Below are 42,851 nucleotides of genomic sequence, written 5' to 3'. Positions count from 1 at the left end.
TCTTGGGGCTATCCACACGGTTCTGGTTTATGCAGCGTGGATTCCCTCCGCAAATAATGTTTGGTGGGATTTTCCTAATTACTGGAGCAGAAATCTTCAATTTGCAGTTTGAGGTTGAGTTGACTACTTTTGTCTTATCACATATTGTGTATACGCTCGGATTCTGGATAGCAGCGTTTCTTTTCGTCAGTTCAGTCCGCAACTCAAACCGCACCCACAGACGCTAAGTTGTCAGAAGAGGCCGAGCAACCTTTTGAAGCGGCCTGTGATACTGGACGTCGCGTTGATCTCGATCTCGACAAGACACGAACACAGTAGCAACAGTTCGCCACACGCGGGGCACTCCTCGTAGTCGCACAACCGATGATGTATCTCGCCGTGCTCGACACCACAAGCAGGACACGACTGGTCGCGCCACCGTTTGAGGTCGACGGTAACGGTCCGTTCGTTTGTCTGGAGGACTTGTAGCTTGTACGTGAGATACTGTCTCCCCCCGCCCCACGGAATCGGGTCGAAAGCCTGCCCGTCGATATGGTAGCGTTTCTGTACACATGCCGACGCCGACTGTGGCCGACGGCAGTCGGGACAACACATCTACCTGTCACCCCGGGGACGGCCCTGAAACACCTCGCCACTCGTCTGTGCTCGTCGGTGCTGGGAACGAATGTCCGGTCGGTCGCCGGCTTCGGTGTCTGGAGACTGTTTGTCGACGGACTGCTGTTCGGTGCTCATGTTCGAGAACCCCCTCACCCACCGGGGGGAACAAAATTGCTTCCAGTACCGCCGTTAGACCGGCATCACTACAGCGGTTCGACCCACGCAGGAGCAGCGTCGTGTATGCCACGGAAACCCAAGTTGTCGGCAGCCTCGACAAACACGACCACGTCGCCGACGCAACACGAGCATAGACCACGAAACGCAGATGTGCGCGACGATTGTGCTGTGCTGTCGTATTGGAAGCAACCGCTATCGGCGTGGAGAGTTCAAGATGGGTTGGTCCTTCTACGAGAGGGCAAAGGCGTTCACAAAAGGCGACCGAGCAGCTACTAGTCGCGAACGACGCTGGACACGAAAACGCAGAACGTGGGGATTCTCACTCGTTTTCGAGCGCTGCGTAGATATCTGCGTGGCGACGTCCATCGAGCTTCCCCATTTCAAGCGCAATCTCGCGGCGTTCGGCGTCGCTTTCGGCCGCCTGATATCGCTCGTACAACTGACGGACTTCCTCGTCAATCGCCGTCGAGGAATCGGTGCTAGACGCCATTTCTCTATCTATCATTATCCAGTGTATCGGTTTATCAGTTGCGGCGAGCACATGCCCGGAAGTAGATGACTGCAGTGTCTACGTCGACTGTGGTTTCGCCGGTCGCAAACCGGTGTAAGAGCGCTCGAATTTCATCACCGTACTCAAACGTGTATCCGTTCAGCATGTAGAAAACGACCACTGTTCGGAGTGCCGTTCGCTTGTTTCCGTCGACGAACAGATGCTCCGAAACGAGTAGTCGCATCAAATGGACCGCCTTTTGATGGATCGTCTCAGGCACTTCCCCGAAGAACCCCTCCGAAACGTACTGTAGTGCGGATGCAATCGCGTCCTCTGACCGGACCCCCGGTTCCGTGATGTCGCCTTCTGCCACGACTTGGTCGTGGAGCTCAAGGATGAGTTCAACAGAGGGATACGCGAGATCGTCAGTCACAAGCCCGACTTTTGCATGCTCCTCGTTAACCGTTTCTCAACTGTCGAGGTTGAGTCTCTCTTGTGGGGCCTACTGGCAGTCGGGACAACACATCTACCTCTCACCCCGTGGACGCCCCGCAAAAACCTCGCCACTGGCCTGTGCCTGCCGGTACTGAGTACGAATGTCTGGTCGGTCGTCGGCTTCGGTGCTTGGAGACTGTTCGTCGACGGACTGCTGTCCGGTACTCATGTTCGGGAAACCCCTCACCCTCTCGGGGGGACACAAAATACGGGCGAGTACGCGACCGACAGCACTCAGGCCTCTGCGACGTCCCAGACAGAGAGATGACCGGTAGAACAGACGCCGGCGTGACGCCCGACAGCCATGCACGGCCCGTACTCTCCGTCGACACACGCGATGCGCTCGGCGTCGAAGATCGGCGCGTCGCACTCGTCGGTTCTGCAGGTCATATACTGAGACGAGTCACTGGACATCACGCATCGCCCGCCATCGCTTGGTGACGGAGCTCACTTTCGTCTGGTAGATCCCAGCCGTGGTACTCGCGAGCGATGTGGCGTGCTCGCTTGACGTTGCCCACGACGCCGGCTTCTGGAGACTACTGTGCCTCAACACGCTCTTTCAAAAACTCAGTTACGATTAGTTAGATTTCCGCTACTAACTGGGTGTCTGCCGGTGCTACACACCATATTCCATATGAAAATCTGGAGTGTTTTGTTATAGATTATATAACAAGTCGTCACTCCCAATTCCACTTCTACTCCGAGGCTGGCCATTATTCTCCCGCCAAGGCCATCGTCGACGAGAAACCCGGCGTGACGTTCGAACGTATCGACCCCGCAGAGTCCGATCGGATAGCAGCCTATGACTTCCGCCACCTCTCGCTCACCTTCCTCCGGAACCTGGCCGGCGTCGTTGACCAGGCCTATCAGACCGAACGTCCGGACTGCCGGTGCTGGCACTCGTCGGCCTGCTCGGCGGCACACACTGCATCAGAATGTGTAGGCCGCCGATCGCTATCTACGCGGACTGGATGGCTGAAGACGGGCGCGACGACATCCTCTCGTTCCGGAAAATCAGACAGCACGCAGTGTTCAACTTCGGACGCACGGCCCCCTGCACCCTGCTAGACGGTGTCTTCGGGCTCGCTGGCCAGCTGGCCTTCGTGAGTGTCCGGGCGGTGACTCTCGTCGCGACGGGGGTCCGCGCCCTGACGGGTATCGCCGTGGATCTCACTGTCACCGTCGCCGTCGTCGGTACCAGCTACGTCACCGGTGGCGGAGTACGGTCCGTTCCGCCCCCAGGTGTCGAACGCATCGCGAGCTTGGTGCGGGCGGCCCTGCTCTCGTGGATGGACAAGTGGGTGGGCGACTACCGCATCGCCGGGCTCGGTGCCGTCCACGAGTTCCTGCCGTGTCCACTGCTGTACCTGGTGTACCTGTACGCGTTCGTACAGGGGTCTGCACTGGGCGGAATGGCAGCCCTCGATGCGCTGGGGCTCGGGACCGTTCCGGCCGTCTTCTTGACCGTGACGGTGTTCGAGGGGCTGTACATCGGTGGCCGCCAGCGACTGCACCGCATGCTCGGTGTCGCCTCCGCCGCGCTGGCTACATCCAGCTCCAGCACAGCCTGGCCGCACTCGGTTTCACGCTTCCGGCCGTCCCGCTACCACACTTCCAGCTGTGGTGACCGACCACGCAGTACATCGCTGTGGTCGGGAATGGACCGCCCGACGTGCCCCGCGGACACAGCGACTGTCGGCTGGAAGCGGCGTTCCGAGTATCACACGCCACACCGGGGGTCATACCAGCCTGGCGGCGGCTTCCCGGAGGGAGAGCCCCTCATCGACGATGTCGCGGCGGTAGTGCATGTAAAGGACCCCCAGCGGCGGCTGGAGGATGTACGCGAGTGCAATGGGTAGGACGGCCCCGGTCGGTAACGTCTCGGCGGCGACGACGACGGCGACGGCGATAGAGAGGTTCCGCATGCTCGTCGCGTACACCAGCGCGACCCGCTGTCCGTCGTCAAGGAACACGCTCCCCAACCCCGAGCCGACGGCCACGACGGCCACGTAGAACAGGACGAGCGGGAGGACGACACTGGCCGAAGTGAGGGGGTCGGCGAGGATCGCCCGCGACCGCATCGTCATTGCGATGAACACGATGAGCATCACGCCAAAAGAGCTGAGGCCGCCGAACGTGGGTTTCAGCTCCCTGAACCCCTCCCAGCCGTACCGACGGAGGAGGAGTCGCCGGGTGACGTTCCCCGCCAGCATCGGTACGACGACGACCTGGGCGAGTTGTCGGTACAGCGCCGTCGGCTCGAAGCCGACACTGCCCGGTATCAGCACGGACAGATATACCGGGAGTATCGCGACCGCGGCCAGCAGGTTTACAGCCATGGCGACCAGCGCCGACTCTAGGTCACCGTTGGCTAGCCCGGTCCAAGCGGCGGTCATCCCGGATGTCGGAATCAGGGCGATGAAGTAGAGCCCGACAGTGTACTCAACGTTCCCGCCGAAGAAGGCCCGGGCCAACAAGACGGCCACAAACGGCGTAAACAGGAAGTTCACCACCAGACTGAGCGCTACGGGCCGCGCGTGTGCCCGCAGGTTGCGTATCTCATCCAGATCGATGTTGATCATCATCGGATATATCATCAGAAACAGCACTGGGACGACGGCCGTCTGTAACAGTCCCCGGGTGCTCTCACCCGCCACCTGGCCGGCAGCGAGTCCGGTGACCAGCGCACCGACGACGACGTAGATGAGGTTGGCTTTCAGTGTCTCGAAGAGTCTCCGTATCATTGTTCTGAGGCGGTGTCTCGACGCGCGCTACCGGTATGCCGCCCGGCACCATAGCGACGGACGCCGTACGTAGGGAGAATCGACCATCGACACAAAAATGTTTACTTGTCACAATACAATGGGGGGAGAAGTTGGCCGTTGGCGTGTGCCAACCACAGCTATATATTTGTCTCGGGTCTTCTACTCGACATGGTAGAGACACAGTCCCGGTCGGCTGACCGCCCGACAACGTCGTTATCGACGCTTGAAAAGGGGATCGTCGTGCTGGTCGGTATCACCGCGGTGACTCACATTTATCCGGGTGTCGTCGAGGGCGCGCCGCCGCTCGTACTCGCCGGACTGGGATTTCTCGGAGGGGCGGCGCTGTACGTCCGCGGCGTCCGCAGGGACGCCCTCGCCATCGCGGCGATACCCTACACAGCCATCCAGATACCGCTATGGGTCGTGATCAAGGCCGGCAACTACACGCTCGTCGGCTACGTCGACAAGGCCGTCCAGGTGGTCCTTGTCCTCGCGCTGCTCGTCTTTGTCGTCAGACGATACCGCGACTGACTGGTCATCCCGTCCACTCGCCGCCATGGTCGTATCGTTCGTCTGACTTTCCATAGACTTGGGATTATTATACACTATTAAATCATCTGCTCGCCCACACTCAGACGGGAACAGATGACACGCAACGACAGCGGGCCGAGTTGTCGCTACGTATACCGGATGCGTGCTGCCGACGCCCTCACAGACGAGATGTATCGGTTGCTGACTGTCTGGCCTGTTTGTCGGTGATACCTGTTGTACGCACATGTCTCAACGCAGCGTTTGGTTACGGCAAGTGGCTATCAAGTCTATCTGACGGCTCGTAGCTTGGGACTAGCGGCCAACTCGATCCCAATACCTGACGAGCGCGACTCCGAAAGCGAACACGATAGCACCGACTCCGAACTGTCGCCCGACGGTGCCGAACTCGCCGTTCTGGATACCGACGATTCCCCGGACGATCATGACCGCTGTCACGACCACCACGAGTGCGAATACCGCCCACCGAGTGTCCATATCAGGATACAGGCGATTCCACCAGTAAATCGCTCCCTTGTCTTACGACAAAACTGAATCTAAGGCTTTCGCTCGATTACATTCCGATATACGGCAGCTCCGCGACCACACGGTTTCACATCATGATCGACCCAGTCATTGCAAGTCGGCTCCAGTTCGCAGTCACGACCATCGTCCACATCATCTTCCCGGTGATGAGCATGGGACTCGCCCCGTTTCTCATTTATTTCACGTGGAGAGATATCCGGACTGACGAGCCGATATACGAGCAGTTGCGTCGGTTCTGGACCAAGATTTTCGCCATCTCTTTCGTTGTCGGTACGGTTACCGGCATCGTTCTCGAGTTCGAGTTCGGGACGAACTTCGCCGCGTTCGCGACGGCGGCCGGTGAACTATTCGGCGGCCCGCTGGCCGTCGAGGGGATGATGGCGTTCATGCTTGAGGCTACCTTCCTTGGCGTGTTCGTCTTCGGCCGTGACCGGGTCGGCGACAAACTCTATTTCGTCTCCAGCGTGGCCGTTGGCCTGGGGACGTGGCTGTCGGCAGTGTGGATTCTCATCGCAAACTCCTGGATGCAGACGCCGCGTGGCTACGAACTCGTCACCGAGAACGGCCAAATGGTTGTCCACCTCGTCGACCCGCTGGCGGCGTATCTCAATCCCCGCTTTGGATACATGTTCGTCCACATGCAGAATGCGGCCGTCGAGTCAGTAGCGCTGTTCATGGCCGGTGTCGGTGCCTACTTTGTGTTCCGCCACCACGTTTGGGGCTACCCCGTAGAGAATCCACAGTTCTGGGAGGCGACGCTAAAAATCGGTCTCGTCGCGCTGCTCATCACCGCACCGCTACAGGTACTGCATGGCGATATGTACGGCCGCCACGTCGCAGAGACCCAACCGCAGAAGTTCGCCGCGATGGAGGCTGTCTGGGAGACTGAGTCGTACGTCCCCGAATACATCTTTGCCGTACCAACGAGCATCGACGGCTTCCTGAACCCGCGAGCAAAGGAACTGTTCGGCATCGGTATTCCAGGCGGGGCCTCGTGGCTGGCCAGCGGAGGTGATCCGACAGCCGAGATACGTGGGTTGAATTCTTTTGACACAGAGGCCCCGCCTGTCGCTATCGTCTTCTGGGCCTTCCGTGCGATGGTCGGACTCGGGTTCTGGTTCATCCTGCTGGCGTTCTGGGGCGGCTACCGATGGTACAAGGGCCAACTGCTCGAGGACGGTCTCCTGCACAAAGCGTTGATGGGGTCGTCTCTGCTCGGGATTCTCGCTGTCGAACTTGGTTGGATAGTCACAGAGGTCGGCCGCCAACCGTGGGTGATTCAGGATGTGATGAAAACCAGCGCGGGCGTCTCTCCGGGCTTGACCGGGACTGAGGCGACTATCACTCTTGTTGGGTTCATCGGAGTCTACACCACGTTACTGGGCCTGTACACCTACGTCATCTGGCGCATCATCCGGAACGGGCCCCCGGGCAATGACGAACTCCGGTCGGTCAAGAACGATACGCGGACACCTGACTCGGGTCCGAGTCCGAGCCAGCCGACCCCCGGGGCGGTCGACGATGATTAGCGTCGATTCGCTTGCTGCCGGCCCGCTGTTTGGGCTCCCACTGCCGGAGCTGTGGTTCGGGCTGGTGTTTACCATGCTCGCGACGTTCCTCTTTCTCGATGGGTTCGACTTCGGGGCCGGCGCGATATTCGCGCTCCTGGAGACTGACGACGAACGCGAGACAGTGCTGGCGGCTATTGGCCCCTTCTGGGACGGCAACGAAGTGTGGCTAGTGGTCTTCGGCGGCGCTCTCTTTGCCGCGTTCCCCCCGGCGTATGCTGGCCTGTTCAGTCGCCACTACCTGTTGATGTTCGGTATCCTTGGTGCGCTCATCCTACGCGGGCTCGCCCCGGAGATGTACGAACAGCGCCACGACGCGGCGTGGCAGCGGTGGTGGGGGCGGGCGTTCGTCGCTGGCAGCGTCTTCGCACCGTTCCTGTTGGGTGTGTTTGCCGGCAACTGGCTCGTCGGGGCCACTAGATCGCTGACGCTAGTCGGCCTCATCGTCGGCGTCACGCTAACGCTGCTGACGGTCGTCTCAGGGGCAGCGTTCCTGCAACTGAAGGGACGAGCACAGCTCCCCGATTCGGTGACGACCTATGGGACGGCGGCGACGGCGGGCTACCTGCTTGCTGTGGTCGCCACGCTTGGGGTACTCGGGATACGGCTTCCAGACGGCCTCTCGGCACTTCTCTCTCCGGCGATTGTGGCCCTCGTCATGCTCTCGATTGGATTGGCGGTTGGCTACACCGTCGCGCTTCAGCACGAGCAAAGCCTGCGGGCACTCGGCGCGGCAGCGGCTATGACCTACGGTCTCGTCGCTGTCGTCGCGAGACTCATGTATCCCGCCATCGACCCGGCGACGGGCACGACAGTTCGTGGAGCTATCGTCTCGACACTGCCACTGAATCTGATGACTATCGGTGCGTCGCTGCTGCTCCCGCTGGTGGCGGTGTACTTCGTAGTGCTGTACTCGGCTTTCAGCGGTCCCATCACGCCTGAGGAGGCGTACTGACCGTGGCCGGGACTATGCTGTTGTCGCGTGTCTTTGTCACTTGGATTGAGGTCATTGTCGTCGGCTTTGCCGGCGCGGCGCTGGGCGGGGCGGCCTCCGGCCCACCACAGCTAATCGTCTATCTTGCGACCGTGCTTGCTTCCGTGGGAGCGCTGCTGTACAACGTGGACAAGTTGGTACAGCAACGTATCGCCGAGAGTCGGTAAGTAGTGACATCGTTGTCACAGCTCGCGGCTCATTCACGCAGTGGCGTGCTGGCTGGACATTCAGCCTCACCGGCTCTGTTCCGCCCAGATATAGACAGTCGAGATTTTCTGTATATTTTAGTCTAGCCAAAAATATTTTTGATTTTTAGGAATATTCCTTTGTTCAGAGGGGTAAACAGTTAGTATGATACTCGTTAGCCACATTGGACTCGTATTCGTTGCCGGTCTAGTCACTGCGGTAGCCACTGGGCTGGGAGCGATCCCGTTCTTCTTTATTGACGAGTTTAGCGACCGTTGGAACGTCGCGCTCTGGGGCATTGCGTCCGGCATCATGGTGGCAGCGTCGCTATTCGGGCTGATTGGCGAGGGACTGCAGTACACCGCTGGGGGGCTTCCGACACTGATAATTGGCGGCCTCTTGACTGGAGTCGCACTGGTTGAAGTCTCTGATCGCCTGCTTGATCGGATTGATCTCGGTACGGACGACCATCCTGTGAGCAATCACGGAGACGCCCCACAAGGCAAGGGTGCTGACCCTAAAGATCCTGACACCACTCAGAGCGGGCGCGTAAGTCTGGCTTCGACCCGGTTCAATTCCGGCAGATCAGTGCGTTCGATGGTCCGATAATGCAGTAGTCTCCCGTTTGAGACCGATCGCAAAGAGTAGTATCGCACTCGGGACCAACAGGAACGCACCGAGCGCCGTCACCATGTCACCAGTTAGCAAGCCGATAACGATAGCGGCGGTGGCGATACCGGCGGTGAACAGCGCCGGCAGACAGAGACGACAGCCCAGAACCCGGCGTTTGACCGTAGTGCGTAGGGGCATACAGACATGTTCACGCCAGAAAATCCTATATCCTGTCTTGTCGAGTGACAACGGTCACTCCGTCCCAGTTATCGGCGGGGACCACCGGCAGGTCAGCCTCTGGGATCCCTGTCGCGCTTGACGGTCTCGTAGAGCGCATCACCACCGCTCAGGCTGGCTGCTTCGATACCGAGGTTCAGGACAGGGGTATAGAAGAATCGCCCCCCTGCTGCGCACATTTTCGGCAGAAATACAAGCGAATAGGATTGAGAGTAGGGGCATAGAGCGAAGCTTCACTGGCCGTGCGAACGAGCCTGCAGCCTGTGATCCGAAGGCGACCCAGTACTGACCACTCATCATATTTGTTGCATACCTGCTCCCAATGAGTGACCACAATCATATATTTGAAATCCTGTGGAGTACCGTCGTACCGCCGTAATCAAGCCTGACACGCCCGAGAGTTTGGCTGCACCTCTTCGGGAGACTGTCGAGCAATTCAAACCCTGTGCTAAACTGCAAGCAAGTGATCTAGCGCGGCGACGGCTGATGCGCATCTGCAAACGTACGGTTGAATCACTGGAAATTGGATATAACTAGGAGCTTGAACGTCCCGTCTCGTCTGGGGCGTAGCGCGTGAGTCCACACGAAAGCCATCCCAAAACAGCGATTAGGACCATTGCCCCGAAGTGAAGTAGGTAGGGTAGTTCACACGGGGAATGGTGGGGCTGCGGGGTTGAACGCGCCGTCGGCAACCATAGAGTAGATTGGGAATCCATAGGCGATGGCAACAAGGACAACGGCGATGAGGAACCAGAGTTTGACGTTGTCGAGCACCCGTGGGCTGTCCGAAGCTCCGGAGATGGGTTCGGGGAGGTGGCTGTCGACGCGCAACCGACCCCGGCCACGCTCGGCCAGCCACGTTCCGACCATCACGAGGACGAACATGAGCGCTCCAAGCGTCAGTAGCGTCCCGCCGATAGCAATCTGGAGACGCATCTCTGGCATTGAGCCCAGTACCGGCGCGAAGTCGAACTGCTGGTACTGCGGTTCGGCGGTCCGTCGGGGGACGCCGGCCAGCCCCGCTCGGTGCATCGCGTTGGACATCAGCCCCATCCCGATGAACCAGATGTACGGCTGTATCTGGGCGACGCCGTAGAACTGCAGGCGCTTGCCGGTAATCTGTGGGTAGAGCCAGTAGCTAATCGCCATCATCGTCAGGGCACTTGCCGTCCCGACGGTGAGGTGGAAGTGCCCAGGGACCCACAACGTGTTGTGGATGAGCGAGTTGATGTTCATCCCGGCATTGATGATGCCCGAGAAGCCCCCGGCGGCGAACATCATCCCGGCCAGCGCACAGCCGGCGAAGGCGGGGTTCCCCCACGGAAGCGCCTTCAGCCATCTCAGATAGCCCGTGCCACCTCGCTGGCGAGCGCCGTACTCCATGCTCGCGACGACGGTGAAGGCGGTGAGGAAACTCGGGAGCAACAGGAACATCGTGTTGGTCATTGCGATGAACTTGAACCCTTCTGGCACGCCAGGGTCGGCGTACTGGTGATGGAAGCCGACCGGCGTCGAGAGGATGAGAAAGAGAATAAAGACGACGCGAGCTAGCGGATCACTGAACAAACGCCCGCCAGAGAGCTTCGGAAGGACAGTGTACCATGCGAAATAGGCCGGCATCAACCAGAAGTAGACGACGGGGTGGCCGAAAAACCAGAACAACGTTCTTGTGAGTAGCGGGTCGACACTGTCGATGAGACCCAGGGACAGCGGCAAGAGAAAGACGAGTACCTCAACGGCGACACCGAGCGTGGCGATGTACCACATCAGCATCGTCGTCATAATCATGAACATCTGCAGTGGGATGCGCTCGTTGGGGTTGTCTTGTCGCCAGTGGTAGTAGGTGCGTATCCAGTCTGCCCCGGCAAGCCACGTCCCCACGAGCCAGGCTGCCAGCCCTGCGTAGAACAGTGGATGGGCCTGCAACGGGGCGTAGAACGTGTACAGGACGTCGGCCGAGAACGGAATCTGGCCGACCAACCCACCGAAGATGGCTGTAGCAGTCATCACTGCACCCGAGAGCATGAGGAGAAACCACCCCAGTGAGAACCCCGGTGACGGTAATCCCATGCCGAGGCTTCTGCTGGTCCCCCAAGTGAAAATTCCGGTCAGGAAGAATATCGTGAAAAACAGCGCGAGCAGAACGCCGTGGCCCGTCAGCACAGAGTAGTAGTCAGCCGAGCTGATGACTCCACGGAAGACGTTCGTCCGGTGGAGCGCCTGAACAATCCCCAAGAGAGCACCGATAGTCAATGCAGTAAACGAAACGCCCATGCAGAGACGGGTGATGCGTGCGGCGTTGGGGTACCGGTCGATGAAAGCGAGCCGGTCTTTGAGAGATGTCTCGTCTGCCTCGTACGCCTGTGGCTGCTCTGACCGGTGTGGATGTGCCATCTCAGTTCACCTCACTCTTGTTGAATTGCCCGGGTGGGACAACCTCCAGCGACCCTTCCATCGTGTGGTGGCCGCTCCCGCAGTACTCGTTGCAGACGAGCCCGTACTGACCGGGGTCGTCGAACTCTACGGTAATCGTCGCCACCTGCCCAGGAACAGCCATGGTGTTGATATTCGTGCCGACGACCTCGAAGCCGTGGACCACGTCTGTGCTCGTCACGTGGAACGTGACGGTGCTGTTTGCGGGAACGCGGACTGGGTCGCTCGTCCCGGGAACGAACAGGAACTGCTTCGCTTCGATATACACGTCGTAGTGGCCCGGTTCGCTGCCGTTGTACACACCCGGTTCTCGGAAGTTCTCGCTGGCCGTGGCGTCTGTGGGGTCAACCTGGCCACCAGTGTCATCAACCATCCCGTAGCCGGCGCCGACAGCGCCATAGGTCACAGTTCCGATGAACAGGACAATCATCGCGAGCGCGGCCACCAGCCACAGCCGTTCGAATCTGTGGACGTGCATATTATCCCACCACCGATGGCCCGTTACCGAGGAATTCGACGAAGTACATGAACAGCCACATCAGCGAAATGATGACGAAATACATCACGAGTAACAGTCCGGTCCCGACTGGGTCGAATGCGTCGTGGGCGACTGACTCGGTCTCATGTTGTGCGACGTTGGACTCAAACATTTGTCCAGTGTGCTGATTGGCGACTCGGTCTTCAGTGGCTGTTGCGGGAGAAAACGACTGCTCTGGCCTGTCTCGCCAGCTAAGGAGGTAGACCGCGCCGATGGTGAGTCCAGTGAGCCCCAGTGCCACCGCCGTTACGAACAGCCCGGAGCCACTGCCACCGCCAACGGCACCCCCACTCGCTTCCTGCGCGCTTGCAGTGCCGGCGAACCCAAGTGCAGCCACTGACGCCGCTCCTCGGAGAATCGCGCTACGGACGCGCCGACAACCAAGCAATCCGTTGCGGTCGGGTATCGACCTGTTAGTGCCTGATTGCATCTTGTTAGTATCCATGCTGTTTCGTCTGAATCGACCCGATAGAGTTGTATTCTCACTTGTCACAGGACAACTCGACGGCTCCTGTCTGCTGGCCACGGCGCCGAGGTATCGTGGTAGCCGACAGCGTCTGACGAGTCGAGCACGGCTAGCAGGCTATTCGTCACTATCAGGACGGCCATCGTTGCCTTAGACGGGATATTAGCGATGCTGCCCAATGGCCTTGACCACCGAAGCAGCGTGTGACGAATCCGGTGTCAGCACTCCACGAGCGGCTAGTCGCTCACTGAATCACCCCAACGGTTGATATATCGGAATCGATGGATGGGGGAGTTCGATACCAAAGATCATCAGTCCGTGCGAGAGCGGCAAATATCCCAGGACGAGGAATACGGCCCCAAGTGTGCGATGTAGCCTAGACTGAAACCGCGGCGACATCGAGTTGAACGCAACACCGTACCCAAACACTGCGGGGATAGTGCCCAGTCCGAGCACCGACAGTGCGAGCGCACCGTAGGCCGGCGAACCGATAGCGAAGGCGTACAGAAACGCCGGATAAAGAAGTGGACACGGGAGTATGCCGTGAACCGCACCCAACGCGATGATACGCGGACCGCCGACCCATTGGTCGATGTGCTGGTGAAGCCGTGTGCTCAGACGCCAGAATAACGACCCTGAACCAAGACTAGCGATAGCACCGGCGGTTGTCCCGGTTCGGAGATACATGCCCCCGGTCACGATAATAAACCCACCAACAGCCATTCCGGCGACTGCCCGAAGGGTGTCGGCCAGTGCGAAGACTGCTGCAGTGTCGTAGATGACGGTACCGAGCAGTCCCATGAGTCCCCCCAATAGCGCATAACTCGCCGTCCGTCCGAAATTGAACAGCAGGTGCTGGCGGATTTCGGTCCACTTGACTGGCCCGTCATCCCCTAGCTGGTCGGCGTACAGTGTGACAAGCGGCCCACACATCCCTAAACAGTGCGCCCCACCGAGCAAACCAACGATGGCGAAGACAACGAGACTAACGTCACCAGTGATAACGCCTGTCCCGTGGGTGCCGGCCATCATCGTATCCGAGACCACTCGCGCTCAAGCGTGTCGAGATCGTCTGATCCGAACATGAGGCGGACAGCGATAACGATGAGTACCGTATTGATAATCGCCAAGAAAGCAACTGGTTCGAGGGCGATAACGAACGCGGCTACGAACGGAATCGCAAGTAGCCCGACGAGGGGCAATCGCGAGGCAGGCATCGAAAGCATAGCAAATAGTCGCGTCCTCCGTGGCTTAGTTATCCGGTTGGCCTATGACAATAGTATCATGCTACGGAAATGGTCTCCGTTAGTCTGAGCCTGTTGCAATCGGGACACCGATGAGATTCCCCCACTCTGTCCACGCACCATCGTAGTTACGGACGGACGGGTAGTCGAGCAACTCGGACAGTACGAACCACGTCAATGACGACCGCTCGCCGATGCGACAGTAGACGATGACATCGCTGTCTCTATCGATGCCTCGATTTCGGTAGAGCTCCGCCAGTGTCTCGGGAGATTTGAACCGCCCGTTAGACTGGAGGTTCTCTGACCACACGATGTTCTTCGCGCCGGGGATGTGACCGCCCCGCCGGGCCGATTCCGTCATTCCAGGCGGGGCAAGGATAGTGCCGTCGTATTCTTCTGGTAACCGGACATCGACAAGTTTTGTTGGCTTTGACAGAGCCCGTTTGACAGCGCTACGATACGCTCTGACGTGTTCAAACGGGCCACGTGTGCGATATGACTGTGTCGGATAGGACGGCACAGCAGTCGTTGTCGGCCGGCCCGACTCAAGCCAGTGTTCCCGCCCTCCGTCTAGTAGGTACATCTCTTCGTGGCCGTAGTACGAAAGCATCCAGTACAGATGGGCTGCAAACCAGTTCGAGTTATCACCGTACAAGACTAGCGTCGAATCCTCTGTGATGCCACGCGCACCGAGCAGGTTAGCTAACGCGGTTTCCGACGGGATATCCCGCCGAGTCGCGTGCTGTAACTGTTGCTGCCAGTCGATACAGACCGCACCTGGAATGTGCCCCTGCTCGTAGAACGCTGTGTTGAGGTCTACCTCCACTAAGCGTAGTTCATGGGACTCAGATTCGGCCTCGTCGAGGTGTTCTTCGAGCCACGCGGGAGTAACGACAGCATTTCTCACAGACTCTATAGTTCCACTCAGCCGTGCATTCATATGCAACTCACCATTGCCAGCGACGGAGCTGGTCTATTTAAGCACATCTGACCTGTCTACATAACTCTAGCCTTGGTAGCCGACAATCATCAGCCAAGAACTAACTGTCAGACTGTGACCTACGCGGTCAGCCTTGTTTGGCTACCACGCTGCAGCGAACGTGAGCAGATCGATACCGATGATGAATAGAACGACCATGAGTGCGACAGCTATGACGACTTTGACAAACCACGGCAGAGAGCCATCAGCAGTGGTATTACTCATATTCAACCTTTGTTACCATGACGTCCTGAGATTTTCGTTGTCCTACGACAAGTAATCGGAACCAGCGTGCCCACTCTCCAGCATACCGACATGGATAGTGGTCCGATTCGAACCGAAATTGACTGTACCGTTGATGCGTAAATTACAGTAGATGCGGGAGTTCGTCTTCGAAATCCGGTACGAAGCCAACACTGACGAGTTGATGGACCTGTTCATCGAGACACCGGAGGCCCGTTCCACGACGTTCCTCTGTTCGATGGGAAACGCGCAGCTCTGGCGGTTAGACCGCATAACCGGTCCCACCTCACTCGTCGAACAAGCGACAGCACTGTTGACAGGGTCGACGTACAACCAGTTGAGTATCAGTGACCGCGCTTGTGGTGGCCGTCACTACTGTGACGTACTGGAAAACAGCCCACAGCGAAGCCTCGTCTACAGCTATTTTGAAAATCTCGTCCACTGCGATTCAATCCCGACTATCACTAACCGGTATATAACCGGGGCACTCCTCTTCGAGATTATCCGTGAAGGGGACACTGAACGCTGGCGCATCCTTATGGAGGACGATAAAAAAGTCGGTATGCTGTACGACACGTTAGGCGGTCTGCTCCAAGACGGATTGTCTTTTCACTTCGACCACGTGAGTGATGCGACTGGGCCGTTGTTCACGCTGTTTGACTCAGTTTCTATTCGGCCTGAACAGAGCCGAGTGCTTGAACTGGCCGCCGAAGAGGGATATTACGAAACCCCACGCGAAACGACCCTTGATGAGCTTGCAGCGGAACTCGATTGGCCACGCTCAACGGTTTCGTACAGGCTGCGAAAAGCGGAGGCGAGCCTCGTTGAGTCCTATATCTCGACGAAGTAATCGGTCCCAGGGTACGGTCCCTATTCTGACTGGCTCACACGTCGTTCTTGGGCCGCTTCCCCAATACCTGCGTTCGCCGAACAGTTCGGACACGCGTAGACTTCTCCCTTTGTATCACTGAACACACGCTGGAACTGTTCGGATACGTGATGACCACAGGTGGCACATTGAGGCATCGGTTAGCTTTCCATAGAGTCGTCAGTGGCAGGTCCAGGACTTGGTCGTCAGGGACCTCCACAGGCCGGTTGTGTATTACGACCGTACACCGATAGCTACGTGGTTGTCGTACGACAAACCGATACCACTCTCACTTTGAGCGAGAGAGATACCGAAACACCGCAACTATTGTTTCAGTTTTCGCTATACTCCTTCTCGAATCCACGAAATTCCGTCCGGTGGGCTTCCTCGTCCCCGAGAATTTCTACTGCCAAGTCCTCCGTAACCGGGTCGTCAGCCTCACGTGCAAGATCCACTAATTGTCTATACGTCGAAATCGCGTCTTCTTCAGCGTCGAGAACGCCCCTGATGACTGCCAGAACATCAGTCGAATCCTCAGGGGGTTGCAGACTTTCCTGCTGGGCAGTAAACTCGGCGGATCCAGGTGGTCGAGCGTCTAGTTGTTTGAGTCGCTGTCCCAGTAACTCTGCATGTGTGAGTTCTTCTAGAATATCCTCTTCGAGACTCTCTTTGATCTCTTGCGCTCGAACACCATCGAGAACAATCGAATTAGTCCTGTAATTCATGACTGTCTCCAATTCTTCTAAGTACGCGCTCTGGAGTACCGAAATCACTTCATCTGTAGTCGAGGTCATCGAATAAATGTTAGACTGGTGGAAATATAAGAATTGTATTGTCCTGTGACAAGCGTAGCGTTAGACCAAGACACCGGTACTGAGCAGGTGGACCTGCTGGACTGTTTAATAAATATCAGCGTTGACAGAACCTACACATCCCACGGAGGACACATAATAGCTGCTGAGTCGTCAGTGACGCTTATACTGGTACCAGAATGCAAGTGAAAGTTCATCACTTAGCGTTGATAGGCACTTCTGTCGCTGGTGGCATTTATGCGTGGCTGTACTTGAATAACGGCCCTGGCAAGTGTATTAATCTGCCGGCCACACACCGGGTTTCGAGTGTAAATCGGGGATGTCTGTTACGACTAATGGACAAGTCGTTATTGCTACTACTGTTAGCTTAGACCCTAACATACTTACTGTTAGGATACAAACTAACAATTATCGATGGGCGATGATGTTGTGGTGCTGGAAGATGAGATTCAAGCCTACGATGACGGGACTGTCGCTCGAGTACGCGTCCTCGAGGTGCCCGAGTCTGACCAGTACCCAGATGGCGTCAAGTACGCGTTCCACTACGGAGAGGCTGGTGCTGTGGACCCCATCATTCGGTTCGACAACCACCATGGGCCACATGAACTGCACATCGCAGGACAAGTCTTCGAACTCGAGTTCGACGGACTCCAGCCACTGTACCAAGCGTGGCGTGCTGCGCTCCCGCCCGAGAAACGCATCGACTGGTAGTACCCCTCACTCACACACGAACCCATGACCCGAACACTCCACATCACGATTGGCACGCGACCCGACCGTAGCGGCCTCGAAGATACCCTTGCAGCAATCGACGAGGGCGAAGACGTCGAAGCAAACCCGTCTCGACTGAGTATCGAAAGCCTCGCGACGTTTGGCCGTCTCTTCCGACCGACGAATCTGACACTCTTAGAGGCGATCGTCGACCACGAACCGGACAGCATTCGCGAACTCGCACGCATTGTGGACCGCCATCCGCCTGAAGTGACCGAGAACGTCCACGAACTTGCTGACTATGGGCTGATTGAACTCAAGGATGAGGGACGGGCGAAACGGCCGACCGTCTGGTACGACGAATTCGAGTTCTCTGGTGATGTCCCACTGCAGGGACTCGATACTGGCAATGATACGCCGATTGCGCCGTAAGATCACCCCTGCACCGTAGCATCTTATTTTCAACGTCGTTACTCCCAATTCCAAACTCAGATACTGCTATCTTGAGTACCGTTACATCCATTACAGCTATTACACTCGATTACAAACTACGGTGTATGCCCATTGACATCGATCGCTTCGAACAAGGATCTAGTGAGGATCTCCGTTCGGGCGGACGGACGAACGCTGAGGACATCCTCTCGTTCCTTGCGACCCATCCTGAGCAAGCGTACACACCCAAAGAAATCCACGACGCAACAGACGTTGCCCGTGGGAGCGTTGGCGTCGTTTTGTCACGGCTCGAAGACCGTGACCTCGTGCGACATCGTGGTGAGTATTGGGCCATCAGCGATGCTGCGGACGTCGAGAAGACACTCAGTGCGATGGCCACGGCCCGCGCAGCGACTGACCGCCTCGGCTCCGAAGACCCTGCCGAGTGGGGAACTGGTATCGACGAATCCGGAGACCAGGAGTGATGCCCTACGAGCAGGGTGATGTCTGGTGGGGGCCTGCGCCACACAAATCGGGGCCATCGTACCGACCCTGGGTCATCGTCAGCGACAGCTCGCATCCGTTCGCACACACGGAATGTATCGCACTCGCGATGACAACCCAGCAGCACTCCGGCGCAATCACCGTTCCAGACGACGCGTGGCTCGAGGGCGGTTCAAACGCAGATGCCTACATTTCGCCGTGGTATACGACGACGATCAAGCACCGCGACTTCGACCGCCAGCAAGGGACGCTAGAACCGTCGCTTGTCGCTGAAGCAGTGGCGGAATTACATCGATACACACCGGAACCCGACGCCTGACGCGTATCGCCGCCCAAGGGGCCTCTATTCAAACCGATGGCAACAACTGGTCGATGTCCGTGTTCCTCTGTGACTCTGTGAAAATATGGTCGATCGCAGAATCTGGAAGAAGCGATTCTGTGTGACTCACTCTCACGCTGATGCATACGCGCGCGGGTATTAAATACTAAGGGGGGAGGGGATGGATGTCGACAGTTATTGCCGCTATTTTGCTGATGTTCACTCGACCCGTTTTCGCCGAAACACTCTAGGAAACCCGGCTAGTTAACTTGACATATACGGCTATGACTGCCCTCGATTCACAGCCCACGATGCACGACCGCCAGGCCGAACTCGTCGACATGCTCGACTTGGATGAGTTTTCGGCGGACGCCTACACCTCGGCACCGTATCTCGAAGCAGCCCTCGAGGCTGGCTTCGACGTCGTCGAGAAGACGCGACAGGTCGGGCGGGCTCAGACACAAACCGATATCCTCGCGATGGATATGGCAACAGCCGAAAGGTTGCTTGAGAAACGCTACATCGGTCTCGACCTGCTGGAGAATAGCGACCATAAAGCCGCCACAGGTGGCGTCACACCCGTTGTGGTAGAGTCCACGCCCTAACCCTGTGACACACGCCGGATAGGCCACAAACCGACACTGAACCGACGCTACTGGACGCGGTGGTACGTGCCCTGCCGCTGCCGACGCCGCTGTTTGCTAGCTGCAGCAACCGGGAGCGACCTCCTGTTGTCAGGAGTGTAGTGAGTGGTCGTAACACGAACGGAGCGACCACAGCAATTCCAGTGGTCACAACAGGTGTGACTGGGTAATCTCACCACTGACCTGCAGTCCTGAGAGTGGCCCCGTGACTGGTCGCCAACTCTCTCGGCCTGCCCCTCCTCATTCACAGACGACTGTCCAGTGCCTACGGTCGGAAGCCCTCCAATTGGGTAGTCGCGAAGTCGGCACTGTGAGTAAGCGGTTGGCGATGTCAGTATCTGCATAAAGCGTGTACAGTCAGTCCCAGCAGGCTAAGACGATTCTTCAAGTACTTCCTCTGGTCGTACTGCCCCTTGTTCGACAAGTTCTCTATCAAACGAAACCAACGTTCCCTCGATTGCGTCAGCTGCTGCCAGAACAAGTGCGTCCATTGGGTACAGGAGGGTGTCAGACTGGAGTTGGTTTGCAGCTAGCATATCCGATGCGTCGGGAAACGTGACTGTCGTCCGTGAGGTGATTCGGGCTTCAATCTGGTCAACCCGATCGCGCTCGAATTGCTTTTTCTTACTGAGAACACTACGCAGTTCCATCAAATTGAGAACGGAGACATGGAGGTTCTCAGTGGTATTCAGTAGCTCGCGGGCTGCTGCTGATTGCTCACTGTCCTGTGTGACAACTGCAATGAGAATTGGAGTTCTACTACACGTTATGCTCTGTCTGAAACCGGGTTATATCATGCTGAAGTAGAGCCGACCTTCTTCTAAAAGCCAACAGCCCCCAGTGTGGCTTCAGATGTATGCTTGGTAGTGGGCTTCTTGGAACTAAGCTGTCGAACTCATACTGATGGCTAAGAATCTGGACCACCAGTGCGCCCCGACTGTTGCACACAACTGCGAGCAGGTAGCGACGAGAATTGGTACACATATCCTCATAATGGGCCAAAATATCTCTATATCCAGCATTTATCGGTAAATAGCGGATGATTGCTATATCTAACCCTAATATTGGATAAGATGGAATTGTTTTGCCGATTTATGCATTTATTGTTGACGATAGCGAGACATTTGGAAGCCACTCGCAATTTCTAAGCCCAGTATAGATGTCGCCTGATACCCGCATGGCTTTCTGAATGATTAGTTCTTCTCTAAAGAACATGATATGATCTACAGCAATAACACCCCAGAACAGTGCTTTATTTCGAAGTAGCGAGGCAGACGAGCAAGCTGTCCTGCCACTACGGTGTGGGAGGTTGCTTCCGATCTGGGTAAACACTACTCACGGTTGTGAACACATGGAAACTGAACGTCTCTGCTGCTGGGGCCCAATCGGTAGACCTGATATGCAGATATCCCACAGCCGTGCGCCATCTTTCCCGTCAATTCGGTGTCTGCTCTTGCAATCGTTATAATATAATAATCATGGTCACTATTGGTGATATTAGTTTGATAATATTTGAAATAAAATCTCCCGTACTGTTCAAATGGTTCTGGAGAGAGGTGGTAGGATTAAACGGCGCATTGGACACAGTACTCAATTGCACCAATTGAATGGTTGTCGTTGAACATATAATATAACAGTAGTACGTCTGTTATTTCTATGACCTTCAGTTTGGTGTGAGGTCGATCTGAATGGATTTCGTCGTGCTGAGGACTTGCCCAGTGATATCTTCTCTCAGGTATCGGCCGTTCAGGCGTTCAACAGGGCCAGCGATCCCCAGCGCAGCGATCCGGTTGGCACCGACATCAGGGAGCGGGGCAGCAACACCGACGATTCCCTCATACTGTTCTCCCCTGCAGAACGCGATTCCGTCGTCGCGGATTCGTCGCAGTTCCTTGGTGAGTTCATCTGGATCCACGATAGTTGCGTCAGTCGGTGCAACAAGATCCGTTTCATCGAGAACCGATTCGACGCGATCACTCGGGAGCGACGCCAGCAATGCTTTACCCATGGCGTTGACGTGAAGTGGTAATCGTTCGCCCGGGCGAAACGGGACTGACCAACCGCCCTCAGGTTCGGAGATTGACACCGGGACACCGGCCGTTTCTTCGAGGACGAACAGCATGGTTGTTTCCCCTGTTGCCGCTGCGAGATTGTCCAGTTGTTGCTTCGCCGCCTGATAGAAACGAAGTCCCTCACGCGTTCGCTCACCGAGAGCCAGTGGACGGAGCGACGCCTCATACTTCGCCCCGCGCTTGACCACGTATCCGGCCGCACGTAACGTAGAAAGATGGTTGTGGACGACGCTCTTGGAAACCCCGACGGTATTGCCAAGCTCTGTGACGCCGACAGGTTCTGTCGCGTCGACAAGTGCTTCGAGAATCGCCACGGATGTCTGGGTTGCTTCGACCGCATATTGTGGTTCGTCAGTCATTGGACATCATTTCGACTCACGGTGTAAAAAGCCTGTTCACTAGAGCAGAACAACTTTAATCATGTGAGCCAGTACCGCAGAGAATTCTGCATTATTTATTGGAATTGATTAGATTGCTACGATGCCAAAATGCCGAAATTTATACGTTCTTCTCTACAGAACGGATATGTTCAGATCGCAGCTACTTCACCAGCGTGTAGAAAACGCCTGCTTCAGGCCGGCCAGACCATTTCAGGAGCATCAACGTCGTGAACGATTCAGCGAAGCACCCAGCGACCGATATCCTCGCCAGGCCGACTCGAGGGGGACAGGAAATCCGCAGTCACGAGGCTCTCTGTCGACGAAGCGGCAAGCGTGTTGGCGAACTGCTCGGCGAAGTACGGCCCGACGAGCACGCCGTCCGGTTCGCCTGCAAGCACCGCATCAAGCGTGGCCTGAGAGTCTTCGAACCGTCGATCGCTCCAATACCGATACGGTTGTCAAGCGCCACTACGACCGCGTTTCCAGACGCAGTATCGAGGAGGTCGTACTCGCTCACTCGGAGTCCCCTGGAATGACTACTTTCTTCAACCCCTCGGCGTTGCCCATCCGTTCAAACGCTGTCGGGAGGTCGTCAAGCCCGATACGTTCAGTGATGAGAGTCTCGGCGTCGATGCGGTTGTGTCTGAGCAGTGTTATCGCTCGCTCGAAGTCCTCGGTCGTCAGGGAGAACGAGCCGCGGTAGTCGACTTCGTCGAAGAAGACATCGAACGGACTGATTTCCATCGTCTCCTCCTGATCAGGGACGCCGAAGATGAGTGTCGAGCCACCGGACGCAGTCACAGCGTTGGCCTGCTTGATTGTCGGAACGAGCCCGATAGCCTCGGCGCCGACGTCGACCGGTCCGCCGGCCGCCGCAGGGAGCGCTTCCTCGGGATCCTCTTCGTTGGGGTCGACGACGGCATCTGCGCCGAGGTCGGCAGCCAGCTCTCGTCGTTCGTCATCGAGTTCGGAGACCACAATCGGGGCAGCGCCAGCGTTGCGGAACGCTTGTAGGAGCAGCAGGCCAATCGGGCCAGCGCCGATAATACCGACACTGTCTCCAGGTTTGATGTCTGTCTGCTCGACGCCGTGGACACAGCAGGCGAGCGGTTCGGCGAGTGCGGCCCGTTCGAATGACATGTCGCCGATGTCTTCGACGTTGATCGCCGGGACACGGACGTATTCAGCGAAGGCACCGTCGAGGATGGTGTCACCGGCACCGCCGATGCTCGTGTTGTTCTTACAGAGGTGCGTCTCCCCCTTCTTGCAGTACGAACAGGCGTTACAGGGGACAGTGGGGTTGATTGCGACGCGATCTCCGACCTCGAAGCCCTCAACGTCGGCACCGACTTCCGCAACAGTCCCGGCACCTTCGTGCCCCAAGACCAGCGGAGTCTCGGCGGCGAAGGTACCGTGGTACATGTGATAGTCGGTCATGCAGACGCTACAGGCGCCGACCTGAACGAGAACCTCGTCATCCGCAGGGTCCGGTCGGTCACGCTCTTCGACCGTAATTTCGCCGACATTGGTCAACGTGCTGGCCCGCATCAGTTCCCCTCCATCGGTCGAGTCGCGGTCGTCACTACAGCAGTACCTCGGTCGTGAGTTGGTGTTGGTCGGGTCATGAGTCGTCTGGGCCGTAGCCCGTTGTCACTGGTCCAGCTAAGCTGGACGCACACAGCGGACTTAGCCTCAATCCGTACTATCGTAGTTTTCGGACCGCGTATTAAAATCTTGCCACGGTCTCCCCTAATCGGGCGACGGATGAATTCGTAGATAGTGGCGTCCCAGTACTGCATACCGTCGGATCTCCCCCAGTGAGAGGGGTATTCTACCTTACAGATGATTACCTTTATTATGGATCGGTAATTCGATAGTGATGAGGCAAACTGGCATGACCAATTCCAACAGGCGGACGTTTCTGAAAGCGACAGGTGTCGGACTACTCAGCGGTCTCGCTGGCTGTACACGGGGCGGCGATGGCTCAGATGGGAGTGGAAGTGACGGGTCAAGTGGGGGTAGTGATGGCAGCGATGGCGGAACCAACACCGACGGAAGCGACGGTGATCTCGCGATTCCGCTCAGCGAGTACGAGGACGCCGATATCGACTGGCGACAGTTCGAGGGGTCCTCGATCAACATCGGGGCCGTCCAGCACCCCTGGGTTTCGGCCATCAAACCCGCGGTCCCGGTCTTCGAGGAACTGACTGGAATCGATGTCGTCTGGAACGTCTTACCGGAGCAGCAGTTCCGGACCAAGCGCCAGACTGACGTCAGTACCGGTGCCGGGCAGTTCGACGTTTTCTACATGGACCAGGTCGTCAACCAGTTTCGTGAAGAAGGCTGGATCCAGCCGCTCGACCCGTTCTTTGACGACGGCAGCCTCTTCGACGAGGACTGGTACGAGCCTGACGACCTCTTCGAGGCGTCGCGGTGGCAGGCCCATGGTGGTGGCTACAGCGACACATGGACGGGAATGCCGATTACCGTCGAAGTCCAGACGCAGTTCTACCGCAAAGACCTCTACGACAAGCACGACTTGGAGGTCGCGGAGACGCTCGAACAGTTCCGACAGAACGCCCAGACCATCCACGAAAACGAGTCGGACGTCGTCGGCACCGTCGGCCGCGGCGACAAGGGCTACGGGATGAACATCTACATCCTGAACACGTTCCTGCGAGAGTTCGGCACCTCGCTGTGGACCGAGTTCCCGACAGACTCCGGCCTCGACTCCGACGGCGTCATCGACGCCGCCGAGTGGTACGTCAGCCTGCTCCAAGACTACGGCCCGGAGGGCGCGTCGACACAGACGTGGTCGGACGTGCTCTCGACGATGCAGGAGGGCCGCGCCGGCCACATCGTCGCCGACGCAAACCTGTTCTGGCCCGGACTCACCGGCTCTGACTCCTCGGTCGCTGACAGCATCGGTATCGCGAAGGCTCCCAGCCCGGCTGACGGCCAGTTCTCGCCCAACGCATTCAACTGGCAGATCTCCACGTCCAAGAACGCACAGAACTCCGAGCAGGCGTTCCTGTTCATGGTGTGGGCGTCCTCACAGCCGACCAACACCTGGATGCACGTCGAGGGCGACGCCGCGTTCTCCGTCCGACAATCCGTCTGGGAGAACGACGAGTTCCGCTCGCGCGTGGGCGAGAACTTCGCGCAGGTCACGCTCGAATCCCTGCAGGAAGCGGCGCCGGACCCCTTCGACCGGAAGTACCCGCAGTGGGGCCAGCGCTACTCCGAGGAACTGCAGCGCGCAATAGCCGGCCAGAAGTCCGCTGAGGAAGCGATGACTCAGGCGGCGTCCATCGCGGAAGACATCTACAGCAATTAACTCTAAGCCACACCTGCGCCAAAATAAACCCCACAAATGAGTACACCAACGCAAACGGAAACGACACCACAATCGACCTTCGCCAGGCTACGGGACCTGTGGAACGACTACCTCCCGTACTGGTTCATGGCACCGATGGTCGTGGTGATGGTGATGATCACCTTCTTCCCCGGTGCCTACGACCTGTATCTCAGCCTCATCGCGGAGCCGGCACTCGACGTGTTTTCGGCCGAGTTCGTCGGACTGCGAAACTTCGAGACGGCGTTTACCCGCGGCGGCGCGATTCACTCGTTCGTCATCACGATTACCGTCGTCACCTGTGCACTGCTCCTTGAAACCGCGCTCGGGTTCCTCCTCGCCGCGCTCGTCGCCGGTGTCGGTTCCAACCGGGCGAAGTCGTTCTATCGGGTGTTGTTCATCATTCCGATGGCCGTCGCCCCCGTCTCGCTTGCGACCATCGGCCGGATCATGCTGAACAGCGAAATCGGCATCATTCCATACGTGATAAACACCGGAACCCCGTTCGCAGCACCGAACTTCCTCTCTGATGTCCCGCTGCTAACGGTGATCCTTCTTGACGCGTGGAACTGGACGCCGTTCATGTTCATCATCTTCTACGCCGGCCTCTCGTCGGTGCCGAAGACGCTCATCGAGGCCTCGCGGGTCGACGGCGCGCCGATGTGGCGGCGCTACGTCCACGTCATAATCCCCTACATGAAGCCCGTCGTCTTCGTCGCGACGCTCATCCGGCTTATCGACCTGTTCCGTACCTTCGGCGTGGTGTACGGCCTCACGGGCGGCGGCCCGGGGACGGCGACCCAACTCGTAAGCATCAACATCTACGAGCAGATGTTCATCAACAACCAGATTAACGTGGCCGCGGCGATAGCCATCGTCTACCTCGTCCTCGTCGTCGCGCTGTGTAACGTCATCATCGCGAAGGTCGGCTTCGAGGGGGTGTGGGACTGATGGCGACCACTGACGGCGATTCCCCCACCGCTTCACAGCGACTCGACAAGGACACCCGGGAGACGCTGGTCACGGTCGTTCGACACACGATTCTGCTGACGTGGTCGTTCATCGTGCTGTTCCCGCTGTACTGGCTCGCCTCGATGTCGCTGAAGCCGCCGGGCACAGCGAACTCGCTGCCGCCTGACTGGATATTCCTGCCGACGGTGTACAACTACATCCAGCTGATTCAGGACTCGGGGTTCGTCGCGGCCTTTGCCAACAGCCTCGTGATGGTGTCGGCGTCGGTCGTCCTCGTCTTGCTTATCGGCGTGCCCGCCGCGTACGTCCTCTCGCGGTACGACATCCCGATGGAGCGGGACGTGCTCGTGTGGATACTCTCTTCGCGGATGCTCCCGCCCATCGCCGTCGTGCTCCCGTTCTTCATCATCTTCCGGGAGCTCAATCTGTTCGACACGCGCATCGGGATGGTGCTGATGTACGTCAGCATCAACCTCTCGCTGGTCGTCTGGGTGATGAAGGCGTTCTTCGACGGCATCCCCGAGACCTTGGAGGAGGCGGCCCGAGTTGACGGCGCGACCCAGTTCCAGGGTTTCAGGAAGGTCGTCCTGCCGGCGGCCAAGCCGGGCATCTTCTCGGTGGCCATCATCAGCTTCATCTTCGCGTGGATTGAGCTGCTGTTCGGGCTCGTGCTGACGAGCTTCGAGGCCGTGCCAGTGACGCTGTTCGTCTACTCGTTCATCGGCTCCCGCTCCATCGAGTGGGGGATGCTCGCGGCCGCCTCGACGGCGATGATCGTCCCGGTCGTCATCTTCCTTATCGCGGTCAACAAGTACCTCGCAGCCGGCCTCAGCTTCGGTGTGGTGATCAAAGAATGACCACGCTGTCCACACCACGAAAGGCATCGCCCGCAAACGACGCCCCTGCGGCGGCGGTAGCTTCAACTAGCCGCACATCGGAGGCAAAATAATGGCAAAGATCACAATCGACGACGTTACGAAGCGATTCGGTGAAGGAGATGAGTCAATCGTCGCCGTCGACGACGTCTCGCTGGACATCCGCGATGGCGAGTTCATCGTCTTCGTCGGTCCGTCCGGGAGCGGGAAGTCAACACTAATGCGCATCGTCGCAGGGCTGGAGACGCAAACGGAAGGCGACATTCACATCGGCGACGACCTCGTCAATCAGCTCGGCCCGCGCGCCCGGGACATCGCGATGGTGTTCCAGAACTACGCGTTGTACCCCAACATGACGGTCGAGGAGAATATGTCCTTCGGGCTGAAGATGTCGACGGATATGTCCGCCGACGAGATCGAGGAAGCCGTCACGTCCGCCGCCGAGATGATGGATATCGATATGCTGTTGGACGATAGGCCCGGCGAACTCTCCGGGGGACAACAACAGCGTGTCGCGCTCGGTCGCGCAATCGTCCGCGACCCGAACGTGTTCCTGATGGACGAGCCGCTGTCGAACTTGGACGCGAAGCTCCGGGCGGAGATGCGCACCGAGATCAACCGACTCCAGAACGACCTCGACGTGACGACGCTGTACGTCACCCACGACCAGACGGAAGCGATGACGATGGGCGACCGACTCGTCGTCCTCAACTACGGTGAACTCCAGCAGGTCGGGACGCCGCTGGAGTGTTTCTACCGCCCAGCCAACCAGTTCGTCGCCGGCTTCCTCGGCTCGCCGTCGATGAACTTCTTCGAAGGCACGGTCGAAGGCGGAACGCTCCGCGCGGACGGCTTCGACTTCGACCTGACCGAGAGGATGCAGTCCTCGGTCGGGAGCCGCAACAACCTCGTCCTCGGAATCCGGCCAGAAGACATGGCGCTTCACGACCGAGCGAACTCGGGCCACGAGTTCGAGGCCGTCGTCGACGTCGTCGAACCGATGGGGAGCATCTCCTACGTCTACCTACAGGCGCGGGCACAGAGTCATGAACAGACGTTCATCGTCGAGACGGACGGTCAGCGGCCAATCAGCGAGGGCCAGCACGTCTACGTCGAGATTCCCGACGGAGATGTCCACCTGTTCGACGCCGCCAGCGGCGAGACGATCCACCAGCGCCAACTCGGTGACGACGCGGAGATGGCGCTCGAAGAGCAGATGAAACCCGCCGAGTGACGGCAATACCCGCCGTCATCATCCCACTCGCCCCAACCGACCGACAGTTATCGACACACGACACATGACAGCTCAAGACATTTCACACTACGAGACGCGTAACGCTATCTGCGAGTACGGCCGGAGCCTGCTCGACGACGACCTGACAACCGGGACTGGCGGAAATCTCAGCGCCCGGCTCGACGAGAATCACATCGCGATCAGCCCGTCGGGAATCCCCTATGGAGAGATCGAACCGGAAGACGTTCCGATCGTACACACGGACGGCACTGTCGTCGAGGGCGACGTCGACCCGTCGACGGAGCTACCGATGCACCTGGCCGTCTACCGCGAGCGACCGGCGGTCGGCGGCGTCGTCCACACCCACTCGCCGTACGCGACGACGTTCGCCTCGCTGGGCGAGCCGATACCGGCCTCGCACTACCTCCTCTCGTTTACCGGGACAGAGGTCCCCGTCGCCGAATACCGGACACACGCGACCGAAGAACTCGGCGAAGCGGCCGTCGACGCGCTGGGCGAGTCGTTCAACGCCACGCTGTTGCGCAACCACGGCGTGCTGACCGCCGGCGAGTCGCTGGACGACGCCTACACGGTCGCGCTGATGGTCGAGTACTGCGCCCGCATCCACCATCAGGCCCGGGCCATCGGCGAGCCGGAGATCCTCCCGGACGAGGAGATCGACCGGCTGGCCGACAAGCTCGACAGCTACGGACAGTGACCACCCGTGCGAACCACACCTGAAAGCATCCCATGAACCACGTCGCAATCGACATCGGCGCGAGCGGCGGGACGGTGTTCCTCGGCGAGGTGACCGAGTCCTCGTTCGCGGTACAGGAGGTCCACCGGTTCGACAACCGACCCGTCGAGCGGGACGGCCGCTACGTCTGGGACGTCGACACGCTGGTCGACCACATCGGCGACGGGCTCCGGGTTGCCGACGACCGCGCCGACGGCCTCGACACGGTCGGTATCGACACCTGGGGGCTCGACTTCGGACTCCTTGCCGACGGCGAACTGCTCCGGGACCCGGTATCATACCGCGACCCCGAGTCAACGGCCACGCGCGAGCAAGTGTTCGAGGCCGTCGGCAAGCGGCGGCTGTTCGACGCGACCGGCATCACGAACTGGAACACGCCGAACACGCTGTGGCAGCTCCATACCATCGCCAAGCGGGAGCCCGAACGCCTCGAAGAAAGCGACGGCCTGCTCATGATGCCACAGCTTCTGTCAACACGGATTGGAGGGGTGCCGGTGGGCGAGGTGACGATTGCCTCGACCACGCAGATGGTCGACCCCGAGGAACGAACGTGGGCCATCGACCTGCTCGACGAGTTGTCGGTTCCAACGGACCTGCTCCCGGACCTGTCCGAACCCGGACAATGTCTCGGGGCGGTCGATGACGACGTCGTCTCGGGGTTGTCTTCCACACCGGAGATCGTGACTCCGGCGAGCCACGACACGGCGGCGGCTGTCGGCGGCCTCCCGCTCGTCGAGGACGCCGCGTTCCTCAACACCGGGTCGTGGTTCGTCCTCGGCGTCGAGCGCGACGGCCCGGTGCGGACGGACGCCGCCTTCGAACAGGCCGTCTCGAACGAACTCGGCGTCGACGGGTCCGTCCGGCTCCTGAAGAACATCAACGGCTTCTTTATGCTCGAAGAGTGCCGCGAAGCGTGGCGCGAGGCCGGGAAGTCAGTCGACTACGGCGACCTGCTGTCGGCCGCCGAGAAGGCCCCGCCACGGACCGCACTCGTCGACACGGACGCCGACGCGTTCGGCATCGACGAGCCGATGCCCGACCAGATTCGGGCCTACTGTCGCCGAACGGACCAGCCCGTTCCGACAGGGCAGGGCGGTATCGTCCGCTGTCTCCTCGACAGCCTGGCGGCGAAAACGGCGCTGGAACTCGACGCGCTCGCGGCAGTCATCGATGATCCACCATCGCGCATTGTTCTCGGTGGCGGCGGCGTCCGGAACGAACTGTTCTGTCAGTTACTGGCCGACGCCACCGACCGCCCAGTGTCGACTGGGCCAGTCGAGGCGACGGCTGTCGGAAACGTCCTCACACAGGCCGTCGCCGCCGGAACGGTTTCTGACATCGAAACCGGGCGGCAGTTGGTCGAGTCGGCGTTCGAGACGACGACATACGAACCGGGTACCACTGGCGAGTGGGCCGACGCAAAAGATCGGTTGGCTGCACTGACCGACGACTCGCTGTCCGAAGTCTGACGCTTTCACCGCGAGGTGTAGCCACCGTCCATCACGACGGTCGACCCCGTCATGTACGACGACGCGTCCGACGCGAGGTAGACGACGAGTTCTTTCAGTTCCTCAGGCCGGCCGAGTCGGCCCATCGGCGTGTTTTCGAGCCATGTCTCCTCCATCTCGGGGCTCTCTTCGAGCACTTCGTCGACGAGTTCGGTCCGCATGTAGCCGGGCGCAATAGCGTTGACGCGGACGCCCTGCTTGCCCCACTCGACCGCCAGTGACTGGGTCAGCATCCTGACGCCGGCTTTCGTCGTGTTGTAGCTGGCCTGTTTCTGTGGGACGTTCACGTCGAAGCCTGACATCGAGGAGACGTTGACGATACTCCCCTCGCCCCGTTCGAGCATCTGCTGGCCGACGTGTTTGGCACAGAGGAAGACGCCGTCGAGGTTGACCGACACGACCCGCCGCCATGACTCGATGCTCGTCTCCTCCGCAGGGGAGTTCTCGACGATTCCGGCGTTGTTGACCAGTACGTCGATCGGTCCGAGGCGGTCAGTCACGTCTTCGACCATCGCCTCGACCGAGGCCTCGTCCGTCACGTCGACCTCCGTCGCGATGACGTCTGTTTGACCGTCGAGTTCTGAGGCCGTCCGTTCCGCCTTCTCGATGTTCACGTCCGCGATAGCCACGTCGGCCCCCATCTCGGTGAGACCGGTCGCCATCTGTTTCCCGAGGCCCTGCGCGGCACCGGTGACGATAGCTGTCTCTCCGTCGAGGGAGAAACTGTCAAGTACACTCATGCGTACGCTTGGTGCTCCGGCAGCCTCCAGCATAAATGTACGCCTAGCTCTGTCATACGCCCTGGCGGCTGGTATCGGCAGCCAGTCATTACAAGTACTCCCTCGCAGATAACATAGCTATGCAAATCACCGACTTCGAACTGTTCGCCGTGCCGCCGCGGTGGTTGCTTCTAAAACTGGAGACTGACGAGGGGATCGTCGGCTGGGGCGAGCCCATCGTTCAGGGCCGGTTGGAGACAGTCCGTGCCGCTGTTACCGAGCTTATCGAGGCGTATCTCCTTGGGGCCGACCCGCTTCGAACCGAGTATCACTGGCGGAAGCTCTATCAGAGCGGGTACTTCCGCGGCGGGCCGATACTCATGAGCGCGCTCGCGGGCATCGACCACGCGCTCTGGGACATCAAGGGGCGGCACTACGGTGCACCAGTGCACGAACTACTCGGCGGGCACGTCCGTGATAAGCTACTCGTCTACCAGTGGCTCGGTGGCGACGACCCCGAAGACGTGGCTGTCGCCGCAAGAGAGGACAGGGAACGCGGCTACAGGGCGTTCAAGTTCAATTTCGCCCGCGAGTTTCGGCCGATTGAGACGCCGAATGCCGTCGATCATGCGGTCGAGCGCGTGGCCGCAATCCGTGACGCCGTCGGTGGCGATGCCCTCGTCGGCGTCGACTTCCACGGCCGCGTCTCGAAACCGATGGCTGCAGATCTTGTCGAGCGACTCGAACAGTTTGATCTGATGTTTATCGACCAGCCGCTGCTCCCCGAACACGACGAATCGTTTGCCAGTATCGCCGAGCGGACGACTGTCCCGATAGCGACTGGCGAACGGTTCTATTCGCGCTACGACTTCAAGCGCCTCCTCGTCGATGACGCGGTGTCGATACTCCAGCCCGACGTGACCCATGTCGGTGGTATCAGCGAAATGCGCAAGGTCGCGTCGATGGCGGAAGCGTTCGATGTGTCCGTTGTTCCACACTGCCCGCTCGGCCCCATCGCGTTCGCGGCGAGCCTGCAGGTCGGGTTTTCCGCCCAGAACGTCGTGTTGCATGAACAGGACCTTGACTTGCACGACCCGACGTCGAGCCAGCGACTCAAGATTCTGGAGGACCCGGAGACGTTCCAGTTCGAAGATGGGTACCTCAAACGACCGACCGGCTCTGGACTCGGTATCGACATCGACGAGGCCTACATCCGCGAGCTGGCACAGACAGAGGTCAACTGGTACAACCCGGTCTGGCATCATGAGGACGGGAGTGTCGCGGAGTGGTAACTGGACACGGCAACCGCACGTGGCGGCCCACCCTGTGTATTTTTATGGCTCTGTTCCGTGCCAACAGGTATGCGAACTGCTGTACTGGTAGAACCGACTGAGTTCGAGCTGGAGGACCGTCCCAGACCGTCGCCCGGGCCCGATGACGTACTCGTAGCCGTGCGCGACGTGGGCATCTGTGGCTCCGACGTCCACTACTACGAACACGGTCGTATTGGCGACTACGTCGTCGAGGACCCGCTCGTCCTCGGACACGAGAGCGCTGGCGAAGTCGTCGAGGTCGGCGAGAACGTAACCGACCACGAACCGGGCGACCGCGTCGCGCTCGAACCCGGCGTTCCATGCCGGCGCTGTGCCCACTGCAAGCGCGGCGACTATCACCTCTGTGAATCCGTTCGGTTCATGGCGACACCGCCACACGACGGCGCGTTCACGGAGTACGTCTCGTGGCCGGCCGACTTCGCCTACACGCTACCGGAGTCCGTCTCCACCGCAGAGGGGGCGCTGTGCGAGCCGCTTTCGGTCGGAATCCACGCCTGCCGCCGCGGCAGCGTCGGAACCGGCGATACGGTGCTGATAACCGGAGCCGGTCCTATCGGGCTGATGGTGCTAGAGGCCGCGCGCGCCGCGGGCGCGACGGACGTAATACTAACCGATGTTGTCGACGAAAAGCTGGCGTTCGCCGAAAAGCGTGGCGCGGACTTGGCAGTCAACGTTGCCGAAACGGACCTCGATGCGGCGGTCGCCGAGTACACGGACGGCGTCGGTGCTGATGTGGTCGTCGAAGCCTCCGGCGCGGAGCCGTCGATCAAGTCGACGATTGACGTGGTCCGTCGGGGCGGCACTGTCGTCCTGGTTGGCCTGGCCAGCGAAGCGGAGGTCCCCATCGACGTGCTGGAACTCATCGACAACGAAGTCGATGTCCACGGCTCGTTCCGGTACAAGAACACCTACGACGCGGCTGTCGACCTGTTGGCCGACGGCGAAGCCGACGTCGAGGGCATAATCGACTTCCAATCCGAACTCGAAGACATCGACGCTGCGTTCCGCCGAGCGATGGAACCAACTGTCGTCAAAGGTATGATATCACTTGATTCGTAACCAGCACTGCATTGAGAAGATTGTCACAAAGCAAGTATAGTATGATGGATAGCAGACCATCACTGAATACTGGGAGTGATTTTGGCAGACCCGGTGTATGCACGACATCTGACGAAACTCTGAAGCAACCGCTGAGACGGTTAACTATATCGAAGTATGGCCAGAGGCCGCTTGAGTGCGATCAATTTGGGTTTTGGAGGGCTTTGGTAGGTGCCTGAACAGGTACGTTCCAAGCTACGCACTGTACTAAGACCGTCACCATCTCAAAATAAGGTATCCTGAATATAGTACAATTCTACAGTTGTTGTGACTGGAAATGGATCTCTCAATTTATCTCTCCGTTCCCGGATTACGGAACTGCGACTGGTGCGCATGCGAACACCATCGATGCTGCCTATCAGGCCGAACGCCTCGACTATTTCTAGTTCTGAATGGCATAACACCATAGCATGGGGAATAAGATCGCAGAACAACCCCCGAGGTACTGCTTGGCAACCTCACCGATGAAACCGACTCGATTCGTCTCGGTTCGGGGGCGGCTCTGCTCAATCACTACAGTCCGTTCAAAATCGCGGAGCTATTCGGCTCCCTCGATGGCCTTGCCCCCTGACGGATCGATGCGGAACTCGGGCGGGCCAACGGCTCTCCGGCCGTCGACCGGGCACTCGGGACAGACCGTCGCGCCCAGAACCCCGACGAGGACCACGCCGAAAAAAAATCGAGGCTGTCGTTTCGCACCTTTACGATAGCTACCCGAACAGTCATGCCTACAGTGACCTCGAGATCCACCAGTCAAATTCAGACATACACGTTCCGTGAGGTCTTGGGCCAAGTCAGTTGAGCGCCGCACTGTCTTGCGAACTCGGCCTGCGCTACTGTTTCGCCACGTACATTCAACCGGATCTGGCTCCCGTTTGTTCAAGAAGTACCGGGATCACTTCGAATCGTCGGAGTTGTACGGCGGTATCAACAAGCTATCAAGAATGTCGCAGTGAATGCGGTTTGTGGTGAAACCGACGACGAATCGGCGCGGCTCCGAGCCGTGACCAACGCGTCGTTCGAGCGGATGGAGCGAGTGGTCGTTGGCACGCCTCCATCGGTTGAGGAGGCTACCGACGAGCTTGGGGCCGTGCCCGAACCGACGCCCGCCACACTAGATGCCGGAGAGTGGCCGCAGGCGATTTCCGACAGTCCGGACACACTCAATGACTTTCCTGAACAACTGTCTGATCGTGTCGGAATCGATGAAGTGATGATCCGGCACGTCGTCTGCAACCACGCTGACGCGCTCCAATCAAACGAGTTGTTCGCATACCGTGTCGATCTCACACCGCGTTAGTCCCTTCTATCAGAGAGATTAACCGAGCGTCGAGATTCAGTACCAGAGAGTCGGTATATGGTAATAAATCTACGAGAAAGAGGGTCGTCTATGCGTGCTTATTTTTACTACGGCATATATGTGCGTGTATTTTCGTGTTTTGTACTTTTCCTGAAATACGGAATCTATATTTGCCCCTCTCAATTTTGTATCCCAGCATCTCTGCACAGAGTGTAACGGTAATGGCATCTGGAAAATGGCTAATCTACGGCGGTTCCAGATGCCACCTGTTCGGACCAGCTTAGTCATCGTCGGCCGTCAGAGCAATCGGCTCCGTCAAGTCGGTTCCGGATAGCGCGGACGGGTACGCCGAGTGGGTACAGATCGCGTTGATTCTGTACTGTGTCGAACTGGAGAAGAGTCTCCGTGAGACGGAAGCAATCTCAACGAGATGCCCGGTATTCCCGCTGTGTTCGGCTCTGAGGAGACACCGCACTATAGCTCGCTGTGCCGGTGGGAACAAGAGTACCGGATGCGTGAGTTCCGCCGCCTGACTCCCTTCTCCGGACGTATCTAGGAGAGGAATCGACGTCGCCACCGAAACAATGGAGTGAAATAAAAATTTTTTGACTTTTCAGCAGATATTGTGAGTGGCGGCTGCTGTGTCTTCTGAGGTCGAAAAAGCCGTCTTTAGCGGCGTAAAATTGTGGATTAGTAACCCTACGACGACGCTATCTTGCGTGCAACAAAATAAGTTCGCGACTCATGTTCGGGAAACCCCTCACCCGGCGGAGGCTCACAAAATACGGGCGAGTTCCCTTGCTGTCAGACTAGGATTGCTCTAGCGGTTCGACCCACTCGGGAGCGCAATCGTGTGTGCCGCCGTAGATCGAGTGCTCGGGGTACTGGTCGTCGGCAGCCTCGACAGCGACGATCACGTTGCCGCCGGAACACGAAATCTCTGTAACGGGCTCTGTTGAATCACTAGACAGCGTCGGGATAGGTCGCTAAATCAAAGGAGTTGAAGCGGGATGATTCGGTTGCCTATGACACAAATCTCCCGCTTCACTGGTGAGATTGTGCCGATTGCCCAAGTTGTTACCGGTGATGGAGACGAATCCGCCGCCCCGGAAGGTGGCGGCGGATTCGCCGACTATGCCCTCGTTTCCCTCCATTGTCTGCGGATTTACCTTGATGCGTCCTACCGAATGACGATTGACCTGCTCAAAGAGATGCCACAAATAACCGGGGAGATCGGCCTTGAAGCGGCCGATCTACCCTCTCCATCCACATTGTGTAAGGCATTCGACCGGATCGAAATGAGCATCTGTCGAGTGTTGCTGCGCCAGTCGGCGCAGCTACGCGACCCATCGAAACACGCTGCAATCGATGCCACGTTCTACGAACGCTCAGCAGCGAGCCGCCACTACTGCCAGCGAATCAGTTACCGCGTGCAGAAGCTGAAAGTCACGAAACTCGTCGATACAGACTCCCAAGCGATCCTTGACGTACACTGCTCGACGACTCGGGAGGGAAGTGACGCAGACCTCGCTGAGCAGATCGCCCGCCGGAACGCGGGCGATCTGCAGTCTCTGGCGGCCGATAAAGGCTATGACAAGCAAGCGCTCCGCAAAGCACTCCGTGAACTCGGCATCAGACCGCTCATCAAGCACCGCATCTTCGCTCCTTACGACCACGCTCACAACGCCAGAATCGACAAACAACGCTACAATCAGCGCTCTATGACTGAGACCGTCAATTCGGCTGTGAAGCGCTCGCTCGGCTTCGCCGTGCGAGCGCGTTCCTGGTTCCGTGAATTCCGAGAAATTGCTCTGATGTGTGTCGTCTACAACATCAAACGTGCCGTCAAACAGTGAATTCAATCGCCTTATGGCGATTCAACACAGCCGAAATAAAACATTTGCAGGGAGCTGGGGTAATAACCTACGTTTAGTCGCGATGCTAGTCATTTCACGATACCATTAGGCGTGACGATCCTGCTAACTTGGTATGCGGCTCTTTGATAACGGAATCATAACTTGGTGGTCTCAAATACATCAGCTATTCCACCTACGTAATCTACCTCATCTAAATGAGCTACCTTAGGTGTCTAAGGTACACTATCTAAGTTACCTAAGGCAGAACAGCTAAGTCACCTAAGGTAGATAAGCCTGCTATGAGTGATGAAGCACCAACGCCCCGCGCAGTCAGTGTGGGCGTCTTGAAAGGCGGCTTCGGAAAGACAACGACAGCGATCAACCTCGGGCGCGAGCTTGCCCATCGAAACGAACGCGCGTTACTGATCGATCTTGACGACAACGGCCACATGACGCTTATTCTAGGTCATGACGACGCGTACCGGGGTGAGCGCTGGAACACGAACCACGCCGCCGATGTCTTGCTTGACGGCGCGGACCCGCATGATTACATAACAAACGTTAGTGATGGGCTCGACCTTTTCCCAGCTCACGTTGACCTAGAAGACGTCCAGTCGGGGCTTAAGGAGGCTACGATGGGGACGACACGTCTCAAAGAGGAACTAGTCGGCGAACTGCTCGGCGAAACGTACGACTATATCGTCATTGACTGTCCGGCCAATCGCGGGAAGCTTAACGACAATGCGATGTATGCGACCGGGAACATTATCATCCCACTCCGGCCAGAGAACGGCTATGAGACCGGGTTGACGAATACAGTCCAACGCCTGGTCATGGAAGCCCGGGAGTACTTCGATCTCGACATTCTTGCCGTGACGCCGACAGACCTCAGCGACCGTATTGACCAAGACACACGCGACCGCCGGCTACTCCGGGAAATGACCACCCGCGAGGCCGTCGCAAAACACGTCCCGAACTACGCGTATCTCTCACCCGAGGACTGGGAGAACGTGGATAACGGAGCGTATGACCATGACCTTCCTGGTATTCGACACCGAGCGGCTATCGACAATGCGAACGATGAGGGTGTACCGTTGCGCGACTACGACCCTGGGTGCGATCAACTCCAGTGTTACGACGAACTCGCAAAAATCGTCGAGACTGGGGAGGTGCGTCGTTAATGGGTTTCGATGATCTTGAAGACGCAGCGGCCCAGCAAGATGCCGACGACGCTGACGACGCGGGCGAGACGAAATCAAAACCTATGCCAGATCCAAATCAGACCGACCGCCAACAGTCGGAACCGTCTACAGAAAACGACGGCAACGACTGGAAGCGTCGACCGGCGTTCCCGTACGACGACGCCTCACAGGAGGCTATCTACCCGAGGTCCGACACATGGGACGAGTTCGAGGACATACTCGACTTCGAAGTGAAACGTGAACTCCGCGATGCTGGCTTACGGGATATCCCGAAACGGGAGTACCACGAGGCACTGCTCAAGTTGGCGATGGAAAACCCAGACCGGCTTGCAGAACTCGTGATAGACGGTCGGAAGTCCTGAAGCCTAATTCGTAAAAATGACCGACCTGAAAGAGACCAACCGCCATGTCTCGAACACGCTGCTGGGACAAATCAACGAGTAGTAGCATGACGAGGACTAGAAAGGGTGACATCGCCGACTGACAGCGGCGAATATATTCCGAACTTGAGTAAGATCACATCTCAGGACTGACTGAATTTCTAGACACCGGATTTTGATTGTCTGGCCCTTTTGATGTCGATTTCTATTCGAAAGGGTACACGACCAGAAGTTGAGACCAGCGTTCTCAATGCATATGGAACTACCTTCCTTCGCTTGCCCCGATTAGAGTGCCTGCTCGACAAACTGCGACACAATTCGGTCTTCGGCATCCCCACAGAAGTTGAGACCGCCGCTCTCAATGCACGAGTTCAATCGTCTCCGTGTCATGAAGAGCGCCGGTGGTATCTCATGCGTGACCCTGCGATGATTCGTTGTTTATCAAAGGTCAGAATTTGAGCGAGATTGATATAGCTACATAGACTTTATCAGACACAGAAAGCCCGAATATTCTCACACAGAGTGCCTGAAACGTCGATATTCTGGTTTTGTAGATAGGTTTGTATTAACGTAATAAGCACCACCAGTTTTACCCGGACCGCCGCTGTATGGGAAGCATGGATCGTGGACCGCCTGAGTACGACGCTACACCCGGGGCTGACGCCCTGGAATCGGCCATCGAGAAACGACTGGTCGATATCGACTCCGGGCGCTACCGAACGAACGTCGCGAGCGTGCTGCGGAAGTTCGCAGCTTGGTCCCGGGACCAACATAACATCTCCAGTCCCGAAGACATCGACGATGATCTCTGCCGACAGTATGCTCGCGACCTCGCCCGGGCCGACGATCGGGACGATATCTCACCAGAGACTGCCCGTCGCTATTTCGCCTACGTCCGCTCATTTCTCACCTGGGCTGTCTACGAGGGCCTGATTCCGACGAACCCGGCCAAGACCAACCACGCCGAGGGGCCGCTCCCGACCGACGAGACTGAAACAGACCAGCAGTACTGGACCACACGGGACCGCGACGCTATTTGTGCGACAGCCACCGCTCGCGTCGACAAGGCCGGCGAAAGCGACGACATCGACCGCACGGCGGCCTATCGCGACCAGGCACTCGTCTTCCTACTCGCTTACTCAGGTGCGCGTAGCGCGGAACTCGTCGCTGTTTCTGATGACGAGGAACGCAACGGCCTCCGGTGGCGTCATGTCGATCTAGAGGCTGGCACAATGCAGGTGTTCGGCAAGAACCGTACCCGAGAGTCTGGGCCGATCCTCGACGATGCTATCCGTCCACTTCGGCGCTGGAAGCAACTTCGAGAGCCTGACGAGAACGAGGCCGTCTTCCCCAGACTCGACAACGCGGCGAAAGCACTTGACCCGACACCGTCGATCACCACACAGTCGGCCCGGGATATCCTCGCCAAACTCTGTGAATGGTCCGAGTATGACTTTGATGAGCCGCTGAAGCCACACGGTGCTCGCCGTGGCCTTGGGCGAGAAATCTATCGCGAGAACCCGCAGTTGGCACAGGACGTGCTCCGGCACAAATCCATCGAGACAACCCACGAAGGCTACGCTCAGGAGGCCGCGAAACGGACTCGTGACGAAGCAAATGATCTCATCTCCGGTGAGTAGGCTAACCAACGCAGGTGTCTAAAAGATCGTATTGTTGGTTAGCTCAGTTCGGAAGATGCGCAGACAAAATTACTGATACACGATAAGTTCACCAGTATACAAGAGATTTGGCCGTCGTGCGTAGTTTGGAAACTAGTAGTTTCTTCGAGTCCATTCATACCGTGATTGGCGACGCCATCAAGGATGGATCTCGAAATTACAAAAGATAGAATACTGCCTTCAGCTGCACTCTCTAACGATCTAAATAGTAGTGCTATTTCCGCACAAACAGGAATTTCTCCCCATAGAACCTGTTAGTGGTGAGTTGGCACTACCGATTGACCGATCGGTGTCATATAGCGACTTCCTTCAGCGTGTCATAGAAACGTTCGCAACCTTGTTGCAGTCATCGATGAACGATTGGTACAGGTGGAATGTCTACCAGTCCGATCTGCTCAATCTGTAGCCCGCTCCGGGAAAAATACGCCAGCCTCATAAGATGGTTCCGGCACCAGTTAGAAATAGCGAGTCCACTGATGTACATCTTAACAAGGAATTGTTTTTTGATGGCTCGGTATCTTTCACTCGAGTGCGTTAGAGCTGCCTTGGTCAAGCGGATCTTCGATATCACCAATGATCGTTTCCAGCAGGTCAGTGACGGTCACCAGTCCAATAACCTCGCCGTCTTCGATGATGAGAGCCATCTCTTGTCGCTCTGTCTGGAACTGATCGATCGCGTCGCTCACATCGGTATCGGGCGAAAGCGTCATCGTCGGTGCCGCCAGTTCAGTGAACGCACCGTTGCCACTGGCGAGTTCCTCACGATGGCTGAACAGAGCTGGACTGTAGACGATCCCATGGAATTCAGTCAAATCCTCACCAATTAGTGGATACCGTGTATGAGGGTGCTCCTCGAGCTTTGCGAAGTTCGCTTCAGCTGAATCCTCCGTTGATATGGCTATGATTTCTTCGGTGGGGATCATGACCTCTCTCACTGATTGTTCACCAATCGTCAACGCGTTCATAATCTCTTCACGGCGCTCTGCAGGCAATTCACCCTCTTCGAGTACCGATCCAAGCCGGTTCCGAAGGTCAGCGCGGGTTTCGATGACTTCTGTTTCGGTTTCTGTCCATGCCTGAGTCATCTCGATGCCGAACAGGCCCAGTGTTGCCTTTGCAACCGAATCACCGACCCAGATAGCTGGAGCGAGTATCTTGGCAAACCAGTACAGCGGCCGTGACCCATACCGGGCGACCTGTTTGGAGCGTTCGACACCAAGGTAGGTAGGCGTCTGTTCCCCGTGTGTGAGGTGGACCAAATTGATAATAAGAAACCCGAGTAACGAGCCAGCCCCGACCGATGCGAACGTGGTGTTCTCGAACACCGGTTCGATCAGAGCCGCTAGTCCAGGTTCGGCGATAATCCCGAGAGCGATACTGGTTGCGGAGATCCAGACTTGGCAAGTGGTTAAGTAAAACTCCAGATCAGTGGTCATTTCCCAGGCAAGCTCAAGCCCGGGCGTATCGAACTCCGATTTGGAATACTGTCTGACACGGGTCAGCGCGAACTCGATCGCGACGAAATACGCGTTCACCCCGATGAGAATGATACCACCGAGAATCCGTAATCCAATCTCAAGCGGCTCCATCATCCCGCCGTACCAATACCAGACAGAAAATAGTGCGCAGTTCAAGATCAGTAAACGTACTCTCTGGGCGGCTGTTTCAATCCGGAGTTTGGCGAAACCAGTCCCCGTGATTGTTTTATGAACGCTTCAACGATGCCATCCGGCCACTCCGGCGCTGGAAGCAACTCCGCAATTCCGATACAGGCGAAGCTGTGTTCCTTAGTCTCGATAACGCGGCGAAGACATTGGACCCGACGCCGTCAGTTACAACGCAGTCGGCTCGGAACATATTGTCAGTGCTGTGTGAGTGCCTTGACTACGAGTCTGGGGACCCACTGAACCCAACGGCAATCGCCGGCGTTGTGATGATCATCGCTGGGAGCGGTCAACTCTATCTATCAGCTATCGTATACTGATACGGCGATTGAGGTGTACAAGCAATACGGTTCTAATAATACAATACTGTTGTGGTGAATGCTCCAAAGTGGGAACCGTGAGGCTACTCATAAGCTATTGTGCCATAGCGTAAGGTGAATGGGTCCAATCACACTATTGAGTGCTGTCGATCCAGTGTTGGCAGCATTCCTCCCTCCGGAACTCGCGAGCCGTATGCAGTTCGGATGGACAATTTCCGTTCACATCATCTTCGCGTCCCTTTCGATCGGGCTTGCACCGTTTATCATCTACTTTACCTGGAAAGACGTGCGGACGAACGAGCAGCGGTATACGCGATTGCGCTCGTTCTGGGTGAAGGTTTTCGCCGCCGGCTTCGTAATGGGTACAGTCACCGGGATTCCGATGAGCTTCCAGTTCGGCACAAACTTCCCACAGTTCGCCGAGGTAGCCGGTGAACTGATCGGCGGCCCGCTGGCCTTCGAAGCGAAGATGGCGTTCTTCTTAGAGGCCGTCTTCCTCGGCGTGTTGCTGTACGGCCGCAATCGCGTCAAGGATCGGACCTACGTCATCTCGTCGGTACTCGTCGGCTTCGGTGCCTGGCTGTCGGGGTTCTGGATCTTGATCGTCAACGCCTGGATGCAGACCCCACGAGGCTACGAGATGGTCACCCGCAACGGGATGGAAATCGCCAAACTAACCGACCCGTTCGCCGCGTTCTTCACCCCGAGAATGCCCTGGATGTACGTCCATATGATGAACGCGTCGGTGATCTCGGTCG

Annotated in this window: 45 protein-coding genes and 5 pseudogenes; 28 read left to right on the top strand and 22 right to left on the bottom strand. The window is 57.9% G+C overall.

The genetic code is table 11. From position 1 onward, the window contains the following. Positions 1 to 231 precede the first annotated feature (231 nt). From D3D01_RS20935 to D3D01_RS24355, 5 genes are all read right to left on the bottom strand, one after another. Positions 232 to 594 (bottom strand): hypothetical protein, encoded by a 363-nt coding sequence (locus tag D3D01_RS20935; protein ID WP_121513618.1) that lies wholly within the window; start codon positions 592 to 594, stop codon positions 232 to 234. Beyond that, positions 595 to 732, bottom strand: coding sequence for a hypothetical protein (locus tag D3D01_RS24365; protein WP_199725541.1), 138 nt, complete (start codon positions 730 to 732; stop codon positions 595 to 597). It abuts the gene before it with no gap. Positions 733 to 1,093: 361 nt separating this feature from the next. Further along, complete coding sequence (locus D3D01_RS24360; protein ID WP_004592295.1) at positions 1,094 to 1,264, bottom strand: hypothetical protein; 171 nt, start codon at positions 1,262 to 1,264, stop codon at positions 1,094 to 1,096. Between the two features lie 34 nt (positions 1,265 to 1,298). After that, a complete protein-coding gene (locus tag D3D01_RS20930) occupies positions 1,299 to 1,697 on the bottom strand; it encodes a type II toxin-antitoxin system death-on-curing family toxin (RefSeq protein ID WP_121513617.1) in 399 nt (132 codons plus the stop codon). 296 nt (positions 1,698 to 1,993) lie between these two features. Then, entirely contained in the window at positions 1,994 to 2,149 is a 156-nt protein-coding gene (locus tag D3D01_RS24355) for a hypothetical protein (RefSeq protein WP_164734786.1), read from the bottom strand. Between the two features lie 545 nt (positions 2,150 to 2,694). On the opposite strand from D3D01_RS24355, the gene D3D01_RS20920 reads away from it, so the two are divergent. Further along, a complete protein-coding gene (locus tag D3D01_RS20920; RefSeq protein WP_121513620.1) occupies positions 2,695 to 3,618 on the top strand; it encodes a sulfite exporter TauE/SafE family protein in 924 nt (307 codons plus the stop codon). On the opposite strand, the gene D3D01_RS20915 is transcribed toward D3D01_RS20920, so the two are convergent. Further along, positions 3,499 to 4,503: an arsenic resistance protein gene (locus D3D01_RS20915; RefSeq protein WP_121513616.1), complete on the bottom strand. Its 1,005-nt coding sequence runs from the start codon at positions 4,501 to 4,503 to the stop codon at positions 3,499 to 3,501. The genes D3D01_RS20920 and D3D01_RS20915 overlap by 120 nt on opposite strands. Positions 4,504 to 4,692: 189 nt before the next feature. On the opposite strand from D3D01_RS20915, the gene D3D01_RS24350 reads away from it, so the two are divergent. Further along, positions 4,693 to 5,055 carry a hypothetical protein gene (locus D3D01_RS24350; protein ID WP_007189785.1) on the top strand — a complete coding sequence of 121 codons (363 nt, stop codon included), beginning with the start codon at positions 4,693 to 4,695 and terminating at the stop codon, positions 5,053 to 5,055. A 312-nt stretch (positions 5,056 to 5,367) separates the two neighbouring features. On the opposite strand, the gene D3D01_RS20905 is transcribed toward D3D01_RS24350, so the two are convergent. Further along, positions 5,368 to 5,550: a hypothetical protein gene (locus D3D01_RS20905; protein ID WP_004965224.1), complete on the bottom strand. Its 183-nt coding sequence runs from the start codon at positions 5,548 to 5,550 to the stop codon at positions 5,368 to 5,370. Between the two features lie 122 nt (positions 5,551 to 5,672). Here D3D01_RS20905 and D3D01_RS20900 point away from each other — a divergent pair, with 122 nt between their 5' ends. The 4 genes and pseudogenes from D3D01_RS20900 to D3D01_RS24975 all read left to right on the top strand — a co-directional run. Beyond that, complete coding sequence (locus D3D01_RS20900; RefSeq protein ID WP_121513615.1) at positions 5,673 to 7,127, top strand: cytochrome ubiquinol oxidase subunit I; 1,455 nt, start codon at positions 5,673 to 5,675, stop codon at positions 7,125 to 7,127. Then, positions 7,120 to 8,121: a cytochrome d ubiquinol oxidase subunit II gene (locus D3D01_RS20895; protein ID WP_121513614.1), complete on the top strand. Its 1,002-nt coding sequence runs from the start codon at positions 7,120 to 7,122 to the stop codon at positions 8,119 to 8,121. Before D3D01_RS20900 ends, D3D01_RS20895 begins: the two co-directional genes overlap by 8 nt. A gap of 2 nt (positions 8,122 to 8,123) precedes the next feature. After that, complete coding sequence (locus D3D01_RS20890; protein WP_225308222.1) at positions 8,124 to 8,327, top strand: hypothetical protein; 204 nt, start codon at positions 8,124 to 8,126, stop codon at positions 8,325 to 8,327. Between the two features lie 184 nt (positions 8,328 to 8,511). Further along, positions 8,512 to 8,811: pseudogene (locus D3D01_RS24975) on the top strand (transcriptional regulator); the annotation flags it as partial. Between the two features lie 120 nt (positions 8,812 to 8,931). On the opposite strand, the gene D3D01_RS20880 reads toward D3D01_RS24975, so the two are convergent. The 8 genes from D3D01_RS20880 to D3D01_RS24895 form a co-directional block, all read right to left on the bottom strand. Continuing rightward, positions 8,932 to 9,156, bottom strand: coding sequence for a hypothetical protein (locus D3D01_RS20880; RefSeq protein ID WP_121513612.1), 225 nt, complete (start codon positions 9,154 to 9,156; stop codon positions 8,932 to 8,934). A gap of 684 nt (positions 9,157 to 9,840) precedes the next feature. Then, a complete protein-coding gene (locus D3D01_RS20870; RefSeq protein WP_007189790.1) occupies positions 9,841 to 11,589 on the bottom strand; it encodes a b(o/a)3-type cytochrome-c oxidase subunit 1 in 1,749 nt (582 codons plus the stop codon). Between the two features lies 1 nt (position 11,590). Then, entirely contained in the window at positions 11,591 to 12,106 is a 516-nt protein-coding gene (locus tag D3D01_RS20865; RefSeq protein WP_004965248.1) for a cytochrome c oxidase subunit II, read from the bottom strand. A 1-nt stretch (position 12,107) separates the two neighbouring features. Further along, entirely contained in the window at positions 12,108 to 12,611 is a 504-nt protein-coding gene (locus D3D01_RS20860; RefSeq protein WP_233563547.1) for a halocyanin, read from the bottom strand. 273 nt (positions 12,612 to 12,884) lie between these two features. Next, positions 12,885 to 13,661, bottom strand: coding sequence for a sulfite exporter TauE/SafE family protein (locus D3D01_RS20855; RefSeq protein WP_049919341.1), 777 nt, complete (start codon positions 13,659 to 13,661; stop codon positions 12,885 to 12,887). Next, a complete protein-coding gene (locus D3D01_RS20850) occupies positions 13,661 to 13,858 on the bottom strand; it encodes a hypothetical protein (protein WP_004965258.1) in 198 nt (65 codons plus the stop codon). Before D3D01_RS20850 ends, D3D01_RS20855 begins: the two co-directional genes overlap by 1 nt. Positions 13,859 to 13,937: 79 nt before the next feature. Then, positions 13,938 to 14,816 carry a sulfurtransferase gene (locus D3D01_RS20845; RefSeq protein ID WP_049919335.1) on the bottom strand — a complete coding sequence of 293 codons (879 nt, stop codon included), beginning with the start codon at positions 14,814 to 14,816 and terminating at the stop codon, positions 13,938 to 13,940. A gap of 141 nt (positions 14,817 to 14,957) precedes the next feature. Continuing rightward, positions 14,958 to 15,080, bottom strand: a complete 123-nt coding sequence (locus D3D01_RS24895) for a hypothetical protein (protein ID WP_004965263.1) — start codon at positions 15,078 to 15,080, stop codon at positions 14,958 to 14,960. Positions 15,081 to 15,231: 151 nt separating this feature from the next. On the opposite strand from D3D01_RS24895, the gene D3D01_RS20840 reads away from it, so the two are divergent. Further along, positions 15,232 to 15,948: a helix-turn-helix domain-containing protein gene (locus D3D01_RS20840; RefSeq protein ID WP_050007711.1), complete on the top strand. Its 717-nt coding sequence runs from the start codon at positions 15,232 to 15,234 to the stop codon at positions 15,946 to 15,948. Between the two features lie 350 nt (positions 15,949 to 16,298). Here D3D01_RS20840 and D3D01_RS20835 read toward each other — a convergent pair whose 3' ends face one another. Then, positions 16,299 to 16,760, bottom strand: coding sequence for a ferritin-like domain-containing protein (locus D3D01_RS20835; RefSeq protein ID WP_004965268.1), 462 nt, complete (start codon positions 16,758 to 16,760; stop codon positions 16,299 to 16,301). Positions 16,761 to 17,192: 432 nt separating this feature from the next. Here D3D01_RS20835 and D3D01_RS20830 point away from each other — a divergent pair, with 432 nt between their 5' ends. The 5 genes and pseudogenes from D3D01_RS20830 to D3D01_RS24345 form a co-directional block, all read left to right on the top strand. Beyond that, entirely contained in the window at positions 17,193 to 17,489 is a 297-nt protein-coding gene (locus tag D3D01_RS20830) for a DUF6516 family protein (RefSeq protein WP_121513610.1), read from the top strand. 24 nt (positions 17,490 to 17,513) lie between these two features. Continuing rightward, the gene (locus D3D01_RS20825) at positions 17,514 to 17,921 is read left to right on the top strand and encodes a hypothetical protein (protein WP_121513609.1); all 408 of its coding nucleotides are present in this window, start codon (positions 17,514 to 17,516) and stop codon (positions 17,919 to 17,921) included. A gap of 125 nt (positions 17,922 to 18,046) precedes the next feature. Then, complete coding sequence (locus tag D3D01_RS20820; protein ID WP_121513608.1) at positions 18,047 to 18,406, top strand: helix-turn-helix domain-containing protein; 360 nt, start codon at positions 18,047 to 18,049, stop codon at positions 18,404 to 18,406. Beyond that, on the top strand, positions 18,406 to 18,744 hold the full coding sequence (locus D3D01_RS20815) for a type II toxin-antitoxin system PemK/MazF family toxin (RefSeq protein WP_115862241.1): 339 nt from the start codon (positions 18,406 to 18,408) through the stop codon (positions 18,742 to 18,744). The genes D3D01_RS20820 and D3D01_RS20815 overlap by 1 nt, the downstream gene beginning before the upstream one ends. 413 nt (positions 18,745 to 19,157) lie before the next feature. Continuing rightward, positions 19,158 to 19,349: pseudogene (locus tag D3D01_RS24345) on the top strand (hypothetical protein); the annotation flags it as partial. A gap of 410 nt (positions 19,350 to 19,759) precedes the next feature. Here the strand turns inward: D3D01_RS24345 and D3D01_RS20805 are convergent. From D3D01_RS20805 to D3D01_RS20795, 4 genes are all read right to left on the bottom strand, one after another. Then, entirely contained in the window at positions 19,760 to 20,158 is a 399-nt protein-coding gene (locus D3D01_RS20805) for a PIN domain-containing protein (RefSeq protein ID WP_121513606.1), read from the bottom strand. Between the two features lie 893 nt (positions 20,159 to 21,051). Continuing rightward, complete coding sequence (locus D3D01_RS20800) at positions 21,052 to 21,819, bottom strand: IclR family transcriptional regulator (protein WP_121513605.1); 768 nt, start codon at positions 21,817 to 21,819, stop codon at positions 21,052 to 21,054. Between the two features lie 257 nt (positions 21,820 to 22,076). After that, positions 22,077 to 22,238, bottom strand: coding sequence for a hypothetical protein (locus D3D01_RS23815; protein WP_157829453.1), 162 nt, complete (start codon positions 22,236 to 22,238; stop codon positions 22,077 to 22,079). Between the two features lie 115 nt (positions 22,239 to 22,353). After that, positions 22,354 to 23,388, bottom strand: a complete 1,035-nt coding sequence (locus tag D3D01_RS20795; protein WP_121513604.1) for a galactitol-1-phosphate 5-dehydrogenase — start codon at positions 23,386 to 23,388, stop codon at positions 22,354 to 22,356. Positions 23,389 to 23,734: 346 nt separating this feature from the next. Here D3D01_RS20795 and D3D01_RS20790 point away from each other — a divergent pair, with 346 nt between their 5' ends. The 6 genes from D3D01_RS20790 (at position 23,735) to D3D01_RS20765 (ending at position 30,502) form a co-directional block, all read left to right on the top strand. Then, the gene (locus D3D01_RS20790) at positions 23,735 to 25,177 is read left to right on the top strand and encodes an extracellular solute-binding protein (RefSeq protein WP_007190035.1); all 1,443 of its coding nucleotides are present in this window, start codon (positions 23,735 to 23,737) and stop codon (positions 25,175 to 25,177) included. Between the two features lie 36 nt (positions 25,178 to 25,213). Beyond that, entirely contained in the window at positions 25,214 to 26,146 is a 933-nt protein-coding gene (locus D3D01_RS20785; protein WP_007190034.1) for a carbohydrate ABC transporter permease, read from the top strand. Further along, complete coding sequence (locus tag D3D01_RS20780; RefSeq protein WP_007190033.1) at positions 26,146 to 27,024, top strand: carbohydrate ABC transporter permease; 879 nt, start codon at positions 26,146 to 26,148, stop codon at positions 27,022 to 27,024. Before D3D01_RS20785 ends, D3D01_RS20780 begins: the two co-directional genes overlap by 1 nt. A gap of 91 nt (positions 27,025 to 27,115) precedes the next feature. Beyond that, positions 27,116 to 28,276 (top strand): ABC transporter ATP-binding protein, encoded by a 1,161-nt coding sequence (locus tag D3D01_RS20775; RefSeq protein WP_101351961.1) that lies wholly within the window; start codon positions 27,116 to 27,118, stop codon positions 28,274 to 28,276. 64 nt (positions 28,277 to 28,340) lie between these two features. Then, positions 28,341 to 28,994, top strand: a complete 654-nt coding sequence (locus tag D3D01_RS20770) for a class II aldolase/adducin family protein (RefSeq protein WP_101351960.1) — start codon at positions 28,341 to 28,343, stop codon at positions 28,992 to 28,994. Between the two features lie 32 nt (positions 28,995 to 29,026). Then, on the top strand, positions 29,027 to 30,502 hold the full coding sequence (locus D3D01_RS20765; RefSeq protein WP_121513603.1) for a rhamnulokinase family protein: 1,476 nt from the start codon (positions 29,027 to 29,029) through the stop codon (positions 30,500 to 30,502). Positions 30,503 to 30,507: 5 nt separating this feature from the next. On the opposite strand, the gene D3D01_RS20760 is transcribed toward D3D01_RS20765, so the two are convergent. Continuing rightward, entirely contained in the window at positions 30,508 to 31,281 is a 774-nt protein-coding gene (locus tag D3D01_RS20760; protein WP_121513602.1) for an SDR family NAD(P)-dependent oxidoreductase, read from the bottom strand. A gap of 119 nt (positions 31,282 to 31,400) precedes the next feature. Between D3D01_RS20760 and dgoD the strand changes: the two genes are divergently transcribed. From dgoD to D3D01_RS20720, 8 genes and pseudogenes are all read left to right on the top strand, one after another. Beyond that, a complete protein-coding gene (dgoD, locus tag D3D01_RS20755) occupies positions 31,401 to 32,552 on the top strand; it encodes a galactonate dehydratase (protein ID WP_121513601.1) in 1,152 nt (383 codons plus the stop codon). A gap of 69 nt (positions 32,553 to 32,621) precedes the next feature. Continuing rightward, positions 32,622 to 33,653, top strand: a complete 1,032-nt coding sequence (locus D3D01_RS20750; protein ID WP_101351956.1) for an NAD(P)-dependent alcohol dehydrogenase — start codon at positions 32,622 to 32,624, stop codon at positions 33,651 to 33,653. Between the two features lie 320 nt (positions 33,654 to 33,973). Beyond that, positions 33,974 to 34,992, top strand: a pseudogene (locus D3D01_RS20745) (MsnO8 family LLM class oxidoreductase). Between the two features lie 305 nt (positions 34,993 to 35,297). After that, positions 35,298 to 35,524: pseudogene (locus tag D3D01_RS20740) on the top strand (IS5/IS1182 family transposase); the annotation flags it as partial. Positions 35,525 to 36,017: 493 nt separating this feature from the next. Then, positions 36,018 to 36,848 carry an IS5 family transposase gene (locus D3D01_RS20735; RefSeq protein ID WP_121513619.1) on the top strand — a complete coding sequence of 277 codons (831 nt, stop codon included), beginning with the start codon at positions 36,018 to 36,020 and terminating at the stop codon, positions 36,846 to 36,848. A 299-nt stretch (positions 36,849 to 37,147) separates the two neighbouring features. Then, entirely contained in the window at positions 37,148 to 38,029 is an 882-nt protein-coding gene (locus tag D3D01_RS20730) for a ParA family protein (protein ID WP_121513600.1), read from the top strand. Next, the gene (locus D3D01_RS20725; RefSeq protein ID WP_121513599.1) at positions 38,029 to 38,412 is read left to right on the top strand and encodes a hypothetical protein; all 384 of its coding nucleotides are present in this window, start codon (positions 38,029 to 38,031) and stop codon (positions 38,410 to 38,412) included. Before D3D01_RS20730 ends, D3D01_RS20725 begins: the two co-directional genes overlap by 1 nt. Positions 38,413 to 39,047: 635 nt before the next feature. Then, positions 39,048 to 40,070: a site-specific integrase gene (locus tag D3D01_RS20720; protein WP_121513598.1), complete on the top strand. Its 1,023-nt coding sequence runs from the start codon at positions 39,048 to 39,050 to the stop codon at positions 40,068 to 40,070. A gap of 560 nt (positions 40,071 to 40,630) precedes the next feature. Here D3D01_RS20720 and D3D01_RS20715 read toward each other — a convergent pair. Continuing rightward, entirely contained in the window at positions 40,631 to 41,698 is a 1,068-nt protein-coding gene (locus D3D01_RS20715; RefSeq protein ID WP_199725539.1) for a CNNM domain-containing protein, read from the bottom strand. 128 nt (positions 41,699 to 41,826) lie between these two features. Between D3D01_RS20715 and D3D01_RS24705 the strand changes: the two are divergent. Both D3D01_RS24705 and D3D01_RS20705 read left to right on the top strand, forming a co-directional pair. Further along, positions 41,827 to 42,021: pseudogene (locus tag D3D01_RS24705) on the top strand (hypothetical protein); the annotation flags it as partial. A 190-nt stretch (positions 42,022 to 42,211) separates the two neighbouring features. Beyond that, positions 42,212 to 42,851, top strand: a 640-nt coding sequence (locus D3D01_RS20705) for a cytochrome ubiquinol oxidase subunit I (RefSeq protein ID WP_147439963.1), incomplete at its 3' end; no start/stop codon positions are given.

The sequence above is a fragment of the Haloarcula sp. Atlit-7R genome, from assembly GCF_003666065.1.
Taxonomy (GTDB): domain Archaea; phylum Halobacteriota; class Halobacteria; order Halobacteriales; family Haloarculaceae; genus Haloarcula; species Haloarcula taiwanensis.
Note: the sequence above shows the minus strand (reverse complement) of the source record. Positions and strands in the feature narration are given on the sequence as shown.

Excerpts from the sequence above, each read along its gene's own strand:
- D3D01_RS20935 (WP_121513618.1), bottom strand. The coding sequence starts at position 594 with ATGTGTTGTCCCGACTGCCGTCGGCCACAGTCGGCGTCGGCATGTGTA.
- D3D01_RS24365 (WP_199725541.1), bottom strand. The coding sequence starts at position 732 with ATGAGCACCGAACAGCAGTCCGTCGACAAACAGTCTCCAGACACCGAA.
- D3D01_RS24360 (WP_004592295.1), bottom strand. The coding sequence starts at position 1,264 with ATGGCGTCTAGCACCGATTCCTCGACGGCGATTGACGAGGAAGTCCGT.
- D3D01_RS24355 (WP_164734786.1), bottom strand. The coding sequence starts at position 2,149 with ATGACCTGCAGAACCGACGAGTGCGACGCGCCGATCTTCGACGCCGAG.
- D3D01_RS20920 (WP_121513620.1), top strand. The coding sequence starts at position 2,695 with ATGTGTAGGCCGCCGATCGCTATCTACGCGGACTGGATGGCTGAAGAC.
- D3D01_RS20915 (WP_121513616.1), bottom strand. The coding sequence starts at position 4,503 with ATGATACGGAGACTCTTCGAGACACTGAAAGCCAACCTCATCTACGTC.
- D3D01_RS24350 (WP_007189785.1), top strand. The coding sequence starts at position 4,693 with ATGGTAGAGACACAGTCCCGGTCGGCTGACCGCCCGACAACGTCGTTA.
- D3D01_RS20905 (WP_004965224.1), bottom strand. The coding sequence starts at position 5,550 with ATGGACACTCGGTGGGCGGTATTCGCACTCGTGGTGGTCGTGACAGCG.
- D3D01_RS20900 (WP_121513615.1), top strand. The coding sequence starts at position 5,673 with ATGATCGACCCAGTCATTGCAAGTCGGCTCCAGTTCGCAGTCACGACC.
- D3D01_RS20895 (WP_121513614.1), top strand. The coding sequence starts at position 7,120 with ATGATTAGCGTCGATTCGCTTGCTGCCGGCCCGCTGTTTGGGCTCCCA.
- D3D01_RS20880 (WP_121513612.1), bottom strand. The coding sequence starts at position 9,156 with ATGCCCCTACGCACTACGGTCAAACGCCGGGTTCTGGGCTGTCGTCTC.
- D3D01_RS20870 (WP_007189790.1), bottom strand. The coding sequence starts at position 11,589 with ATGGCACATCCACACCGGTCAGAGCAGCCACAGGCGTACGAGGCAGAC.
- D3D01_RS20865 (WP_004965248.1), bottom strand. The coding sequence starts at position 12,106 with ATGCACGTCCACAGATTCGAACGGCTGTGGCTGGTGGCCGCGCTCGCG.
- D3D01_RS20860 (WP_233563547.1), bottom strand. The coding sequence starts at position 12,611 with ATGGATACTAACAAGATGCAATCAGGCACTAACAGGTCGATACCCGAC.
- D3D01_RS20855 (WP_049919341.1), bottom strand. The coding sequence starts at position 13,661 with ATGGCCGGCACCCACGGGACAGGCGTTATCACTGGTGACGTTAGTCTC.
- D3D01_RS20850 (WP_004965258.1), bottom strand. The coding sequence starts at position 13,858 with ATGCTTTCGATGCCTGCCTCGCGATTGCCCCTCGTCGGGCTACTTGCG.
- D3D01_RS20845 (WP_049919335.1), bottom strand. The coding sequence starts at position 14,816 with ATGAATGCACGGCTGAGTGGAACTATAGAGTCTGTGAGAAATGCTGTC.
- D3D01_RS24895 (WP_004965263.1), bottom strand. The coding sequence starts at position 15,080 with ATGAGTAATACCACTGCTGATGGCTCTCTGCCGTGGTTTGTCAAAGTC.
- D3D01_RS20840 (WP_050007711.1), top strand. The coding sequence starts at position 15,232 with ATGCGGGAGTTCGTCTTCGAAATCCGGTACGAAGCCAACACTGACGAG.
- D3D01_RS20835 (WP_004965268.1), bottom strand. The coding sequence starts at position 16,760 with ATGACCTCGACTACAGATGAAGTGATTTCGGTACTCCAGAGCGCGTAC.
- D3D01_RS20830 (WP_121513610.1), top strand. The coding sequence starts at position 17,193 with ATGGGCGATGATGTTGTGGTGCTGGAAGATGAGATTCAAGCCTACGAT.
- D3D01_RS20825 (WP_121513609.1), top strand. The coding sequence starts at position 17,514 with ATGACCCGAACACTCCACATCACGATTGGCACGCGACCCGACCGTAGC.
- D3D01_RS20820 (WP_121513608.1), top strand. The coding sequence starts at position 18,047 with ATGCCCATTGACATCGATCGCTTCGAACAAGGATCTAGTGAGGATCTC.
- D3D01_RS20815 (WP_115862241.1), top strand. The coding sequence starts at position 18,406 with ATGCCCTACGAGCAGGGTGATGTCTGGTGGGGGCCTGCGCCACACAAA.
- D3D01_RS20800 (WP_121513605.1), bottom strand. The coding sequence starts at position 21,819 with ATGACTGACGAACCACAATATGCGGTCGAAGCAACCCAGACATCCGTG.
- D3D01_RS20795 (WP_121513604.1), bottom strand. The coding sequence starts at position 23,388 with ATGCGGGCCAGCACGTTGACCAATGTCGGCGAAATTACGGTCGAAGAG.
- D3D01_RS20790 (WP_007190035.1), top strand. The coding sequence starts at position 23,735 with ATGACCAATTCCAACAGGCGGACGTTTCTGAAAGCGACAGGTGTCGGA.
- D3D01_RS20785 (WP_007190034.1), top strand. The coding sequence starts at position 25,214 with ATGAGTACACCAACGCAAACGGAAACGACACCACAATCGACCTTCGCC.
- D3D01_RS20780 (WP_007190033.1), top strand. The coding sequence starts at position 26,146 with ATGGCGACCACTGACGGCGATTCCCCCACCGCTTCACAGCGACTCGAC.
- D3D01_RS20775 (WP_101351961.1), top strand. The coding sequence starts at position 27,116 with ATGGCAAAGATCACAATCGACGACGTTACGAAGCGATTCGGTGAAGGA.
- D3D01_RS20770 (WP_101351960.1), top strand. The coding sequence starts at position 28,341 with ATGACAGCTCAAGACATTTCACACTACGAGACGCGTAACGCTATCTGC.
- D3D01_RS20765 (WP_121513603.1), top strand. The coding sequence starts at position 29,027 with ATGAACCACGTCGCAATCGACATCGGCGCGAGCGGCGGGACGGTGTTC.
- D3D01_RS20760 (WP_121513602.1), bottom strand. The coding sequence starts at position 31,281 with ATGAGTGTACTTGACAGTTTCTCCCTCGACGGAGAGACAGCTATCGTC.
- dgoD (WP_121513601.1), top strand. The coding sequence starts at position 31,401 with ATGCAAATCACCGACTTCGAACTGTTCGCCGTGCCGCCGCGGTGGTTG.
- D3D01_RS20750 (WP_101351956.1), top strand. The coding sequence starts at position 32,622 with ATGCGAACTGCTGTACTGGTAGAACCGACTGAGTTCGAGCTGGAGGAC.
- D3D01_RS20735 (WP_121513619.1), top strand. The coding sequence starts at position 36,018 with ATGACACAAATCTCCCGCTTCACTGGTGAGATTGTGCCGATTGCCCAA.
- D3D01_RS20730 (WP_121513600.1), top strand. The coding sequence starts at position 37,148 with ATGAGTGATGAAGCACCAACGCCCCGCGCAGTCAGTGTGGGCGTCTTG.
- D3D01_RS20725 (WP_121513599.1), top strand. The coding sequence starts at position 38,029 with ATGGGTTTCGATGATCTTGAAGACGCAGCGGCCCAGCAAGATGCCGAC.
- D3D01_RS20720 (WP_121513598.1), top strand. The coding sequence starts at position 39,048 with ATGGATCGTGGACCGCCTGAGTACGACGCTACACCCGGGGCTGACGCC.
- D3D01_RS20715 (WP_199725539.1), bottom strand. The coding sequence starts at position 41,698 with ATGGAGCCGCTTGAGATTGGATTACGGATTCTCGGTGGTATCATTCTC.